The sequence below is a fragment of the Acinetobacter terrae genome (genome assembly GCF_002135195.1).
GTDB classification, from domain to species: Bacteria; Pseudomonadota; Gammaproteobacteria; order Pseudomonadales; family Moraxellaceae; genus Acinetobacter; species Acinetobacter terrae.
On record NZ_NEGF01000014.1, the window covers coordinates 1 to 57,671 of the forward strand.

A 57,671-nucleotide genomic window follows, 5' to 3' on the forward strand; every position below is an offset into this window, starting at 1 on the left:
AACCGTGATAAAGCACCTCCATATGTGTGTGCTTTATCCGTGTTGATCACCCGTGGAATTTGCCACTTCTTCACATTATTTAAAATTTTTCCAAGAAAACAATATGCTGATTTGCTGTTACGTCTAGAAGAAAGGTAAAAATCAATGGTATAGCCACGTTGATCGACTGCACGATACAGATAAGACCATCGTCCATTCACTTTTACATAGGTTTCATCAATATGCCATGAGCTCAGATCTGTAGGATTACGCCAATACCAGCGTAAGCGTTTTTCTATTTCAGGAGCATAACGTTGAACCCAACAATAAATAGTAGTGTGATCAACATTCACACCACGTTCGGCCAGCATTTCCTGAAGTTCACGATAGCTAATGCCATATTTACAATACCAGCGCACAGCCCAATGAATGATTTCGCCCTGAAAATGCCGACCATGGAAGGGATTCATATACTGAACCTTTAGCTAAAAAACTATTTAGCTTATCATCAATGGCTATTTGCAACAGTGCCAAAAGCTTTACCCTACAAAATCAGTGGTCTATTAATGACTATGACAGTCCAAGTCCGTTTTGATGATTTGTAAGTTTGAGTAATATGTGATTTTAGTCACACCAACTTACAAGTTAGTGATGATATTCTATGTTTTAATGGTGAGTATTTAATCAATAAGTGGTTTAATCAGGCTCAGAATAACAATAAACAAATATAGATAGAGAAGGGCAGCAGTAAATTTAACTCTCTAATTCTTTGTTAGAAAAAAAAGATCAAAGAAGAAAATAAAGAATTAGAGGGTTACGATTTTCTTATCCAATTCACTACACTTTCCATTGTATAAATCATATGAAGCGTGGACACTAGATCCGCGCTTTTTTGTGGGCTGTAAATTCAGGCTTTTTTGACTTCGCATAAGAGATTTTATATTAAAAAGCTACCTGGATGAGAGCCTGTAAATAATTTACTCCAAGTTCTTCAGGGTTTTCGTACTTACATGAAAATTTCCGAAAACTCTGTTGGGGTTAACTCCATTTTTTTAGGGACTCCTTTAGAATCAGGCAGATTAAGGTCTGTGATTCGGCTTGCCTGAATTTCATCACGTTTGATGGCACCTGCTTCTTTTATTGAAAGCACAATATGATCAAATAGGTTGTTATCCATGGAATTGCTCTTTCACATTATTGATGCAGGATCGAATTTTTTTTATGGGTCTGAAAAAAAGTCTGCCCAAAACTCTACGCCTAAATTTACTAAAGAAGGATCAGTTTCAAATAATTCCTTCAAATCTTGTGCACTCGTATCTGATTTCCAAAATAGGCTATGTAAAGCAACTGACTGCTTTGCAATATTCATAGTATTTTCATCTGAATAGCGAACGAACAGGGAGATGACCTTTTCATCATTTTCAAAAAGAAAGCAAAAAATGATTTTTTTCAGAAGGGTCGTGTCCTAAAATTTCATCTCTTTTCATAGGGTTTAATACTCATTTCATCAAGTGAACAGAATATAATTTCAATATTCCTGAGTTTATGAATTTTACTCTTTTAAAGATGTAGAAGCTTTTCACTATTGCTAATAATCAGTCTTTTAGAACGAGTTTTATACAAAAAATGAGGGAGTAATTCCCTCATTTCTCTTACTGTTACTCATGTTCTTTGTAGTACTGATGCTGTCTTCTGGAATTATGTTTCCAGCTTTTAGCAACTTTGTAGACATATGCTGGAAGATCATCCCATGCTTGAGCTAGACCAGGACCACGCGCTACACGAATTTTAAGAGGGTAATCTTTATATTCAATGCAATGCATGAAATAAAAGCTTTTCTCTTGCTGTGTACTGAATTTTTTATGATAAACACTTTTTACATTAGGAAAGCGTTTATAGAAATAATCATTAGGGTGTGATTTTTTTACAGATTGTTGATACTGAGATTTCAGTTTTTTCATTGTTCCTCCTAGGTAACATTACCTAGAAGGGATCCTCTGCAAAGTAGTACATTTTCTTTAATCCTATAAAGTTACAGATGATTTTTTAATTCATTCAACATAGCATCACGTAGAATCTTATTTATACGTGTCTGATAGTCTTTCATTTAGAATTATATAAGAACTTTCCTTATCTATCTCACACACCAAAAATTAAAAATCAATATTTAAAAATCCTACATAGTAGGATAGAATGAATTACTACAAGGTAGTATTAATACAAGCAATGTATACAATATGTGAAACCCCATTATTTACTAAATACTGTCTTGTTTATTGGACTCATGAAGAATACGAAGAATTCAAACATTCTTGGCATTAAATCCTGAAGCAGGAGATGTAGAGCCTAATTCAGGTGGCATTCGTAAAATTCGATGGACTAGCGGTGGTAGAGGTAAAAGTGGTGGTGTCAGAGTCATCTACTTTAATCGTTTAACAAATGGAGAGATTTGGTTATTAACCTTGTACAGTAAAAAGCAAACGGTACAGCTTAGTAGGAAAACTCTTCAAGCATTGGTGGAGAAATTAAATGACTCGTTTAATGACTGAAAAAGAACTCGAAGCTTTTGAAGCTACCAGAGATATTGAAGCTGAAATATTACAAGGCATAGATGATATGCTTGCTAATAATGCTGCTAAAAGAACTGTGATCACTGAGACCGATGTAGCATTAGCTCGTAGAAAGGCCCAACTGACACAAGAACAGTTTGCTAAGCTTCTGGGTGTTTCAAGACGTACACTTGAATCTTGGGAACAAGGTGCCAGAAGACCTTCAGGAGCAGCAACATCACTTATTAGATTATTTATTGTTGATCCACAATTTGTAAAAGAAAGCCTGGCTTAATTTATATAGCTCTCGATTGAGGGCTATTCGCTATCACTATATTTAAGAATTATTATGAAGCATTTAGGATTCGTAGGAAAAAGTACAGAACATATTGGATATACACATGTTGAAATTATTAACAGCTCTCTCCGACTGTCCTTCAACGTGGCATTAAAGAATAATCCCGAGGAAGTCTTTAGCAAAATGGTAGAAAGCAACTACGATTTATTAATGTCGACCTCATCAGAAATTTCGTTTGAATTAGACAATGAAATAATTGAAAATTTAGAAAAATTAAATAAAAAACAAGGTATTGAGTTGGAAGAATTTATTCAGGATACGTTGATTCAATTTATCAATCAAAACCAATTAGATACCACCAAGTAATTATCATATTTAGATAATAAAAAACCCCAACATCCTGTCGGGGTTTTTCGTATTTGATGCTTAGGTATAATTCCTGTCGTACCTTGCTGTCCTTAGCTAGAACTGGCTTTCAGTTCTATTACATCCTATTCCTATATGTTTTTAATTATAGGAAATTTACAGTATTCCGACTAGCCGCAAAAAACTGGAATTTTTGTAAGCCAATGCTTACAAAGTTGGCTAAAAAATATCCTGGTTTTATCCGCAGAAATTGGGGATATTTTCTGCCCCGAGAAGGCTGACAACATTGAAGAAATTTTTAATTTGATTGAAAAACAATCAAATTTATTGGCGGAATATATCAAAACTGCTCATAAAAAAGCCGACTTGTTTCTAAGTCGGCTTTTTACTGTTTTTTAGGCCGGTCAAATTTTTTAACTATATGAAAAAAAATAATATTTTAAAACGCTGTTATTCCCAAGTAGAAATGTCTTACCTAATAACCAAATAGAAATGTCCTATATGGACATTTCCAAGTCAAGCACAGGATTCAACTTTCTTTGTTCAATATCGGCTTTCTGAGCTTTACGGCTTGGCATATTTTTGTTTGTTCTTGAACGTTTATTCTGTTTTTCCAATTCTTCATGTTGCTGTTGAATATGCGCCAGGACTGAACCTAACCGTTTATTCTCAACAATCTCATTTTGCTGTAGCCCAGCCAATTTATTGAAGATGCTGTAATTGAGCTTTCGGCCTTCATGCATGATGGCTACAGTGCCATCCGGGTACTCCAGAAATGAAATATATTGCCCAACAAGCTTATGATTCAGCTCTGTCGGTTCAAGCAGATAAATACATTTGTCATATGTCAGGGTCAGATTCTTGGTGACCTTACGTGGTTCCTGCCAAGTAAAAATATCATCCAGTTCAAGATGAGATTCGGTTAATGGCCGATGTAAATTCTTTGCATTTCTCGCACATTTGGCGAACTTCTGATTGAAATGCTCAATAAAGCAGGGCAGCCATGCATTGGCTTCCGCAATCGAACTGATACCCTCCAGGCGCATCTCCTTGATCAGACGGTCCTGGAGGGTTCTGTTGGCGCGTTCCACACGACCTTTGGCCTGTGGTGGGTTGGCAAAGATAATATCAATGTTTAACTCATTCAGAATCCGCCCAAATTGCGTGATCTGGCTGTCTTGTCTGGATTTCTGATTGACTCTGAATACCGAATGTTTGTCGCTATAAAAGGCCAGAGGCTTGCCGTGCTGTTCGACATACAGGCGTGTCGAAATCATATAGTCAAAGGCTGATTCTGATTCACAAAAGCGTAAATGCTGCAATTTTCCTGTGGCATCATCAATAAACACCAGCAGACAGCATTTAGCAGCGCGTCCTTCGAACCAGTCATGGTGAGAGCCATCGATTTGAATCAATTCACCATAACAGTCCCGGTTATAGCGTGGCTGATATGGGCGTTTCATGCGTTTGGAACGAGGAATCCATAAATTAGCTGCAATCATCCAGCAACGCAGGGTTTCTACTGAAAGATCGAATCCATGCACGGTGGTGAGCTTCTCATGCGCCAAGGTGGGTCCAAAACCCAATAAGTGTTCAGAAATAATGGAAAGACATTGCGATTTTAATAAATCATCATGGCGATGATGACCCGGTTGACCACGACTGGCATGCGCCAGACCTGAAACACCATCTTGATTGAGCTTGTGCAATAACCGGGTAATTTGACGGGTTGAAAGATTCAGGATTTCTGCAGCACGGACCTGGGTAATACGATGATCTCGAACGTCTTGCAAAACAGCAAGACGTTGAATTTCTTTATCAGACATAGTGATCAGCATCTATATTTTATATCCAGCCCATGATGGTGAAAACCATCATAAACCAGACATTTTTATTGGTGAGAATATAGACACTTTAAATGGGTTCTAACAAACCCATTGAACATAAGGTGTATTATGTTAATTTTAAAAATTCTACAAAAATAGAGTCCTAAAAAATTACACTATATTTAATTTTTCTGCGCTCGTGTCCAAATCAATTGGCTCATCACAAGTTTGCCTTTAGACATTATTGGTGAAGCTGGGCCCAGTTTTAAAGTATCTCCATCCAAAGATACAATTCGCTGTTGCTGCTGGCCAATCCAGTTTGGAAACAATGAGACCATCATTTCATGTTCCAGCTGCTGGGTTTCTTCATTCACAAAAAAACGTCCAGAATAAGCAATATAAGTTTTTGCTTCTTCAATATATTCTTCAGGACTACCATTGAACCAGTCACCTGTTCCAAAGTGCTGGCGCTGTTCGCCCATCAACTGCGCAGACATATAGCCATCTGGGGTGTACATAATGATACCTGTCGCATTCTTACCCAATGGATAAAAGGGTTCTGAATCATCTACAGGTATTTCAACATACGATTGAAGTTTCCATGCACCAATTAACTGTTCTCTTAAGCTCATTTCTATAACCTTCATCAAAAATATTTAGCCGACGTTTTGCGTATCACCATCAATTGGAATTAACTGCCCAGAGATAGAGCGGCCCGCTTCAGATGCTAGGAAATAAGCAAGCTCACCAATATGCTGTGGATTCACCATATATTTCAAAGACTGTACTGCAAGTGCATCCATCGTTTCTTCTTGTAATGTTCGACCACTCACCGCAGCACGCTGTGCAAGCACTCCCTGGAAACGTGGACCATCAACTGCCCCTGGTGCAATGGCATTGACACGAATATTAAATTTCCCTAATTCCATCGCCAAAGTTTTAGTAAAGCCAACAAGGCCCCATTTGGTGGTTGAGTAAGCAATCCGATTCGGATAACCAAAACGCCCAGCTGCTGAAGACATATTCACAATGGCAGCATTTTCAGATTGTTGTAAATAAGGAATAACCAGCTGGGTTAAACGAAAAGTCGAATTCAAATTAATTTGAATGACTTTGTTCCACTTTTGAATATCCAGTTCATGCATCGGCATCGTTGGACCTGAAATGCCAGTATTGTTAATCAAAACATCTAACTCACCACCTAAAGCCTGAATCGCATTTTGAAAAACGCGCTCCAGATCGATCAAACTGCTTAAATCGGCTGAAAAAGCAAGGATGTCAGGCTGCTCTTGCTGAAAAGCATCTAAGGCTTGTTGATTAATATCGATGATGCAGACTTTTGCACCATGCTTTAAAAAGTTTTCTGCAATCGCTTTTCCGATCCCTGATGCACCAGCACTAATTAATACTTTTTGTTGTGTCATCTTAGTCTCTTCATTTCCTATATCAGTAATATAGAAATTTTGATGGTATATTTGAAATCGATTGCATGTATATCTAGATATAACTTTTATGGATAACTCGTCTTTACTCCATTTTGATTTAAATCTTTTATTATCATTACATACGTTATTAGAATTTAAGAATGTGACACATGCCGCGCAGGCTCTGCATATCAGTCAGCCTGCACTTTCAGCTCAATTGGTGCGCCTGAGAAAATCTTTCCAAGATCCATTGCTGATTCCATCAGCCAATGGCAAGGGGATGGTGCTGACAGAGAAGGCTCTTGCGCTTATAGAGCCATTAAATATTTTGATCACCCAATTACATCTGATTCATGATACGGAACCCGCTTTCAACCCAGAACTTGATCAGCGGATTTTCAGAATTGCTGTTTCGGATAGCGCTGTCGTCAGTATTTCAAATACGATTGTTCAATTTCTCTGTGATTTACCCAATGGGAATATCAAAATAGAGTTCGTTCATTATGTGCCACAGCAGATAAACAAACAGCTGGAACAGGATGAAATTAATCTTGTAATTGACTTGGAAAATAATCTACCTGATCAATTGCCGAGTTTGCTATTAATCGATGAAGACTTTGTACTGTGTTTTGGTAAACATCACCCGATTAAAACTCAAGAATCGTTGAGTATTGAAGAATATTGTTCTTTACAGCATGTCATTGTAAATACAGATGATAATAGTTTTAGTGGATATACTGATATTACGCTAAAAGGTTTGGGCTATAAACGCAATATTCAACATAGTCTTTCTCATTTTTCCGTTGCGACAGAATATTTATATAAAAGCCAATCTGTTTGTACTTTGCCTAGACATCTCGTGCAACAATCCAATTATCCATTGGATTTTTTGGAGTTACCTTTTACGTCACCGCGCTATAAACTAAGAATGTTGTGGCATTCTAAAAAGCAGAATGATCCTGCAATTCAATGGCTAAGAAATAAAGTATATTTTTTAATTAAAGGACAAACTCTAAGTAACAACCCCTCATTTAACATAATGAATATTATACGAAATAACACTGTTAGAACCCATTTAAAGTGTCTATATTCTCACCAATAAAAATGTCTGGTTTATGATGGTTTTCACCATCATGGGCTGGATATAAAATATAGATGCTGATCACTATGTCTGATAAAGAAATTCAACGTCTTGCTGTTTTGCAAGACGTTCGAGATCATCGTATTACCCAGGTCCGTGCTGCAGAAATCCTGAATCTTTCAACCCGTCAAATTACCCGGTTATTGCACAAGCTCAATCAAGATGGTGTTTCAGGTCTGGCGCATGCCAGTCGTGGTCAACCGGGCCATCATCGCCATGATGAGTTATTAAAATCGCAATGTCTTTCCATTATTTCTGAACATCTGCTTGGATTTGGACCCACCTTGGCGCATGAGAAGCTCAGCAGCATATTTGACCTGAATATCCCGGTAGAAACGGTTCGGCGCTGGATGACGGCCAATGACTCTGGATTCCTCGATCCAAGCGCCTGAAGCGTCCATATCAGCCTCGCTATAACCGGGATTGCTTCGGTGAACTGATTCAGATTGATGGCTCATATCATGACTGGTTTGAAGGCCGTTCCGCCAAATGCTGCTTGCTGGTTTATATCGATGATGCCACTGGAAAGCTGTTGCATCTGCGCTTTTGTGAGGCTGAAACGACCTTTGATTATATGCTTTCAACCCGAGCCTACATTGAGCAATACGGCAAACCTCTGGCCTTTTATAGCGATAAACACTCGGTATTCCGAGTCAATCAGAAATCCAGGCAAGACAGCAAGATCACGCAATTTGGGGGGATTCTGAATGAGTTAAACATTGATATTATCTTCGCCAATTCACCACAGGCCAAAGGTCGCGTAGAGCGAGCGAATAGAACCCTTCAGGACCGTCTGATCAAGGAGATGCGTCTAGAGGGCATCGTTTCGATTGCCAAAGCCAATGCATGGCTACCCTGCTTTATTGAACACTTCAATCAGAAGTTTTCCAAATGTGCGCGAAACTCAAAGAATTTACATCGGCCCCTAACCGAATCTGATCTTGAACTGGATGATATTTTTACCTGGCAGGAACCGCGTAAGGTCACCAAGAATCTGACGATTACCTATGACAAGTGTATTTATCTGCTTGAACCAACTGAATTGAACCAGAAATTAGTTGGGCAATACATTTCATTTCTAGAGTATCCGGATGGAACTGTGGCCCTCATGCATGAATGTCGAAAGCTCAACTACAGCATCTTCAATAAATTGGCTGGGCTGCAGCAAAATGAAGTAGTTGAAAATAAACGGTTAGGTTCAGTTCTGGCGCATATCCAGCAACAGCATGAAGAGTTGGAGAAACAGAATAAACGTTCCCGAACAAACAAAAATATGCCAAGTCGTAAAGCTCAGAAAGCTGTTATTGAACAAAGAAATTTAAATCCTGTGCTTGACTCTTGTGGTTAAAAACAGGACATTTTAAATGGTTTATCGCATAGACATTTTAATTGGTGAATAACAAACACACACACACGGGAAAAAAGGTATCATTATTAATCCACTTTTATGAGAATTACTTATATGCTTGGATGTATCTTAAAATCTCAGTTCTAGCTTCTTCCTAAAAAACTCTGATTAAATATTTAATTTTATAACTTTTCATGTATTTCATAATGCAAAAATACATGAAAGAAGTGTGAATAAAAAAAGAAAAATGAAATTTTAATAAAATCCAAAATATATTTAAGAAATATCTCATTGGATATATCAACAAAAATCACATTAATGTTTGAAATATCGAATAAATTCACAGTTTATTCACACCCTGAACCGTAACCTCAGTCCCCAACACATGACGATATTTTAGATTTTAACTCATCATCCGTTGGTTCCAGCTACAGTCCAAAGCAATGATTTAAATACGGAGTTAAATTCTGGCTGCTTTAAGTGCAAAACTACCGAATAGATTTTATATAAAACTGATTAAACCTTGATAAAAACGAATATCCGTATGATTTTACAGCAATATAAAATTGTTTTTGGTGGGAGTATGGGTGCTGGAAAGTCGGCCGCCATTAAAGCGCTCTCCGACATTCCAGTCATAGAAACCGAAGCCATGAATACTGACATAAATAGGCATAGCAAATATTCCACGACAGTAGGAATCGACTATGGCGAAATCGTGCTTGAGGATGACACTAAAATAGGACTGTATGGTACTCCGGGTCAGGATCGCTTTGATTTTATGTGGTCTATTGTCTGTAAAGGTGCCATTGGAGTGGGTATTTTAATTGATCATTCCAGTGCAGAGCGTTTGCAAGATTTGCAAACCTATCTCAGCGCATTTCAAAGCTATAGTGAAAATATTGTGATTGGTATTACCCATCTCGATCAACAAGAGGATCAGATACTCAAGATTTATCGGGATTGGATGAGTTTACACCACTACAGTTACCCCATATTTGCGGTCGATGCTAGACAAAAAGATGATCTGCTGCTTATGGTGGAAGTCTTAATTGCTGCTATTGAAACTCGCAGCATTGCCATGCTTTAAAGGATGAAATCAAAGTGAATACCAATACTCTTTCACGCCAGATTCCTCAATCATTGATTGAAACAGGCCGTATGCAAATTCATGAACTGTTAAATAACGTGAGCGGTCTTGATTTTGTCATGCTGTGCTCTTCTGACGGTTTTCAATTAGCTTTGGCCAGTAAAAAGAAGCTGGAAAATACGGGAAAAATTGCGGCTGTCAGTAGCTCAATTTTAGCGATGGTGTCGGCATTTATTTCAGAAATCAATTTAATGGGCTGTAAAACCCTTTCACTTGATGCAGAGAATGGTCATGTAGTGTTAACGGGTGTGGAACATGCCCTCTATCCCATGCTGATTGTAGCGGTAGGTTCACCTGATGTTCTAATGGGGCAAATGCGATATGAAGTCAAAAAAACATCAGAATCTTTATCAAAAATTGATACATAGATGATTGAATCCATGAGGAATACGCGATTTATTATCATGTAATACACTGTATTTAAATGAATTTTGATTATCTATTGTAATAACACCTAGCTTAATGCGGTTAGAGAATGAAAAAGTTTTTAAATATTGCTGTCTTCGGGGTGAGCCTGAATGTGCTTGACCAACTTAAAAGCCAAATATTGTTATCTGTTCCTCGTGAGATACAGGTACGCTGGGTCAATATCGCTGAAAAAAATATTGACCTGCTGATGGTTAACGATGCTTTTTTTGCTTCATCCAGCATTCAAAAAATTCTCTCGCAGATTCATATACAGTACTTACGTCTGATTAAAGTTCCAGAACAACAGGGAATAATTGTCGATGATACCTTATCTTATCCTGTAACCCAGTTAGATGATTTACGTGAGTGGTTACAAGAAAAATTCTTTGATTACGAATCGGATTATCCCCTTCATTTGCTCTCCGCAACTGGAGAAAAATCTGTTGCTGTCTCGACCGTATTTAATCAATGTTTATTGGCTCGAAATGGTTTTATCCAGTTATTCGATTGTCAGGGGTTCTTGGCCCTAGTCGATACCATGACAGAGCGCGTCTGGGTCAATTCCCATTATCCCGTGACTGGTTTTGACAAAAGTCTGAATCAAACCTATGCCACAAATCAGTTTGTGCAAGAGACGATTAAGAATACACAAGCCCAGGATTTACGTAGCTGGTTGTGGCAGGTGGCCTATCGTTCTATTGATATAGAACTTCCAGAGATTCAGGAAAAACAATATTTCAAATTGCAGATCTGGCCAAAATTCGAGTCAGGCTATGAGCGTCGGAATCTATTAAAAATTGCGACATGTTTTGCCCAAGGCGCTCAGATTCAAACGGCAATTAATCAATTAAATATTCCCAAACAACAAATCATCCGGTTTATTGCGCTCACCCATATGCTCAAAATGGGCGTATGGATTGACTCTCATGGAGCGAAATTCATGAGAAATGATGAATCAGCTGATCAAGGTCAGATGATTCAAGTGCGCAGTTTTTTTATGAAACTGCGTAAAAAACTAGGTCTTTAAATCAATATTTTTTCTGGGGAAACCCCTAACTCAAGGTGGAAAGTAAAATGGTTCGTATCGTTTTAGACAGTTTAACTGCGATGGATGGTTTTATTGCAGCAGCATTGGTAGATAGTGAAAGTGGTTTAGCTTTAGCCGTTCAAGGGACAACCATAGATTTAGAACTTGCTGCAGCAGGCAATACCGAAGTCATACGCGCAAAACGTAAAATAGCCAAAGCACTTCAATTAAATGATGATATTGAAGATATTTTAATTACTTTAGGCAAGCAATACCACCTGATTCGCCCTCTTGAAAGTAATGACAACTTATTTCTGTATCTTGTTTTAGATCGTCCAAAATCAAATTTAGCCATGGCTCGCTTTGAACTAAAAGCATTTGAAAAAGAATTGGACTTTTCTTAATATTGTATTCAAAACAAAGTTATCTAAGTATCTCTGCTTGATATGCTTATTACATATGATGACTTTTTTTAATTTAGAAAGATTTTGTCTAGGATGCTTCTGATCCTAGACAAAATTATGGCCTGCATAAGCTAACAAGGCCATGAAATCTTTTCGCCAAGCCTAGAAAGCTTGAATTTAAAATAAATGTAAATTTCAGGATGATGCCAATCGCAAATGCAGTACCATAATTCGCTGTTTCATGTGGGGGAGAATGAGTCATGACCAAAGTCATCCCCATAAGATCGTTTTAATAATTAAAACACTAGACCTCTTTCATAAATCAAAAAGTGATCTTCTTTTTGACTATTATCTATACCGAAAAATTTACCGTATTCATGCATAATCTGTAGATGAAATACACCGATTCCAAGAAGCTTTCTGATCCTCAGTTCAAACGATACACAAACATCTCATGGTCAACCTTCTATTTAATGGTTGAGCAATTGAAAAGCATGTCCCTGCCAAAGGCAGACCGCCCAAGTTAAGCCTGGAAGATCAGGTTCTGCTCTGTCTGAGCTATTGGCGGGAATATTCACGTTGCTGCAAGTTACGGGGTTTCAAAGCCCACAGCCTCAAGAATTGTACGTCATGTGGAAGACCGCCTGATTCGGTCCAATCTGTTTAATTTACCCAAAGATTTACCCGAAGGTGAAGGCATAGACTGGAATGTTGTGATCGTGGATGCAACAGAAATTCCAATCCAGAGACCTAAAAACAGAACAAAAGCTATAGCGGCAAGAAAAAGCCCCATACCTTTAAAGTACAGGTCATGATTCACTACAGGACTCGGCAAATTCTGAGTTTATGTACCAGTCGCGGTGCAGTTAAAAGGAACATAAAGCTGATTCCTTCAGGAGCATTAATCCTTGCAGATAAAGGCTATCAGGATATTTATACTTTTCATCCTAATAGTTTGTTGCCGTTAAAAGCCAAAAGAAACTGTAAACTGGATGCTGAATTAAAAGTCTATAACCGGGAAATCAATAAAAGAAAAATCGGCATAGAGCATGTATTTGGCATGCTGAAAACTTTCAAAACACTTGCGGAACGTTACCGAAATAGAGCTAAAAGACTCGGTTTGAGATTCAATTTAATTGCTGAAATTTACAACATGGAACTAAGTAAAAAATGATTTATGAAAGGTCTATGGGAATGTGAAAACTGCTCAAGTGTCCTGAATCGGGACTTGAACAGTGCTAAGAACATACTTGCGCTTGGGCATAAGTGTCTCGCAGGAGGAATCTCCATCTTTTAAGGGGGAGAGGATGTCAATAAAATCACTTAAATCAGCACTCATATGGTGCGGGCTTACATAGAAAAGCTATTAGATTCTTAAAAGACATCGTTTTTTTAAGTATAAGCAATTTCATGATAACTCTAATGATAAAATTTTAGGCTTATCAGTTTTTTGATTTGCACAATATGCAGAATAAAATCAGTAAGCCGGCAGTACCAGCATTGACGCTAGCTGCATTAGGCGTGGTATTCGGTGATATAGGGACAAGTCCTTTATATGCATTAAAAGAAAGTTTTCACGCAACCCGTGGATTACCGATTAACGAAATTAATATTCTTGGGATTCTGTCCTTAATCTTCTGGACCATTACATTAATTGTTTCTATTAAATATGTATTGGTCATCATGAGAGCAGATAACAATGGTGAAGGGGGAATTATGGCTCTATTGGCCCTAAATCTTCGCCAAGAAGGTCTCTCTCCCCGAAAAAAACTGATCATCATTATCTTAGGTTTTGTGGGCGCATCTTTATTTTTTGGAGATGGCATTATTACTCCGGCAATTTCGGTACTTTCTGCAGTAGAGGGCCTTTCAATTGCCGCGCCAGCTTTTGATCGCTTCGTCATTCCAATCAGTATTGGAATTTTAATCGCACTCTTTGCTGTTCAAAGACATGGTTCTGCGGTAATGGGAAAGTTCTTTGGTCCCATAACACTAATATGGTTTCTTTCTATTGGTGCCATAGGTATCAGTAGCATTATTCAAAGTCCGTTTGTTCTCGCATTACTTAGCCCGCATTGGGCTTTTTTGTTTGTAGTTAATAATCCTGTTATTTCATTTTTCGTGATGGGAGCTGTCGTTCTAACGGTTACAGGTGGAGAAGCCTTATATGCAGATATGGGTCATTTCGGAATTCTACCGATTCGGTTGGGTTGGTTTTTAATTGTTCTCCCCTGTTTAATGCTGAATTATGCAGGACAAGGAGCGTTGCTGTTACGGGATCCAACAACAATCACGAATCCCTTTTACTTGCTTCTCCCTTCAGCTCTTCTATATCCGATGATTATTCTTGCAACCGCAGCCGCAGTAATCGCTTCTCAAGCTTTGATCAGTGGTGTATTTTCCATGGCGAAGCAAGCAATCCAACTGGGATTTTTACCTCGCTTAACAATTTTACATACCTCTGACTCAGAAATTGGGCAAATCTATATTCCATTACTTAATTGGCTGTTATTTATTTCTATTACTATTCTAGTATTAATATTTGAAACTAGTAGTAGTCTAGCAGGAGCATATGGCTTGGCAGTGACAGTGACCATGTTCTGTGACACGTTATTGGTTGCTTTTCTCGCTTACAGTTATTGGAAATGGAAGACATGGAAAGTATTACTTTTTATTATTCCCTTTGTCTTTATCGACTTGATCTTACTGAGTTCTAATCTTCTCAAGGTCTTTATTGGTGGTTGGGTACCGGTATTGATTGCCATGATCGTGTTCACCTTAATGATGACTTGGAAAAAAGGTAGAGAAATTCTTCAAGCAAAATTGCAAAAAGATACGCTCCGGCTTAATACTTTTCTTGAGCATATAGGCAGTACCAGCCAAAATGTTAGCGGGAATGCAGTATTTTTAACGGGCACACCACAAGTCGTACCGCATGCTCTTTTACATAACCTAAAACATAACAAGGTTCTTCATGAACGTAACTTACTGGTAACGATCAGAGTTTCGGAAATTCCTTATGTTGATGAAGAAAATAGGATGGAGACAGAAATACTGGATAAGGGCTTTTATAGAATAGGTCTGAATTATGGTTTTAAAGAAGAACCTGATGTACCTCAGGCGTTAGAGAAAGCTTTCGATACCTTAGGACTGGAATATAATTTAATGGATATAAGTTTCTTTATTTCTAGAGAAAAACTAGTTCCAAGTATGTCGAACAAGATGTCTATATGGCGTGAAAAGCTGTTTGTCGCAATGCAAAAAAATACCAGTCCTGTAAGCGATTTTTATAAAATTCCTTCTAACCGTGTCGTAGAATTAGGCAGTCAGGTTGAAATTTAAGAAATTCTAATCTTCATTTGGCACCTTTTAAAAGGTGCCTTTTTATTCACTTTAAGAAATCTTTTTCGAAGTCTAAAACAGCGAAAATTCCATTAATGATAATTCCCCCTAAAAATAATAGGATCTGAAAGTAGAATTTTATCTTAAAGTATAGGTAGGAGAATCTGGATGAAAACCTCTAAATTTACTGACCGTCAGATCGTACCCATTTTGAAGCAGGCTGAATCTGACACCCCTGCTGCTACTCTTTGCCGTGAACATGGTATTAGCGGTCATCGATATTTGATAAATATTAAAAAAGCCCACCTTCCGATGAGCTTACTATTCAATTTTTCGGCTTCTGCAGTATCAATTTAAACATTTGCCCAAATTGGTAAACAACCAATATTTCCAATACGTCTATTGTATCCATTACATTTCCCTCGTGCTTTTATTGTTCTTTTTTTATATTTCATGATGCTAATTTTCATCAACAATACTTTAATGAAATAAGTAAAAAATTATGAAAATATTCGAACATTAAAAAACCAGTTGTATTAGCTAGCCGATCCCTATTTGCCGTCATCACGCCCCTTCCAATTGAGGCAGCTAACATTGCCAGACCTAAACGTCCATTCGCATATTTACAACCAATAAGAAAAGAAAAAACCCTGACAAGTTAATGAAGGGGTTTATATATATCGTAATACATTCGACAAGCAGGATAATATAAATATCTTTCAATAAAAAACTGTTTAACTCTCCCAAATTAAACAGTTCTAATTCACGCTGAAACTTTAGAATTTTTTCAGTAATTTTTTGTTTTCACTCAATATATAATCAAATTATTTCAACAGTATGAAAACAAAAAAACATGATTATTATTACAATTAATCGTATGTTTTTTGATTGGTTGTTACTTAACTTGTCTCAAACAATCCCGGCACATTTTGATTTCTTTATTCTCAACCGTGTAATCGAATTCAGTGACACCATGTAAGCCAAATAAACACATTAAGAATTGGAGCATGTATTTCTCTTTTATTTCCGGCAAAAAAATACCTCCCGAGGGTGGGAGGCAAAACTAAAAAATCAGAAACTACAGCGATAGATTCTATGGCGCGTATTCTATATACAATTAATTTTCAATCACTGGCAAAACATTACTTTTAAATTCAATTTAAAAAACCAATAAAAAGCCCGCTTAACCGGGTCGTATTAAGCGGGCCACTGTTTGAGTACCATTTATAGCTTAGTACTTAAATATTTACTACAATACAAAACGTGGGATATTCAAAAGATTTTAAAGACAAAGTCATAGAAATTATGGCAAGGTCTATTTAATAATCTTACCCTTTAAATACCCATACACTGTTTAAAAAATTTTGCTGTGTTTCCCATGGAGTGATATGAAGGTTATGGTCATAATGTACTAATCTAAAATCTTCACCCAACCTCTGCTTAAGCTGCTCTATGCTATAGCGTTGAATTGGTAAACCGCTACATTGAGTAGGACCATCTTCAGAAAAAGTAGACATAATCAAAAGCCCACCTTCTTTTAATGCTCCTTTCATATTTTCAATATATTGCTCTTGCTGCTGTTCAGTAATCATAAAGTGAAATACAGCTCGATCATGCCAAAGATCAAAGTATTGCTGTGGTAGATGAGCAGTACAAACATCATCTACAAGCCAAGTGACATTTCCTAAATCAAGTCCTTTCTCAGAAGCTCTCAATTTTGTCTTTTGTAATGCTGTCTTTGACAAATCAAGAACATGAAGATTCCTGTAACCTGCCTCAAGGAGCTGGTCTATAAGAATAGAAGCACCACTACCAACATCAATAATATTTTGGCTTAGCTGTAAATTTTGAGATTTGATTAACTCTAATGTTTTTTTATCTTGCGCCTGATACCAACTGACCTGATCAATATCTTTCGTTTGGTAAACATTTTCCCAATGATTCTTACTCATATCATTTAGTTCCACTTTCAATTACACAAGAATAGTCGGGGGTGAGAATTCAGGACTTCTGCCGAAAAAGGGCTGCTGTGCCGTACAGATCCTGCGTCTGGACATACAATTCATTCGAATGCTAACTCATTTCCTCCCTCCATTTATACGCTATCCACTCAGATGGAAAACTCTTTAAACGCATCCAGTGCATTTGCAGCATACATCAATGAAGGTCCACCGCCCATATAGACTGCAACGCCCAGCACTTCCTCCAGTTCCTGTAGGGTCATGCCCATTTTTACTAATGTCCTGACATGAAAGCCGATACAACCATCACAACGTGCCGCTACACCAATCGCCAAGGCAATCAGCTCCTTGGTTTTGGGGTCAATCACGCCATCACGCATAGCAGTCTGGGACAGCTGATTGAAACTTTTCATTAAATCAGGTGAATCCTGAGTCAAAGTTCTTAAACTGCCTGAAATGTTTTGGGTTAATTCTTTGTATTTCATGACTTTCCCTCAAATTAAGAAATCAACAATAAGGTTTTCTGTATTTCAACAGCTTATTTTGCTACAGAATAGCCTTGTTCCAGCCAAGCCCGATAGCCTCCCTGAACAGACTTCACCTGGGTAAATCCCATATGCTGTAAAGTATCTGCCGCCAATGCTGAACGTCCACCAGTACCACAGATCAAATAAATGGTTTGATCTTTTAAATGTTCCAGTGCTTGCAAGGCATCACAATGATGGCTAGCCAAAGGATGCTGGTGAATTCGCATTTCCAGCACGCCACGAGGATAATTGACTGCCCGATCTATCGCTGCAGCCTGAAATTCATCCGGCTCCCTGACATCAATCAGTATGGTTTTATGGTTTTTCATTGCCTCAAACAGTTCATCTACGCCTACTTCCTGAATCCGGATTTTCGCATTCTGGATCAATTGCTCTGCAGTTTTCATCATTTTCATTATTCCTCGCTCATCAAAATCAGCTTCATCTGTTATAAATGCCAGTTCAGCAGCTAAAAAACGCTTTGTTGTAGCTCTCATTCCAGCACTGTTGGAGCGATAACGCTATTGAAAACAGTCCATTTGCTAAAGTCATTTCAGACTGTACACCTGTTTGATATTCATTCAGATGACAGAAAAATAGGGTATTTATCTGTCATCCAGAATCTGACCTTCTATCTTTATCCGTAAAAAATTTCACGGGACTAGCCCATGAGTGCTGAATAAATTAAATACACAGCTACCCCAATCACAGTTGTGGCAAAAATCTTCTGAACCCGGTTACTTTCAATTCGGTGCATCAGACTGCGTCCAATTAACATCCCTACAATACAGGCCAGGACAAAAGTCAGCGTGACCGAAACAGGATATTGAAAGCCATCCAGCACGTGTGCAGAAATACTGACACCACCAATCAGGAAAATAATCATCAGGGAAGTCGCAACGATACTGCGCATATCGAGGTCGGTGAATTTACGCAGTGCCGGGACAATCACAAAACCGCCGCCCACCCCGAGCAAGCCGGTCAGCAAACCCGCCACTACGCCAATACCGGCGAGGAACGAGGCAGTTTTCACATTCCAGATCAGGCGACCGGTCGTTTGATTGACCTTACACGGTGTATTCTCATGGTCATTAACTTTGTTAAAGAATATCCGGTAGGCTACAATCAGCATGACCAGACTGAAAGCCATCGTCAGACAGACCGGAGAAACAATACCAGCCAGATGCACGCCATAGCGTGCTGAAGGAATACTGATCAGGGCGATCCAGAGCGCAGCGCGATAACGTACAATACGCTTGAATAAACCCTCGAACGTTCCAACCAAGGCGGACAGAGTCACTGCCAGCAAGCCCACAGGCGCAGCCTGTGCCACAGTCCAGCCCTGACTCGCCATCAGTGCCGGTACAGCCAGAATGCCGCCACCAGCACCGGTTAAACCCAGCAAGCCACCGATGGCCAACCCTTCCAGTATTAACACCCACATAGCCACTGTTCCTATCTTTGCTAATGCAATTAAACAAAAGACAAACCTTTTTGTTTAATCTTGAAACATGCCTATTTGAAGTAATTAAGCGGAAGTTTTAAATAAGAAACCCCATTCTGTTCTGGCGTTGGGAACTGTCCACCTTTCATATTGATCTGAATGGAAGGGAGGATCAGCTTCGGCATGCTCAATCCGGCATCACGCTGCTGACGCATTTCCACAAAATCAGTTTTACTGACCCCGCTATGTACATGAATATTATGCTGTTTCTGCATCTGAATAGTGGTTTCACACTGATACTCATGACGTGACTCAGGCAAATAATCATGACACAGGAAGATCCGTGTATCCTCTGGCAACTCAAACAGTTTCTGTACTGAGTCATACAGGACGGGTGCACTGCCCTTTGGAAAATCACAACGTGCAGTACCATAGTCCGGCATAAACAGCGTGTCGCCGACAAAGACTGCATCTTCAACCACATAGCTCAGGCAAGCAGGCGTATGCCCCGGTGTTGCTATGTTATAAACATCCAGCTCACCAATTTTGAAATGTTCGCCATCTTCAAATAAATGATCGAATGGCTGATTGGCATTCACCTGCTTGAGATCCAGATTATAAATTGCAGCAAAGGTCTGCTGCACCACAGCGATTTTCTGGCTGATTGCAATTTTTCCGCCCAGTTCCTGTTTCAAATACTGGGCTGCAGTCAAGTGATCTGCATGAACATGGGTTTCCAAAATCCATTCCACGTCTAAAGTCTGTGCTTTGACATAGGCAATGATACGATCTGCCTGTGTGGTTGAAGTGGTCGCAGATGCCGCATCATAATCCAGCACACTGTCAATGATGGCACAGCGCTTTGTCATTGGATCGGATACCACGTAACTGAAGGTATTGGTCGCCTCGTCAAAAAAATCCTGTACCAGCGGGTGTTTTACCATGGTTATTCTCCTGCCCATTTACGATGCAGCAATACGCCGATCAACATCGCAATAATAAAATAGAAGACCTGGTAATGCCCCAGGCCAATCAGTGTAAAGCTAGGTGCAGGACAGACCCCAGCAATCCCCCAGCCGATACCAAACAACAGGCTACCAATGATTAAGCGTGGGTCAAGTTTTTGACTGGTTGGCAATACAATAGGTTCGTTAAATACGGTTTTCGGTGCTACAGAACGTATGGCTTTTTGAAATGGAATAAATGCCACGGCAATTGCACCCATCATGACAAAGGCCAGACTGGCATCCCAATCACCAAATAAGTCCAGAAAGTCGAGCACTTTTTCCGGATTGGACATGCCCGAAACCATCAGTCCGACAGAAAAAAGAGCACCAAAAATAAAAGCTAAAATATTTTTCATTTTAAAATGCTCCAGTCACGTGACGAACAATATAAACAGTGACAAAACCAGCAAACATGAAACTCATGGTAGCCACGATGGAACGTTTAGACAAACGGCTCATCCCACAGATCCCATGACCACTGGTACAACCTGAACCTAAGCGGGTACCAAAGCCGACCAAGAGACCCGCAATGATCATCATCAGCGGACTCGCATTCAATTCAATTTCTGGCTGAACAAACACTCCATAGATAAATGGCACCGTGATTAAGCCCGCCATGAACCAGATCGCAGGTGTTTTAAACATCGTTTTAGGATTCAGCACCTGTCCGATTAAGCCACTGATGCCTGCGATACGACCATGCACATACAGGTAACCGACCACAGCTACGCCAAGCAGTAATCCACCTAAAAATGCGATGAGAAAATCATGCATAGTAAATCTACTCATTTACAATATATAATTTTATATTATATAATAAATAAAAATATTCAAGTAGAAGTACTGATTATTTTGTATCTCATTATTGGTTATTAGGATGTATTCATGAACACTGCTCAGTTAAAAGCGCGAATAGACTTTTCACAAGTCGATCTTGTCAGTGATTGTCTGAAAGTTTTGTCAAACCCGGATCGTCTTAAAATTTTGTGTGTCTTGGTTGAAGGTGAGCTCAATGTACAGCAAATTGAACTACGCACTGATATCCAGCAACCTACCTTGTCACAACAATTGACTGTACTGAGAAAAGCAGACATGGTCAGCACTCGTCGTGAAGGTAAACAGATTTTCTATCAGGTCACTGATCCTAAAGTGCTTACTCTTATGCAAACCTTGTATCAACTGTACTGTGCGGTTTAAACAATCAATGTATCCAAAAAGAAATGATCAACAGAAGTCCTGTCAGCAAAGTAAACAGGTTAAGCCAAACGGGATGCTGGGTTTGATAATCAGGCAAAAACTCTGTCTGGGTTAATGATTTCAGTCCGGTACGGTATTGCCGAATCGATGCCAGACTAATCAGCATACCAAAGACAATCACAGCAATACCCAACCATTGACTATATACAATCTTATGTTGATCCTTCACAGGATCTACCAACTGAATCAGTAGATTTGATTTTTCAATCACAAAACCAAAGCCGATCAGAGCCAAACCACTTCGGTTCCACGCCAATGCTGTGCGCTCCAGAGCAAACAAAACCCGTGGATCTTCGAGATTTGACATATTTTTCCTTATAATTTAATAATTGATGCTGATTATTTTTAACGCTTAGACAAATAGAATTCAATATCCTTAACTATAGTTTTGGCAGTTCTTGATACACTAATTAATGTTACAGATGCCACAACTGGCCAATCCCCGTATCGGGATAATCACAAATTTGAATTAATTAAAATATAGAAATTCTATACCTTGTTGATGTGTAGCTCTGCCTATCATGTGTCCTTTAGAATCAAAAATATCAATAGTTCTTGGCTTAGTATTTGAACTTACATTTTGACTTGACTTGTGTTATTCATCAATTCAAACCTATCAAAAAATGGTTATTTAAAGTGTAATTGGTACTCATCAGGAGTGACTTTAATTTTGAAATTTTTATCAAATGGAGCGTAAAACGCTGTCCTTCAGGTCAGAGATATAAGCGACAAGACATGAAATGTCGTTTGATTTTTAAGAATCAACACTTTTAATTTAACATGAGCTAATATAAGCCCATGAAAACGCTTAAATTACGCATAAAAGACAAACATTCCAAGATGCTAGCCCAATTGGCATCTGAAGTGAATTTCGTCTGGAATTATGTCAATGATTTAAGCTTTAAACACCTTAAAAGAAAAGGTGAATTTCTTAGTGCTTACGATATTGCCAAATATACGAAAGGCACATCCAAAGAATGTAATTTACATAGCCAAACCATTCAGGCTGTGACAGAAGAATTAGTCACCCGAAGAAAACAGTTCAAAAAGTCAAAATTGGGATGGCGTGTCAGTAATAAGAAATCAGCAAGAAGATCACTAGGTTGGATACCATTCAAGAAAGTAGCAATCAAGTATGCTGATGGATACGTCCAATATGGCAAGCATCAATTTAAAATATGGGATAGCTACGGACTTTTAAATTACAGTATCAAGACTGGTTCATTTGTCGAGGATGCGTGTGGCCGCTGGTATGTCTGCTTGGTTGTGGATAGCCCTAAAACTGAGAAAACGACTGCAACTAAAGCGATCGGGATTGATCTAGGCTTAAAGGATATAGGCACATGTTCCGATGGAACAGTGATTTCAAATCCCAAGTTCTACCGTCAATATGAACAGAAATTAGGGATTGCTCAACGAGCAAAGAATAAAAAGTGTGTCCGTGCATTACACGCCAAGATTGCAAACAGTCGTAAAGACCATTTGCATAAGGCCAGTACTGAACTGGTCCGGGAAAATGCACTGATTGTTGTAGGTGATCTGAGTGCGAAAAAACTAGTGAAAACCAAAATGGCAAAGTCTGTTTTAGATGCAAGTTTTTCAGCACTAAAAACAATGCTCAAGTATAAATGCGAGAACGCAGGGGTAATGTTTGAAGAAGTCAACGAGAGATTCACAACCCAAATCTGTTCGTGCTGTGGTGAGATCACCGCAAGCAGTCCGAAAGGTAGAGCAGATTTGCGAATAAGAGTATGGGAATGTGAAAACTGCTCAAGTGTCCTGAATCGGGACTTGAACAGTGTTAAGAACATACTTGCGCTTGGGCATAAGCGTCTCGCAGGAGCGAATCTCCCTCTTTTAAGGGGGAGAGGATGTCAAATTTTCTATGATTAGAACTCAGTGCCAATTTTGTAATTTATTCGGCAAATTCCGAGTCCTTCATAAGGTGTGAAAATAGCTTGTAGCCTATTAATATTTTATTAACCTCTTTATCTTCTTCTATAGCTTCCTCAATTCATTGGTCCGGCTCTTTGATTGAAATGATATTCATCAATAATTATAATGAGACGAAGAATATCCTACGTACTAACTGTTTTTTCTTGTATGAGTGTGGCAGTTTGCATAGCAAACTAAAAGTACCTACCAAATCGTTGGCTATTCATATCTCACTTTTTCTTTTTATAGAAGATGATCAGTAGAACGGCAATAATAGCTAAGATTACAAAAACTATAGTTGTTTCCATAGCTTGACCTAAAATACATAAATTTAACATCTCACTAATAATTTATATTAGTTCTTAATGTTTTACTAGGGCGTGTCCTCATTTGGCTTTGCACCAAATAAACAAGCAAGCCAAGAACAACATGGACTTATAATTACGAGCTAACTTTTCAAAACGAGTTGCGATACCACGAAAGTGCTTTAATCGGGCTAAGGCATTTTCAACAAGATGCCTTAAGCGATAAAGATAGTCATCAAAATCTACGTTTGGCTTTCTGCTGTTTGATTTTCTTGGAATAATAGGAGTCATCCGATGATTACGAGCGACTTCACGAATATGCTCTGAATCATAACCTATATCTGCAATTAAATAGTCGGCTTCCCCCACCAAATCAATCAAGTCGTTTGCAACTTGACTGTCGTGGACTTCACCCCCAGTGATTTCAAAATCAATCGGATGTCCATGCGCATCGACGGCAAGGTGAATCTTTGTAGTCGCTCCGCCTCTTGATCTTCCAATTGCTCTATCTTCACCACGCCGAGCTCCACTTGCATGCTGATGCGCGCGAATGTAGCTTCCGTCAATGAAGACCCATTCTTTATCCAATATGCCTCGTAGTTTAAAAAAAAATTCTCCCATAGCCCTTTACTCGCCCAACGATTGAAACGGTTGTAGGCTGTTTGCCATGGACAAAGATCCTCGGGAATATCACGCCAAGGCGCACCTGTTCGAAGTTTCCACAAAATGGCTTCCATAATATTTTTGCTATTACGTGAGCGGTAGCAGCCATAAAATTGCATGGTATTTTGGATTTGTGCCCAAATTTCATCAGTAATGACTCTGCGTGACATGTTGGAAAACTTAATTTTAGAAGGGAGATATAAGATATTTTAATTGAATAGATAAGAAGAATGAAATATGTACATCAAATGAGGACACACCCTAATTCGTTATGAAATTCTCAAACTCAGTAAAAGGTAGACTTTTTAGCATTGAAGAGTCATGAATTGTTGAAATAGATCATAAATTAATCTTTTTTGAATTAATATGTTATAAAGATTTCTTAAAATTTTTCTCGAGAATAAAAATGCTAATTGAACTAAAAAAAGATTTTTTCCTTAATACTGCTTATATTGTTTCAGTAGAAATCATCACCAATGAAACGGACAATTTTTCACTAATTGTTAAAAGCTTACCAAATAATCAGGGAAATAAAGGAATTATAAATATTGATTTTGATGACCATAAGACTGCCCAAAAAATGGTGGATAAAATCAAAAAAGCACTTAACTAGATCTTAGTTACAAGGATATTTGTAAATCAGTAATTATCAAATTGGTTCAGCCGTGAACCTAATTCATTTCCTAACGCTCATATAACCTTATTTAAAGTAAAAATAGGCAATAAAAAACCCAGGCATCCTGCCAGGGTTTTTTATATTTGGTTCGCTTGGTATAACTCCTGTCGTACCTGCCAATCCTTGTGCGATCTTTCTTATTCTTGTTATTTGGAACATCCTGTTCTCTATGGCTTCATCATAGGAAATTTCTCATATCTCAACCAGCAGCAAAGGGCCGAGATTCGTGTGAGCCAAAGCGTACAACGATGCCTAAAATTTGTCCTATCGTTATCCGCAGAAATTGTGGATCTTTTCAGATCCAGAAGCCTTGTAACCTAGGCAAAAGATGTCAAAAGTGGTTTTAAAATCCGATTTGAGGGTTTGCGCCCATTTTTTATAGCATAAGTTTTTGAAATTTAATCCTATTTTTTTGATGTTAGAACCCCTTTAAAGTATCTATATTCTCACCAATAAAGCTATCAATCTGGCTCATTTTCTAGGTTGGCAGGATTTTCAGTAAATCCCTTAAATAGACGTATGGATCGATTCCATTCAGTTTAATAATGGAGAGTATGGGAAGATGTTTAGCTCACAAGAAAAGTGATCTTCACCGTATGCTTACCATCAATTAAACAATTCAATTTGAGTTAAAATACCCCTATTTCACACAATCTAAAAAGTTCAACCTGAATTCATCTGTTTAAAAAAAAATTAATTAAAACAAACTCTATTTCGGCCATTATTTTTAGCATTGTATAAACGTTTATCTGCTATTTCTAGAGCACTCATTAACTTGGAATCTGCATCTATTCTGGCTGCCCCAAAACTTGCAGTAATTCGAATGTGATTAATAAAAAGGTGATCTTCAATTTTTTTGCGTAAGCGTTCAAGCAAAGCGAATGAAGATTCTTCATCTGCACTTTGCAGTAATATAATGAATTCTTCTCCGCCAAATCTGCCGGCAATATCACCTTGCCGAATGTTAGATTTTAATAGATCCGCAATTTCACATAAGATTTTATCCCCGACCACATGCCCCCACGTATCATTTATATCCTTAAAATTATCAATATCACACATCACCAGATAAACTTGATCGTGCTGCAATTCATTAAACAAGTCTTTGGTTTTTTCTAAAAAACCATTACGGTTATACAGCTTGGTTAAAGAATCTCTCAATCTTTCTTCGTTAATGATATCAAACCTTTCTTTTACCGCTACAGCTGAAACTATAATTGCAAACCACAGGCTGAGGAGAAGATTTACAGAAACCATCATCATCCACCATTCGGTTGTTACCAAGTTTACATATTGCACATTTTGAAGGTATACAATGACAATTAAAGTTCTAATAACACCATAAGCAAATAAGAGAACATAACTCAAACATAAAAGCTTTTCTAAGGCATAGGTTTTTTTAAATAAATCATACACTTTTGGAAGTGCTAAAACTTCTAAGCATAAAATCACAATATTAATGATTACTATTCGAGGCCATAACTTCTCATCAAAATGCGTAAAATATAAAAGCAAAGCCATACCCACTACAATCAGAGTGGTGGCTACAAATATATTGGATTTTGAATTGGCTTTTAAGAGCATTCCATGCACAACTGCCCAAGCTCCACCTAAATAAAAAAGTGCAAACCATGGCGCAGTCAGCCTCAGCTGTGCATTTGTCATCAGTGTTTGTGCACCTAATGCTACTGATGGAAAAATACAACCCAGCCCCATCCACAATAAATATTTAGGAGCTTTAAACCATAGATGAGCAGCAATAAAAACAGCACCAATGAGAATTAAGCAAATTGGGTAAACTAACAAAAAATACTGGGTATCTGGCAGATTCACGTACTGAATGACACCTAGAGCTGTGTGATTTTCATTCTAAATTGTTTAGCTAAAATTAATCAATAATTATTTATTTTTAATAATAAAAATCTTTCATAAATCATTTTTTTACTCAGTTCCATATTGTAAATTCCAGCAATTAAATTGAATCTCAAACACAGTCTTTTCCCTCTGTTTCGAGAACGTTCGGCAAGGATGTTGAAGGTTTTCAGGCTGCCAAATACATGCTCAATCCCTATTCTTATTTTATTGCTTTCTTGATTATAAATTTTTAGTTCAGGATCCAATTTACAGCGTTTTAGCTTTTAATGACAACAGACTATTGGGATATAAAGCGTAAATTCCATGATAGCCGTATAAAAAACCAGTTGCCGGAGCAACTGGTTTTTAAACTTAAATTTCAATAACTCAATTTACTTGTTTTTTTCAATTAACTCAGCTACTGCTTGAGCTTCTAATACTTTACCGCTTGAGACAATTTTGTCATCAATGATTAGACCAGGCGTACTAATCAAACCTGTTTCAGCAATCTTGATCATGTCGGTGACATACTCAATTTCAGCTTGTACACCACTGCTTTTCACCGCTTCTTCTGTCGCAGCCAATAAAGCCTTACATTTACGACAACCTGTACCCATAACTTTAATATGCATTTCTAATCTCCTGAGACTACTTTATATAAAGAACTGACCAAATAAATTTAGACTATATCCAATGATTAAAATACCAACAAAAACAATCACCACAAAAAGGCTGAGCAATTGTGTTTTCACGACTTGCTTTAACAAAATTAAGGATGGCAGAGAAAGTGCTGTCACAGCCATCATAAAGGCCAAAACTGTACCTAAACCCACACCTTTAGCCACCAACGCTTCTGCAATAGGTAAAGTCCCAAATATATCCGCATACATTGGTATACCGACAACAGTCGCAACAAGCACTGAATACCAGTTGTCTTGTCCTAATAAGGCCGTAATCCACTGCTCTGGAATCCAGTTATGAATCGCTGCGCCAATACCGACACCGATCAAGACATAGATCCAGACTTTACGGAAGATTTCTACCACCTGCTCCCAGGCGAATTCGCGACGCTCTTTAGCAGACATTTTAAAATCTTCATCACCTTGCACCGCTGAATTTTTTGTTACAAATTCAGCGACATACCTTTCCATTTTGAAAAAGCTGATGAGTGAACCCCCAATGACCGCCAGAATCAGACCGAGTATCACGTAGATCATGGCAATTTTCCAGTTGAAGATACTGGCTAATAAAATGATCGAAGCTAAATCGACCAAGGGAGAGGAGATCAGAAAGGAGAATGTTACGCCTACAGGTAAACCGGCCCGAGTAAAACCAATAAAGATAGGAATAGATGAACAGGAACAAAATGGGGTAAGGGTTCCCAGTAAGGCACCCATGATATTGGCTTTAATACCTTTCATGCGTCCCAGAATTTGTCTGGTTCGTTCTGGTGGGAAATAGCTCTGGATATATGACAGTGAATAGATCAGGACACTTAAAAGTATAAAAATTTTGATGACATCATAGATAAAAAAATGCACGCTGCCACCGACTTGTGTGGCAATCGATAAACCTAAGATATTTTCAACGAACCAGGCAACTCCATCTGACAGCCACGTCATTTTCAACAGGACATTATTCAACCATGCAAAGACCGCAGTAATACTGTCCATTTAAATCCTCCTAACCTTGACCGACTAAAAGTGTTCTAGTGAATGAATACAGCTGTTCGGTACAAGGGGTATTTAGTGAATAACGCATCCAGCGTCCATCCTTTCTCCCCTTGACTAGACCAAGCTTAGTCAGGCACTTCATGTGATGTGACAGCGTAGATTGCGTAATAGATAAATTTTTCAACAGCTCACAGGCACAGCATTCACCTGAATGCAGTGTTTGTAAAATTTTTATCCGCGTTTCATCCGTTAAAGCTTTATATAGATGACAGGCCTGAAGATTGTTCAATCTACACATTCCTTGATTGACTCTAATGTAACCAGTATGTAAATTGTATTGATTGCTGTCAATGTGATATGGAAAATAAAAAAGCCCATTTTTCAGGGCTTTCACAATAAATTATGTTTTTATTTTAAATGCTTACCATTTCCATCAATAATGACTTTTCCATCTTTTTTAATAAAAGTACCTTACTGTGGCAAAGGAAGAATATCTAAAACCACATCTGATGGAAAATACAAAATATAGGGTTTCTGCAGGGGCTGCTAAATAACAAATATCTAAGAAACATGATATTTTTGGTTCATCTCACAATGTTTAGCATAATCGATAGATTCTATCTGTACAGTCACATGGTTGAGATCAAAATGATGATGTAAAGATTCAGTAATTACTGTCAACAAGGCATCCGCACTTTGTAATTTTTCATCATAAACCACATGCACTGTTAATGCGTTCTCCAGGGTACTCATACTCCAGATATGTAAATCATGCAGAGTTACCACGCTCGGGATGTTCAAGAGACTGTTTCTCACCTCCAATAGATTATTCTGATCTGGCACACCATCAAAGAGCAAATGTAAAGATTGTCGGGATAAAGAAAAAGTTCCCAAGATAATGATAATGGCAATGATCAGGCCCACCACGGCATCAATCCATAGCCAACCCTGCCATAAATATAAAGCACCAGCGATCACCACTCCCACAGAAACAGCGGCATCCGCTGCCATGTGTAGAAAAGCCCCCCTAATATTCAAATCATGCTGACTATTTTTGAGAAACAACAAGGCAGTGCCAAAATTCACCACGACACCAATTGCCGCCACCACCATAACGGTAACTGCCGCTACAGGGCCGGGAGACTGAATCCGCTGGATAGATTCCCAGGCCAGAGAAAACATAGCCAGTAGAATCAGCATGGCATTGCCAAAACTGGCTAAAATGGAAGCTTTTTGCCAACCATAAGTATGACGACGATTGGCGTGAATACGCGCTACGCTATAAGCTGCCCATGCCAGCAGTAATCCACCGACATCAGTTAAGTTGTGACCTGCATCAGCCAACAATGCCATTGAATCTGTTTGCCAACCATAGAAATCTTCAATTAAAACAAATGCAAAATTCAGGATGATGCCAATCGCAAATGCAGTACCATAATTCGCTGTTTCATGTTGATGAGTGGGTTCTAACACAAAATGTAAGCCCAAAATAGAAATGTCCGCTTTTAGAATATACACTTTTGCGATTATCGAAGCGGACGGTTGGATATGTTGGTGTCTACAAAATCGGTAGCTATTCATTATGGATTTAAAGACAGTACACCGCATAGAAAAGCCCACACTCAGTGAACTTTTTCATCATAAGCAATGAACTGAAAATATTTTAAATTAAGCCTTTAACAAGGAAAAAACAGCCTACAATCACCAACAATACTGCAAAACATTTTTTCAGCATTTGCGGTGATAGCGCATGCGCTGCTTTTGCACCAAACTTTGCTGTAAAGAAACTCATGAGGCTAATGCCTAAGAATGCATAAGTATGTACATAGCCAATACTATTGGGAACAGCAGTGTGCGCTTTCATACCAAAAATCATAAATCCCAAAGCACCTGCAATGGCAATCGGTAAACCACAAGCAGCAGATGTTCCGACAGCTTTTTGCATGACGACACCATAACGGTTGAGGTAAGGGACTGTTAAGCTTCCTCCACCAATACCAAAAATTGCTGAAGCCACACCAATCACAGAACCTGCAGCAACCTGTTTACCTTTTGAAGGAAGTATTCTGCTTGAGTCTACTGCCTTTTTAGCACCAGTAAACATGGTATATGCTACCCAAATCAAGAATAAACCAACAATGAGTTGAAGATGTATTCCTGAAAGCCATCCTGCAATGGCTGCTCCGGAAAAACAGCCGATCGCCATCGGTGGCGCCAGGTTTTTAAATACTGGCCACATCACCGCGCCATTTTTATGGTGTGCCATCAATGAGCTAATTGATGTCACCACAATCGTCGCGAGTGAAGTCCCTAACGCTAAATGCATAATGACATCAGGACTGTAATCCATTTGGGTAAAGACGATAAACAAGAGTGGGACGATAATGGTTCCACCACCGACACCGAAGAGACCTGCTGCAAATCCAGCAAGTGCCCCGATGATTAAAAAAATAATAAGTTCCACGATATACTGACTTTTAAAGAATGGAGTATTGAAGCAATGAGTAATTAAGCGAGTTCGAGTTGACCAATTTGGTGATAAGCACGGTTAAAATAAACCAAGCTTTCTTCTTGCTGACTTTGCTTAATCGCTACGACACGGCATAAGAAAATGCTGTGTGTGCCGACGTTTTGAATTTCTTCAATCTGACAATCAAAACTCACCAGAGCATCTTCTAACACAGGTGATCCTGTTTCGAGTGTGGTCCAATCACCGAGTTTGAAGCGATCTTCAGAATTAAATTTGCTTGAGGCAAATACATTTGAGATCTGTTCATGCTGTGTGCTGAGTACATTCACAGACAGAACTTTATTTTCAATAAAATGTGCATGTGAGCGAGATGATTGATTCATGCAAACCAGTAATGTCGGCGGTGTATCGGTCACACTACATACGGCTGATGCGGTGAAACCATGCATCCCTGCTGTACCTTGTGTTGTGATTACATTAACAGCAGTCGTTAACAAGGACATTGCATTTCTAAAGTCGGTTGCTTCAATCATCTCTTCTATCTCAAATATGTATATGGCTTGTCTCTTACTCAAGTCAGGGAAATGGATGATTTGGATATATCATCCACCCTGCACTTATTGAGACAGCTTAGAATTAAGCGGTCAGTTCTTGACGAACAATGGCAGCACCTGCGCTTAATGCTTCAAGTTTGCCGCGAGCGACTTGACGAGATAAAGGTGTCATACCACAGTTGGTTGAAGGATAAAGTTTGTCTGCATCGACGAACTGAAGCGCCTTACGTAAAGTATTTGCTACTTCTTCAGGGGTTTCGATTTGGTTGGTCGCCACATCAATCGCCCCAACCATGACTTTTTTGCCACGAATCAGTTCAATCAAATCCATCGGTACACGTGAGTTTTGACACTCCAAAGACACGATATCGATCTTAGACTTTTGTAGTTTTGGGAAGGCTTCTTCGTATTGACGCCATTCATTACCTAAAGTCTTTTTCCAATCGGTATTGGCTTTAATGCCATAGCCATAGCAGATGTGTACTGCAGTTTCGCATTTCAAACCTTCAAGCGCACGCTCTAAAGTAGCCACGCCCCAATCATTCACTTCATCAAAGAACACATTGAACGCAGGTTCATCAAACTGAATGATATCCACTCCTGCCGCCTCTAACTCAAGCGCTTCTTGGTTCAGAATTTTGGCAAATTCCCACGCCAATTTTTCACGGCTCTTATAATGACCATCATAAAGCGTGTCAATCATAGTCATAGGACCAGGTAACGCCCATTTGATCGGTTGATTGGTTTGGCTACGTAAGAATTTCGCATCCTCTACGAATACAGATTGTTTACGAGAAACTTCACCCACCACTGATGGCACGTTGGCATCATAACGGTTACGGATACGCATGGTTTCACGCTTTTCAAAGTCCACACCTTCAAGATGCTCGATGAATGTAGTCACGAAGTGCTGACGGGTTTGTTCACCATCACTTACGATATCGATCCCTGCTTGACGTTGCTCATGTAGAGACAACTTTAAGGCATCACGTTTCGCTTCAAGCAACTCTTCGCCTTCAAGTTTCCAAGCTGACCAAAGTTTTTCAGGTTCAGCGAGCCAAGAAGGTTTCGGTAAGCTGCCAGCAGTTGAGGTTGGGAGTAAAATCGCCATGTTTAATCTTCTTTATAAAATTTCGTGAATCTATCTGGTGTATTAGGCAGCTTGATTTTGCTGAACATTGACTACAGTGAAGTTAGCAGCCCATTCATCAAGGATGTCTTTATATGGTTTTATGAAGTTTTCTTCTGTCCATTTGCCTTGTTTCACAGCCAATTCACCACGTTCAATACGGTCATAGACAATACGAGTTAATGAATAATCCCCATAGCTCAAGCTTGGCTGATACACCACACCTGCAGGTGAATTCGTATTATAAATTTCAGGACGATAGATTCTTTGGAAGCTTTCCATGGTGCTGATCGCGCTGATCAATTCGAAATCAGTGTAATCACGTAATAAGTCACCTGCACAGTAGAATGCTAAAGGTGCATTGCCATTTTCAGGCTTAAAGTAACGAACGCTTAAGCCCATTTTTGCGAAGTATTCATCGGTACGTGAATAGTCTTCATTGGTGTATTCCACACCTAAAATCGGGTGAACATTGGCAGTGCGGTAATAAGTTTTAGTCGTTGAAACACTTAAACAAATCACAGGTTGTTTGTTAAATTCAGCTTTAAAGACCTCTGAATTTACAAGATGTTGATACAACTTGCCGTGTAGATCACCAAAATCTTCAGGCTTTTCATTGAACTTGCAACCAAGTGATGGCAATACCACACTAAAGTCATAATCACGCACATAAGACGAAAAGCTGTTGCCAATCATGCCTTCAATACGTTCATTGGTATGGGTATGATGATCGATAATGGTACTTTTTAAGGTTTCAATGAAGGGGAAAGCTTGACCATTGCCTTCGATATCAATTTCTGCAGAGATGATATCGATTTCAAGTGAATAACGATCACCTTTTGGATTGTCGACCGTTGCCAAGCTATTAAAACGGTTATTGATCATTGCTAAAGTGCGACGAAGATTTTCTTGGCGGCTTTCACCACGTGCCAAATTAGCAAAGTTAGTCGTCAAACGTGTATTGTTAGCTGGCTCGTAGTTCTCATCAAAACGAATGCGCTTAATTGAACATTGAAATGTTGTACTCATGGAGATGTGCCCTAAATTTTTTAAATAAAAGCTAAATTTCTGTATGAGCCAATTAAAGCCTGAATTTAAACATGAGTAAAACGATATAAATTCAATAAAAGATGAGTAATATTCACTTTCAAGCTGGTTTTTATAAATAAATCGCTTTTTATTGACTACAAAAAAAGGATCTTACCAATAATAAAATTATATCTTAAAAAACAATTTTTTAAGTTAATTTCATGAACCGTATTTTGAGTATTCTAGCCATTATGGCGGTAATCAATACTGCTGCAATTGCTGCAGATACACCTTTCAAATTTATTCACTATGGCAACTTCAAGCATATGATGCATACAGGTGATGATCGAGGAACCGTCAAACTCTCAGCGTTGCCACAGTAAGAATCTACTTGGGGAATAGGGGCACTTGCAGGACGTAAGGGTGAGATTATTCAAATTGATGGCAAAATCGTTGTAACCTCAGGAAGCGATTTAACAGGAAAAATCTTGCCTCATGATACAAATGAACAGGCCTTTCTCTTTGCAAGTGGTCAAGTGACAAAATGGCAGGACATTTCTGTGCCATCAGATATGAATCAATCCCAATTAGAAGCGTTCCTCCTAGAAGAAGCAAAACGTTTAGGACTATCAACTGAGCAGCCTTTTGTATTCCGTTTACAAGGACATTATCCTGAATTACGTTGGCATGTTGTGACAGGCAAAAACCTCATCCAATAACTGAACAAACAGGCAGTCATACCACTAGCGCAAAAAATATCCTATAGAAAAACATATTTTCAATAGTCCAGATGCCCGAGGACAATTGATTGGTATATACAGTGGTCCTCAATTAGAAAGTGTGGTGACTTACCCAAATGAGTATTTTCATGCGCATTATATTGATGATCAGGCCAATATTTCTGGTCATGTAGAAGCTTATTCAGTTGCAAAAGGCACTATTCTGATGTTGCCTGTTGAATAACTGATGATGCAGTCCCGAATATTACGAATCACTTGACGATGCCATTCATGGGTATAAAATAGCGTGCCTATAAGGAGATGGTATTCCTCCTTCTACAAACCGCCATTCTGGCTGATAAAATACTATCTTCACCTTCAATACTTTGCACCGCAGACTTTTGAATCCGTAGGGCTGATTTTGCAGTAGCTTCCGAAATCAACACCCTCACCAACACATTAGGATGCAACTCAGCCGCTTGCACATCGAGTTTTGCACGCACCACCAAACGCCCTGTTTGTACATCTGCCTGAGAGATTAAGCTTTGTACAATAGCTTTATAGGTTTGTTCTGAATCATTCACTTTAAAGTCAATTTTTGTCCGGCTTGCAATTGACCTGAGAATTGATTCGGCAAATTAAACTCAAGCCATAAATCTTTCAGCTGTTCAATGACAAAGAGTTGATCAGACAATTGTACATTTTCACCAACCACAATATCTTTTTGACTGATCACCCCGGAGATCGGCGCTCGAATCAAAAAGCGTCCATTATTATTTCCGCTCGCACCTAATGCGTTTAAACGTGCTTGTGAAGACTGAACAGTGATCTATGCTTGACGATAGGCACTTTCTGCACGCTGGTAATCCTGCTTGGCAGAAATTCCCTGTGACCAGAGTTGCTGTTCGCGCTGGTAGTTCTTGACGGGTCAAATCCAGATTCGCCTGCGCCATGCAGCCCACCTCAATGACCTGGCCTGATCTAAAGCATGCTTTATAACCACTGTAATCATCACAGACCAAATGGCCCTGCCATCCCTTCAGGAACTCTTCAGCATGCTGACCTGAACGGCTCGGCTGAAAGTCATAGATGACTGCCTGAACTGGATTGTACTGTGTAGTTGCATAGGCCCAGACATAACCTTTCTTCGGTTTTTTCTCATCATCACCAAGCTGCATGGTGGTGACCGGCGTTTCATCTGCATGGTTCACCCGCTGCTGCTGCACCACCTGTTTTAAGGCATCCGCCAAGGGTTCAAGTTCCACCCCACAGCGAGCAATCCAGTCAGATAATGTGGATCTGGACAGATCAATTCCCGCGCGTAGAAAGATCTGGCGCTGACGGTACAACGGTAAATGATCGGCATATTTAGACACCAACACATGGCTCAGCAATTCTGCACTGGCAATGCCTTTATCAATCACATAAGCAGGCATCGCTTGCTGAGTCAGGGTGTCATACTGGTCACAGACCCATTTGCCACGGATATGCTGTTCCTTATAGAACTGTGCCGGTCTGAAGTTCAGTTTCTCACTGATATCTTCACCGATACGACGTAACTGGCAGCCACAACTGCATTGCGTTGATGCAGGTTCATGCTCAATACGGATGGTTTGCAGATGATCTGGCAGCGGTCGACGTTTAGGTTTATTTGCTGTGGCTTTCTGCGCTGTTGTATTCGTTTTATCCGCATTCAGCCGTTCCAACTCTAAATCGACTGCTGCGATATCTTCTTCGACCGCTTCGTCCCACAAATGGATTTTTTTGGCAGTTAAGTGTTCATTCTTTTGGGCAAATTTATGCCGTTTAAACAAAGCCAGTTCATGCTCGTATTTTTGAGTGAGAATGGAAAGATGTTGAACTTTGGCATCCAATTGCTGATTTGATTGTGCCAGAGACTGATGCTGCATCGTCAACTGTCTGGTGAATTCCAGCAGTTGTTCATGGGTCAGTTGGCTTAAATCAGACAGCGTATTCATGACCGCAGTATGCCTGAGGTCATGAAGGAGAGAAAATAGAACGTTTGGAGAATAGCAGAATGCACTAGTCTGGTTTAGAGCATAGTGACCACCTGCTGTCGTCCAATGCGCTGCCAGAGCAAACCCTGGATCAGTGCCTGTAACTGTTCCGGGCTGAGGGCTACGGTTTACCCTGGTGAATCTGAGCCCAGTGAAATTTGCCTTGTTCCAGCTGCCGGGCACACAGCCAGATGCCCAGTCCATCATGCACCAGCACTTTCATGCGATGACCACGTTTATTACAGAACAGGTAGGCACAATGTGGTTTGATTGAACCAAAGGCTTTCATGATCTGCGCCATGGCAGTATCCATCCCTGCACGCATATCCATGGGCTGGGTAGAGAGCCAAATTTCAGCAATACGGATCATGTTGCCAGTGCCTTGAGTAATTCTGCCAAGGCAGACATTTCTGATGCCTGCCATTTTAACTGGATCGCGTTATTGGCATGAGGCACAGTGATGTGCAGGGTGATCATCACATCAATAGGTTTACTGATTGCAGCTGTATAAGGCAAAGCAATAAATGCCGGCTTAACATGGGCAGGATTCTGCACGGCACCATCATGATAATTGAAGCTTCTGATCCAACGACTGACGAGGTTTGCATTAAGACCATGCTTCAGTGCGACCGAGGTATTAGGATCTTTGCAGGCATTTACAATGCTGAGTTTGAATTCTTTGCTGTATGTTCTACGTTTTTTAGCAACCGGAGGTGTTGCAGAATATATATCCATGCTCATTGACTAAGTCCCCACTTGTTTTTAAGTGGGAACCAAATTAAGGCTTATAGGATAGCTTGGTAAGATGAGTTCGCCGGATGCTTACTCTTAAACTCATCAAGCAACATACCTATAGGTTATGTCGAAAATAGCTGCTTTACTGTATGCCCTTATGCCTATAAAAATGATATCAATGTTGTTAACGTTCATAAAATCAACTTGTGCCATTAATCCTTCTCCATTTCTTTAAAGCTGGATGTATGATTAGACCTAGTTTATGAATTACTTAATTCTAGTATGAAGAATACATTTCCTGACCACAATCAAATTAGCGTGGTTTCTACTTTTTCAGAACTTGTAAATTCGAATTTTCAACGAGAGATGAATGCCATTTGCTGGTCTAGACATTTGGTGGGTGATTTTAAAGAGATTGTGGCTAAACTTGATTTAAAAGAAAACATTACAGAAGTTTCTATTGAAGATCTTCTGGTGCTACAGCTTTCAAAGAAAGGGCATCTAGCCAGAGAAATGATCTTAAGAGATATGCAGCTGTTAACTGATTTCGGCGCATCACCTTCTCTTAATTTGCTGAAAAGCTATGAACAGGATGAATATCTAGATTTCATTTCAACAGATGTATATTCGTACCATGTTGATCGTGCCCCCATCGAAACGGATACTTTTTTATGTACATATCATGGTGCTGCGAGTGAAATCTTGCCCAATGACCAGGTTGAGCAAAAAATCTTGATTCCAGAAATCAGAGAGCAGCTTAAAAAATTACATGACGGGCCTGAAGCTGAGTTCGAAATGTTTCTCGAAGAATATTTCTTTGATCTACACTATCAGCCTAAACCGGATGCAAAACCTGTGAATTTAGGTTTAGGGCATCTTTGGCGACTTGCAGTCGATCATCCAACACAACAGGTTTTACCTTGTGTGCATAGAGCTCCTGCTGAAAAAGATGGTGAGTATAGACTGCTATTGATCTGTTAAATTTTTATTCAATATATAGTGGATGAGCTTGGTTCCTATAAAATTTGAGTGCTGCATCTGCCCATTTCTTAAATGCTCTAAAGAAATTGGACAGATCAGCCATAGCGTAACTGATGTGCAATTTCTTCAATAGCAATATTTCGCTTTTCCCAATAAATATTTTGCTTTCGCTCGCTTTACTTCTGCAACTGGTATATTAAATGAAGACTAAAATTTTGGTGGCTATTGAAATGTTCTAAATGTTTCGGTAAATGCCTATTTGAACGATGTACTAAAAGACTACCAACGCAGAAAATGAGCCAGATTGAAAAGTTGCTGCCCCACTAGTAACGTCCAATGAGGGCTTTTTTATTCTGCTAAAACAAAAACAGGTGTTTTTATATAAAATTTATTCACACACAAAACTTCGGATTTTTGGCTTAGTAATTGTCTAGATCGAAATAAAGATGACTTAGAAAAATTAAGGTGTGTAAGTATCTATTTTAGTAGGTGTTAATAAAAAACTCATTAAGTCTCGACCCACTACTAATGGACCTTGATAATTTACCTTAGTCCGTTGGATTAACACCTCATCAGGAATACCAATAATTCTAGACGAAACTCCATTTACAATGTGACTATATACTGCCATTTTAGGTTTAGTTTGATTAAAAATTTCACCTGCCTCTCGAGGATTAGTGTGATGAGCATACACTTGTGGCACGGCATGAGTATCTTGAAACTCTGCTACTTCATGTATCAATAAATCAACACCTTTGCCATATTTAAGCACATTAGCAGTGGGGATTGTATCACCACTTATCACTACTGCACGTCCAGCATAATCCACTCTATAACCTAGGGCAGGTTGAATAGCACCATGATGGTCATGTTCAACTTTAAAGGCAGTGACGACTACGCCATTTTGATTAAAAACAACGCCGCCTTCAGCAGAAAATTCATGAGCAACAATATTAGTGGTATCTTTTTTTAGCTCACCATCTGCTACTCTAACTCGAATATCGTCTGCATGGGCTATCTTCAACCCTTCTACTAAAGCAAGGACGCCAGTTGGTCCATATACATTAAAATCACTTTGACGACCTCCAAAAGCAGGTATGTAGCCTGTCATCCACATATCACTAAGACCATTTACATGGTCGGAATGATAATGGGTTAAAAACACACCATCCACCTTTCCTAGCAGTATACCTGCTTGTGTTAAACGAATGACTGCTCCTCGCCCTGCATCAAAAACAAGATTATATCCTCCAGCTTGTACCAATGTAGACATACCAAAACGTTGTTCACTAGGTACAGGACTACCTGTTCCCAATAAAGTTACACGCATTTCATCTTTATTTGGAGAAATACGGGCAGGATGGATGCTCGCAAGGTGCAAGTATTCATTATTACTCGTTACTGCTTTGCTCCTCCCTTGTGAAACAAATGTAGGGGTATGAACACAGGCAGTTAATAGTAAAGGTAGAATAAGACCAGAAGCTGCTGTTACTATTGATTTTTTGTTCATAACTTATCCTTGTTTAGCTCTTAAATACTGAGACTAAAATCTTGTATCATTAATTGTATGACTTACTCAGAAATAGATTGTCACCACTCTCCTAGACATGAGGTAACCTCATTTTGAAGCTGCATCAAATGCTTCTGGGCTCATTCCATCGAGATGAGAAGGATGCCTGATTCTATTGTAAAACATCTCGATATAATCAAACACATCCGCACGAGCCATTTCTCGTGTTTTATAGATTCTCTTTTTAATTCTGTCCTTCTTTAAGCTGCTAAAAAAGAATTCTGAAACAGCGTTGTCGCATGAGCTGCGACTACAGCTGCGTAAGGCTACGATGACTCATACTCGGAACGATAATCCCCCCTAAAAAAATAGGATCTAAAAGTAGAATTTTGTTTTAAGATACAAGCAGGAGATTCTATATTCAAAATAGAGACCTTATACTTTATATAGTTTTACATTTTATAGCTCTCGCCAAAATCTCTCCGGCGATTAGATAGCATAGAAGAAGCGTGGGGTGGCGTCAATTGAACTCAAAACTGAACCTATTAATTTTAAACACAATTTTATAAATATAAATATTCATTGACCCAAATTAGATTTAGTGCATTGAATCACTTTAAAATCTTGTTCAAATCCTAATTCAGGATTTGAAATGGCGTACGGCATTATAGCAGAACATTATACTGAAAAATAATTGCAATGTTATAACGTTACAATTAATTCCTTGTGATATTAATCATCACATCAACCTCAGTATAGTTCAATTTTTTAATTTGTATTTTTGCTTAGGACTCTTAGGCTTATCAGGAAGGGTACGTTCAACCACACCTGCTTCTAATGCTGGAGTTAAATAATTTTTTTGGAATGTTGCTCGGTGGGACAAGTCTAATAGAGCCATCAGCTCAGTTAGGCTATATTCCTTCTGCTCCATATTCTGGATGAGACGTTTAACTTGATCGCTAACTTGTACGCTAGCTTGAGCGGTATCTTGATCGCTGGCATCAGAACTGAGTATTGCATCTAGAATCATCTGCAAAATAAACTCAATAAAAGGTGCAGAATCTGAGCGATCTGTACTCGCTTGCAATGCATCGTAATAAGCTTTTTGGTTTTGATAAATCAAGCTTTCTACAGGGATATTGAGAAAAATTGGATTCCACTGGCTTAAGATTAAAGTTTGCCATAAACGCCCCATACGCCCATTGCCATCAGCAAATGGGTGTATAAACTCAAACTCATAATGAAATACTGAACTCTGAATTAATGGGTGCTCATTGCCTTCATCCAACCACTGCAATAATTCTCCCATTAAACGGTGGACTTGATTTGCAGGCGGAGCCATATGCACGACTTGATCCCCTGACATCACACCAACACCACCATGACGATACTGTCCAACCTCATCAATCAGTCCTGTCATCAATATTTGATGTGCTTTAAGCAAATGCGATTCTTGATCAGGATTCCAATCTTGAATTTCTTCATATGCCTTTAGGGCATTACGTACCTCTTGAACTTCTTTAGGTGGAGCGATAATGGTCTTGCCATTCAGGATCGCTGTGATTTGCTCTGTACTCAAGGTATTTCCTTCTATCGCTAAAGACCCTTGAATCGTTCGAATACGATTGGCTTTTCGCAATTTAAGGCTATCTTGGATTTGGGTTAATGCAGTCAAACGCCCTATTGATTCACTAATTTGTGCAATCAAGTGAATAATTTTAGAGGTGATCGTATAAGGCGGTTGATATTTCATGCCATTCCTAATTGATGTAAAAACAAAGCACAGTTGATTAAACTCTAAAATATTAATATTTCATAGCTTAGTGAGTAATATCTGCTATCAACATGCTTATCTTTTCTGAAACAGTGAGCTCACTAATCGCTATTTCTTTTAAAATAAACCTGTGCATTCTCGTTAAAATACCTAGGTTTCTTCATTACAGGACAACATTATGTTTATTCATGCCGACTTCTCACAACCCGTCATCATCAAGCCAGAGGATTACCATTGGGTGAAATCTCCAGGAGGTGAAGTCGACAGAATGATGCTTGATCGTATTGGCGATGAGAAAGCACGTGCAACTAGTCTTGTGAAATACGCACCAGAATCTACCTTTCCTGAACATCAACATCCTTTGGGTGAAGAAGTCCTCATCTTGTCAGGCATTTTTACCGAGAATGCTGAAGATGATTATCAGGCAGGCTGGTATTTACGTAACCCTCATCGTTCAACTCATCGGGTTTCCAGTAAAGCTGGTTGTTTAATCTTTGTGAAACTGATGCAAATGACTGAACATGAGATAGAGTCCACCCGAATTAATACCAATGATCCAGCGAATTGGAAGCTTACCGAACATCGGATGATATGCCCGCTATTTCAATCGGAACATGAGCAGACCTATTTAGAAAAGCTAAAACCTGCTCAGATTTTCGAAGAGAAATCAGAACAAGGGATTGAATTGTTCATTATCAAAGGTCAATTATTTTGCGGCTCTCAAATATATCCAGCAGGTTCGTGGGCTCGCTTTCCCATCAATAGTGTTGCTAAATTTCAGGCAGGTACTTCAGGTGCAACTCTTTATGTCAAAACTGGTCATCTGCAACATGCCATAGATGTATGGGTAAAATGAACAATAATGTGTCTTCAAAATGAAGCTGTCTCGTGTCTAGAATAATAGGAGCAGTCCACTTACCACTTTTACAATCAATACAAAATGTAATGGTATCTCCCTACATTTCTGATTTTATTTTTATGTGTGTTGATCAATTGCGAGTTAAATATCCAGCAAATTGAAGATTGTACTGACATTCATCAACCGACCCTTTCACAGCAACTGACCGTGTTACGTAACAATAAAATTGTCTCGACACGTCGTGAAGGTAAGTAAATTTTTTACCAACTGGCTGACCCTAAAGTACTCGGTATTATGCAAACTTTATATCAACTGTACTGTCAGGAATAAGTACGCCTCTCAACCTTGCTTGAACGGCCTAATTAAGCCAAAACGAGATGATTAGCAAAATTCCCGTCAGCATGGTAAATAAATTCAGCCAGACTGGATGTTGAGTCTGATAACCTTCTATAAATTCCTGTTCCATTAATGAACGAAGTCCATGTCGGTATTGTAGGATAGAACCTACGTTCACCAACATACCAAATACAATGACTGCAATCCCAAGCCACTGAGCATAGACAATTTTGTTGTGATATTGCTCGGGATTAACCAACTGCACCAATAAATTCGATTTTTCAATCACAAAGCCAAAGGCAATGAGTGCCAAACCACTACGGTTCCATGCCAGTGCAGTACGCTCTAAGGCAAACAAAACACGTGGATCTTGTAAATTTGACATTCATCCTCCTTGTTAGGAGTTGATCATCAACACCTTAGCATTATCTACACACTGTTTTTGTGTTGGCTTTGTGAGTGAGTATAATCATTATTTTTCAAAGATTTCTTTTAAATCCCCTGGCATGCCTTGTGCCGATTGGAAGTTACCTTTGCTGTCACGCCAAGCCATCGACGGTGTGGAGAAAAAGCCGTATTTCCCCATCAGGGCCTGGTTGGCATCAATTTTGGCAGCAATTTCTGCAGGAATCTTTTCCATTTTCTTGAGCTGCTTTTTGCCTTTATTCTTGTTCATATCGTTAAAAACTGCCGCTGGATCTTTCGACATTAACAATGTTGCCACCTGGCCACGGCTTTCTTCACGGATCACACCAACCTGAATATGACGCAGCTGTACCTTGCCTGATTCTACCCAAGGCCGAGCCGCGTGCCAGAATTTATAGCAATATGGACAATTCGGATCGGAAAAGACATAGACCACACGTGGTGCATCTGGCTTACCATCCTGGATCCAGGTCGATTTTTCCAGGGTTTTCCAGACATCGTCCAATACCGCTTTTTTCATATGCTTTTCAATCTGCTCATTGGAAAGGCTTTTCCCTTGCGCATCAAACAGTTCGCCCTTGATATAATATTTGTCATCATTGGAGATAAATACCGTATTGGAATACTGATCTTCATGCCCCACCCAACCCGTTAAACCTTCAGGTGAAGGAATTTGTTTAACAAACTCAAAGCCATCTTTTTCCAGTTGCTTTTTAATCGTATTTGGATCGGCATTCACACCACATGCCACCGTCAGCATAGTTCCGAGTAGTACACTCGCTTTAAATATTGTATTCATGACTAAAATCCTATAATCAATTTATGGGTTAATTTTATTTAGATATTGTTGCAACATGGCCTGACTGAGTTCGCCTTGATGGCGCTCGATTAACTCCCCTTGTGCATTAAAAAATAAGGTGGTCGGTAAGCCAAAACTGTTTACTGCTTGCGGCATTTCACCCTGAGTATCGAGCATTACATGTTTAAAACTGAATTGATTTTTAGAGAGATAAGCTCGTACCGTGTCGACATCTTCACCTTGATTCAACATGACAAAATGAATATCAGGATGCTGATCGTGAGCACGCTGTAATATAGGCATTTCACGATGACACGGAGGACACCAACTTGCCCATAAATTGACGACCGTTGGCTGTCCTTGAAATTGTTGCATTGACACAAGAGCCGGCTGAACTTGACCTGTACTCTTTAGGGATTCAAAACTTAAAGCTGGATGATGGGTTTCTTTTTGCAGAACATGTTGGGTGATAAATCCTGTCCCTAACAAAACCGCAAACATAACGAGAAAGCTCGCTTTGGCTTTCGCAGCAATGGCAGGATTTTTCCACCATAACCATGCCGCACCGAAGACTACACCACCAATCAGACTAAAACCTTTGTCTTGGATTTTTAGGATATCTATTGGCGATGCCATATAAGACTCAAAGTTCAAGCAGATAAAAACTAGACGCGCGCCAATTAAACCGACCCAAACACTGCTCCATATCGAATCTTGAAAATTTTGTTGAATTTCCTGTGACCAATGTGCCTGCTGTCCCACTTTACGCCCAATCATTACAGTGATCAGCAATGCCAGTAGTAAGATCAACAATCCCCCCGGCAACATCAATGGTCCAATATGTAATGCTTCACTTGAAATCATGGTGCTGTTCCTTGTTGGGGTAAACGTGCGATCAGTTGCGCAGCACTAAAGGTGCCTGTTAAACGGATTTCACGCTGTTCTTGATGTTGTGCATTTAAGAAAATCATGGTTGGTGGCCCTAAGATTTGCCATTCTTTTAATACCACATCCTGACTCGGCTCATATTCGGTCAAATCAAATTTAATTAGGGCAACATTAGCCAAACCTGCTTGTACATCGGCACGTGGAATCACCTCTTTTTCAATCGGCTGACAGGCCACGCACCAATCGGCATACACATCAATCAACACCGCTTGCCCTTGCACCTCAGCGAGTGTTTGCTTGAGTTCAGTTTCGTTACGTACCTTCTGCCATGTGAGTAGCTCTGAGGCTTGTGCGGTATTCAATTGCGACCATGCTTGTAGTGCATAACTTCCTGCGAAAAATACCGTACCTAGGCTGAGCAAAATGAGTAAGACTTGACTGAAACGTTGGGTGGCATACGGTCGCATTTTCACTAAGACGTAGACACTCATCGCAAGGAACAAGCTTGCCATTAATAGCAAATACCAAACACTTGGTAACAGTGGACGTAAGAAATACACCGCTAACAACAGCATGACAAAACCAAAGGTGAATTTCAGACGATCCATCCATACCCCAGGTTTCGGTAAATATTGCGCACCAAATACACAGGCAATTAACAGTGGTAAACCCACACCCACACCCAGTACAAATAAGTAGCTCGACCCCATCCACGGATCAGGCAATTGAGCTACAAAGAGTAAAGCCCCTGCCAGTGGTGCACTCATACATGGCCCCACAATAAGCGCCGAGATTATCCCCATAATAAACGAGCCCAACAGCGTTCCGCCTTTTTGACGTTGTTGCCATTGGTCTAAACGCTGTAACAGTCCTTGTGGTAAAGAAAATTGGAATGCACCAAACAAATTGAGCGCAAACACCACAAACATCACTGCAAATAGCCCAATAAACAGTGGACTTTGCAACCAACGCTGGAAGTTATAACCAAGCCCTGCCACTGCCAAGCCCATTAAGGCATAGACCAAGGCCATACCCAACACGAATACACCTGCAATAATGCCTGCACGGTAACCACGATGACGTTGTACCAAAATGCTCGATAAAATCGGAATCAGTGGTAAAGAACACGGTAAAAATGCGAGGAGTACACCTAAACCTAGAAAGATCATAAGATTGAGGGCGATATTTTCCGTCGAGAGCAAATTAAAAAAGTATTGATCGTTATTCCAATCGCTTTGATTATTTGGCACTGTTGTAGTGATTGTATTATTCGGCTCTGAACTTGCTTGCGTGATCAAAGCATCTTGTACCTGTGGTGCACTCGCTTCATTGAGCTCAGTCAACACAGTCGTTTCAGATGAAGTAATTAAAGCGCTCTCGTTATTTTCAGCTTCCGCTTTGTTCGTTTTGGTTTCAGCAGTAACCACCTCGGCTTTCTTTGGCTGATCTTCCACAGGTGCATTCAACAGCGAAGTCGATGCCACTGAATCTAATAATTTCTTTTGGGCTAGGCCTTGTCCTATAATATTACTTGCAGGTAATAATCCATCAGCATCAGTGTGAATGGTGGTGCGCTGAACGGGATAACATAAGCCACTTTCGGCACAGCCCTGCCATTCAATTTTATAACTTTGATTCGGTTGCATCGGTACGGCAGTTTGTACCTGCCCATAATGCACTTCGGTCATGCCAAAATTCGGATCATCTTTTTGTTGTGGGCTTGGCAGTGTTAAAGACAGCGTTTTTCCACCCTCCATCACTTTAAGCTGATCATGGTACAGATAATAACCATTGGCAATTTTCCATGTCAGGGTGGCTTTGTCTTGAGGGGTAGACACCGCCTGAAAACCAAAGGCTTGATCAGGCGGTAAAAACTCAGCCGATGCACTTTGCACCGCCAATGCTGTCAGTACCCCACAGAGTCCAGATAACCAAGTGCGCATCATGATCCTAATTATTATCATCAATATGAATGTGCCTATTATGGGAAAACTAAAATTAAGAGAGCATTAATAAGATAAATCATTTATAAAATAGAGCCATAATGATAGGAAACTGCTATGTTTGTCGTTTTGGTCGAAGATGATCCGTATATTGCCGAAAGTATTTGCGCCTCATTGGATTTTTTAAATATTTCGGTGGAGCATGTCAGTAACGCCCGTGATGCTGATTATTTTGTTCGCCACAGTGCGGTAGATTTGTGCCTACTCGATTTAGGACTGCCCGACCAAGATGGTTTGGACTTACTGAAAAAATGGCGTAGTGATCAAATTCATACCCCTGTCCTGGTGTTGACCGCTCGCTTACAGACCCAACAATGTGTTGAAGCATTAAACTTAGGTGCAGATGATTATTTGACCAAGCCCTTTGAACTCGATGAACTGATCGCACGGATTCATGCTTTAACCCGTCGCCATCGTGGATTTTCATCCAATGTCATTCAATTTGAAGGCTTACAACTCAATAAAGACACGCAAGAAGTCAGCTATCAAGCTCAAGTCATTCAGCTATCACGCCGAGAGTACAGCCTGCTTGAAACCTTAATGAGCCATCCCAATCAAGTGCTAAAAAATGAAGTCTTGCTTGATAAGTTATATGGCTTTCAAGACAGTATCGAAAGCAATGCACTGAATGTGCATATTTACCATTTACGCCAAAAACTCGGTGCAGACTATATCCAGACTGTGCGTGGCGTTGGCTACATGTTTAAAGTGCCCGAGTAATACCGATGCACAAACCGAACAGCTTAAAGTGGCGCTTGGTCAGCAGTCTATTGGCAGTGATGATCTGTTTATGGAGTTTGGTTTTTGTCTGGCTGTATATCAACTTACAAAAACGCCTGCAAGATACTTTAGATCAGCGTTTATTGGCTTCGGCACAAATGGTGGCTCGCCTGATTCAACAATTGCCGATGCAAAGTTTGGATGAGTATGCTCTAGCCCAACAGCTTCATTCCACAGATCAAGAACAACTGATTGCCTGTGAAGTGTCATTGTTTAGCTCGGATGTGAGTGTGGGACAGCATGTGGTCGCTAAAACGCGTGGTGCACCTAAAAACTTAAGTCAACAAGCAGTTGGTTTTAGCACATGGCATCAAGGTGAAATAGAGTGGCGGAGTTATGTCTTACGTCGGGATGATATTCAAGTGGTGGCCGCGGAGCGGATGTTCCTACGTGAATCATTGCTCAAACAGATTTTGCAATCGGTCTTAATTCCACTGATCTTATCTTTGTTGCTGTGTATTGGCTTAATTATTCTGATTATTCGTCGAGAGTTTAAAGCTTTAGATGAGATCTCGGCCTATTTAAGTCAGCCGAATTTATCAGTGAATGATGCTACCAAATATTTAAAAACTTTAGATGCGAAAACCATGCCCTCTGAGGTACAACCTTTTGCACAAAACTCCAAACGCTTGGTGCATAAACTGCATCAAAGTCTGGAAAATGAAAAAGTCTTTAGTGCCTATGCTGCCCATGAATTGCGTAGTCCGCTGACTGCCATTAAAACTCATGTGCAATTGGCACAGCTCATGGCACAAGCAGATGGCGGTCCGAAACTAAAACATAGTTTAGATCAAGCCAATAAGAGTATTCTTCGCTATTCTGAATTACTTGAACAACTGCTGATGCTGTCCAATACCGATCAAGCACTTGAACATTTGGCGGAGTCGGTCGAACTAAAACTAGTAGTGGAAAAAGTACTATACGATTTACAGATGCAATACCCTGAAGCGAAAACTAAGCTTCAGGTTGATTGGCAAAGCCTAGGTCATCTGCCTTTACCTGAATTTGTACTCTATACCATTGTAAAGAATATTCTAGAAAATACCCTTCTACATGCCGATGCTGATAACGTTAAGATTGCCATGCATGACAATATTTTGATCATTCAGGATAATGGCACAACTTTAAATAAAGATGATATTCAGTATTTAGGGCAACGCTTTTGGCGTAAATCAGCACAGCAAAAAGGCCATGGCCTAGGATTGTCTTTAGTCAAAATGATGCTAGGTCAATATGGTTACGAACTTAGATGTGAACAGAATCAGCCTACAGGATTAAAAATTATTCTTTCCACCTTATCCCAAACCAAAAATAGATGAACTATAGGTTTTCGCCACTATTATTGCTGAGATGGTGGCAGGTTAACTCAGACTTGAAATTTAATAAAATCTGAAACTTAAAGTCTAAAATCGCATAGATTTATCCATTTTTTACCCTTGCAACCCTCTCAATCCTAAAAACTATTACTTCTCATAGTAAGTTCATGAACTTATTAACTGATGTTACGCACTCGATTGAAAAAGTCTTATAATTCGTAGCATGAATAAAGATTTATTAGACCTCTATACAGACTACCTGATTTGTTCAACTGAGCAGACAACAGCAACCCAATTATCAAGAATGCTTGATGGTCATGTAAGTCATGATCAGGTTACCCGTTTTTTGTCTAGCCAATCCTTTACTGATAAAGATTTATGGAAACTCGTAAAACCTACACTCAGGTCTATCGAGTCAGAAGAGGATGGGGTTTTAATTTTTGATGACACTATCATTGAAAAACAATGGACTGATGAAAACGAAATCATTTGTTATCACTTTGACCATAGTAAAGGCCGTTCAGTCAAAGGCATTAATTTGCTCAATTTGATCTATCATCACAATGATATTTCACTCCCCTTAAGCTTTCACATTGTGAAAAAGCCTATCTCTTACTGTGATCTCCATACTCGTCAAATTAAGCGCGAAAGTATGGTCAGCAAAAATGAAATGCTGCATCAAATGTTTATGCAAATGATTGCCAATACTGTGAAATTTAAATATGTTTTATTTGATAGTTGGTATAGTTCAAAAGAAACATTCGATTTGATTCGCAAGAAAAGGAAGCATTTTATTAGTGCATTAAAGAGTAATCGGCTGATCGCATTAAGTGAAAAAGATAAAAGAAATGGTTCGTTTCCAACAAGTAAGAGAAATTGGCTTAAAAGATGGTGAAATTGTACGTGGTTGGCTCAAAGGATATTCTCATGAAGTCCTCATTTGTCGCCAAGTTTTTACAAACAAAGATGGAAGTACAAGCTCATTGGATCTAGTTTGCAGTGATTTGTCTTTAGATGGAAATGATATTACCCGTATTTATCAAAAACGATGGAATATCGAGGTTTATCATAAATCACTGAAATCGAATGCATGCATTTCAAAATCTCCAACTCGAACAGTAAGAACTCAAAGTAATCATTTGTTCTTATCAATTTGCAGTGTACTGAAGTTAGAGCAATTAAAGATCCATCATAAGATGAATCATTTTGCTCTGAAAGCAAAAATATATCTGAACTCTTTAAAAGCAGCCTATGCAGAAATTTCTTGTTTTAAAAAGGCTACTGCGTAACATCAGTTATTAAATTAAAAAAACGCATTTAATTTAAGCTAAATGATTAAAATCATTACTAATTATTCATTAATAAAATTATGAAGTGAACTTCAGGGGGAACATAAGTTAAATTATGTTTTCCAAATTGAAGTTGATATTTATCTAACGTAATTTTTATTTCTATATTTTCTTTTTGTTGTACTCAAAGCAGAATTAGCTACTTCAGAGGCAAATTTAGGATCATTCATCAACTTTGAAAACAATTTATATCCCATGAATGCCTGACTTGAAATGTTTCTTTCTTTTATATTATTTTCAATAAGTTGACATAATATACGCACAAAAAAACTTTCATGTGATTTACAGCTTATTGTCTACATAAAGAACACTTTATAAAAATAAAATCTGAATAAAATATATTTTAATTACAATTATTTAATTTTAACTTTTAGTCTAAGTAAAAGTGAACTTGTAATATTTCTGTCACAATTTGTTCTTAATATCCCTGCCGAGTCAAATCAGGCTTGTTAGAAGATCAATATTTATTATGTCGGCTGCAAAAAAAAACTTACATAACTCTCATACCTATATAAACCGTGAACTTTCCTTACTGGAATTTCATAAACGTGTTTTGGCACAGGCAAAAGATAGCTGTCATCCTTTACTGGAGAGATTCAAGTTTTTAATTATCTTTTCAAGTAATTTAGATGAATTTTTTGAGATTCGAGTCGCAGGCTTAATGAAGCAGCTCGACCTTAAATTGATCACCAGCGCTCCTGATAGCATTCCGAATGAAGTAATTTTGCAACAAATATCAGAAACAGCACATCGTGCGGTAGAAGAACAATACAAAATTTTAAATCAAACATTATTGCCAGAACTTCAAAATTACGGCATTCGATTTATTCAGTTTAACGACATCTTAGAACGGCATCACGAGTGGATTAAAAATCACTTTTTTAAACAAATTCAGCCAGTTGTAACGCCAATCAGCTTAGATCCTGCTCACCCCTTTCCACGTTTAGTCAATAAAAGTCTTAATTTTATCGTGTCATTAGAAGGTCAAGATGCTTTTGGCCGTCATATAGATTTAGCCATTGTTCCTGCGCCTAGATCTCTTCCTCGTGTTGTTCGGTTACCAGATGAATTATGTCCTAAAGGTGAGCAACATTACATTTTACTGTCTGCCATGATTCAATATTATGTCAATGATCTGTTTCCTGGAATGACTGCTACAGGCTGCTACCAATTTCGCGTGACAAGAAATGCAGATTTGACTTTAGCAGCAGATGTAGATGATCTTGCGATTGCCTTGAAAGATGAACTTTCGTCTCGCCGGTTTGGTCGTGCGGTAAGGTTGGAAGTCGATCAAAAGTGTCCAGACAAACTGAATAATTATTTATTGGAACAGTTTAATCTGACCCAGCAAGAACTTTATCGAGTAAATGGCCCGGTCAATTTAACCCGTTTCTTTATCGACTTTGATATTCCAGAACTCAACTTCAAGCCATTTCAGCCAGTTATTCCAAAGGTATTACGCAATCAGAATCTCATTTTTGATGTATTAAAAAAAGAAGATGTTCTTTTGCATCATCCTTTTGATTCTTTTCAGCCTGTGATTAATCTACTCAGAGAAGCAGCAAAAGACCCGCATGTTTTAGCGATAAAACAAACCTTATATAGAAGTGGTCCCGATTCTGAAATTGTCCAAGCACTGGTAGAAGCAGCGCGAAATGGTAAAGAAGTCACTGCAATCATTGAGCTTCGTGCCCGTTTTGATGAAGAATCAAACATTATTGTAGCCAATCTTTTACAAGAAGCAGGTGCTGTAGTGGTATACGGCATTGTTGGCTACAAAACCCATGCAAAAATGATTTTGATCGTGCGTAGAGAAGGTGAAAACCTGCGTCGATACGTGCATTTGGGTACAGGGAACTACCATGCTGGCAATGCCAAAATGTATACAGATTATGGACTTCTCACCACAGATGATGATATAGCAGAAGATGTGCATAAGATTTTTCAAGAGCTGACCGGTATGGGACGAATGGCCAAACTGAAAAAATTATTTCATGCGCCATTTACCTTACATGACCAGCTTTTACACTATATTGAACAGGAAACTCAGTTTGCCCTTTCAGGCCAACCTGCGCGTATTATTATTAAAGTGAATGCATTAACTGAGCCTCAACTGATCTCGGCTTTATATCAAGCTTCACAAGCCGGGGTAAAAATTGACTTAATTATCCGTTCAATTTGCTGTTTACGACCACAAGTTGAAGGCTTATCTGAAAATATTACAGTGCGTTCCATTGTTGGAAGATATTTAGAGCATACCCGTGTTTATTATTTTTATCATAATGGTGCAGAAAAATTATATTGTGCCAGTGCCGACTGGATGGGGAGAAATTTATTCTCCAGAGTTGAAAGCTGTTTTCCAATTGAGAATAAAAAAATTAAAAAACAGATTATCCAAGATGGCCTGCTCAGCTATTTAAAAGATAATACAAGAGCCTGGGAACTTGATGCGAATAGCCAATGGACTTTGACACAGCCGAAAGAGAATGAGGAAAAGTTTATGGCTCAAAAATATTTAATAACTCAAAGGGAAATTAAAACCAAATCGTGAACTGTTTTAGTTATCTAGTTTTTTATAAAAAATAAAGAAAAATTAATCTAATACGGATTATGTGAAGCCCAGATACTAGGTCTGGGCTTTTTTCCTGTTATTTCTATTTGCGACTCACATTTCCGATTCATGTAACGACCATTAGGTTAACGAGGGTATGTTGACATGTGTTGTTTAAAAAATAGCGAGAAAGTGGAATTCAATCGCTAAACCAAATCTACCTCTCGCTATGCCCCGTACAATGCTGCAATGGAAAAAATCAACTATTTTCCTTCAGTACATGTGCCGCATTAAATTCTTTATAAGTGAGTCGATCTGCTGAATCTTCTGACAAAGGCTCAACCTCATACATAGACGAAAGGCAGCGTTCTGCAAGCTGTATATACTGCTCGGTACCCTTGGTTTTCCATGCAATTTCTTTGGCCTCCAAGCTACGGATCACCTTGGCTGGACTACCGAGTGCCAGTGAATTTTCAGGAATCTTGGCTTTGGCTTTTACCGTGCTATTGGCACCAATAATGGTATTTTCGCCAATTTCTGCTTCATCTAGAATGACACTGTTCATTCCCACCAGCACATTTTTGCGAATAATACAGCCATGTAAAATTGCGCCATGTCCAATATGACCATATTCTTCCACTAAGGTCACACTGTCTGGAAAACCATGAATGGTGCATGAGTCTTGAACATTGGCATTTTTCTGAATCCGAATTCCACCAAAATCGGCTCTTAAGGCCGCGAAAGGACCAATATAGACCCCGGCCTCAATCACGACATCACCAATCAGCACCGCAGTCGGATGAACATGAGCTTGAGGACTGACAACAGGGATCACACCATCTATGGCATAACAAGGCATCGTTTTATTCCTTTAAAATCTGATTGCTTTAATAGCTAATTTCTTCCTGCCGCAAACCACCAAAGCGTTTATAAAACTGCGGATGTACAGGCGGCATGGAACCTTCTGAAGTTCGTGCGATATCCATGAAGAATTCTTCACCCGCAGCCACCACGGTTTGATACAAGTTACTGCTTAAGTTTCGGGCATTAATGGATAACCAGTTGGACGGCAATAACTCAAATGGCAGGTTTGGATCTTTTAATAAAATGCGACGATATTGATGAATCAGTAAAATTCGCAGTTGAAAAGCCTGTACCGGATCGAGCTCCTCTTCATTTTCGACTAAATGAAAGAACTCTCTAAACACACCGATGAATTTTTCATAACGCTGATGCAACTCCTGAACCGGCCAATTAGTCTCTACCATGCGTTTCACGGTTGGATAAGATTCTTGCCATAACAGTAAGGCTTCTGCCTTAAATACCACCACCTGCTCTGTCATTTTTAAATTTAACAGCAAGTTTTGCAGTTTGTGGTGATCACAACCCGGATAGGCCATGACATTGGTGGCAATATTGGCAAAACCTAGCCATTCCAGTTCTTTTTTTAGTAGTAGTTTATTTTCCAGTTCAACCGAACTGAGCAGAACCAGATCCCATTTCTGATTCCATTCCTGATGAGTAAAACTGTAAATTTTTTGATCCGCCATAATGAAGCGCTGGCGGCTGCTTTCAGTCACTCGGTAATAACTGGTGCGGCCAATTTTCTCCGAGACCAGCCAGCCATTTTGTACCAGGCGAAACACGGCCGTACGAACGGATCTCTCGTTAAAACCAAATACGTCCATTAACTGAATTAAACTGGCAAGACTGATAATGCCACCGCGGTGAAAAATACAGTCACCAAAGATGGTCATGATTAATGAAGTCCCGCTCAGTGCTTCATTGCGAATAAAGTCATCGATTATTTGTTTTAATTTCGGATTCATTTCGTTTAACTTTACCTTTTAAAAACTGGATGATAGACCATTTGACTATCATCCAATAGTACTTCATGCAGACTTGCGGATATCAAACACACGTTGTGCCTTACCTTCAGAGCGTGGCAGACTGCCTTCTGGTAACACTTCCACACTTACACTAATACCTACCATAGTTTTAATCTGGCCCTTAAGCTGAGTCGCCAACTGATGCGCCATAATATCGCTACTATCTTTACGCATTTCGGTACGGATATGCAACGTATCCATATGTCCATGTTTACAAATATGGATTTGGTAGTTAGGGATTAATTGCTGGATCTGTAAAATCTGCTCTTCAATCTGGGATGGGAATACATTCACACCACGGATAATCATCATGTCATCACTACGCCCCACAATTTTATCCATTCGGCGCATGGTACGTGCCGTGCCTGGTAATAAACGGGTTAAGTCACGGGTACGATAACGAATCACCGGCATGCCTTCTTTGGTAATGGTAGTGAAGACCAACTCACCTAGCTCACCGTCTGCCAGCACTTCACCTGTTTCAGGGTGAATGATTTCAGGATAGAAATGATCTTCCCAGATGGTTGGGCCATCTTTAGATTCCAGACATTCCATCGCCACGCCGGGTCCCATGACTTCTGACAGACCATAAATATCCAATGCATCAATGCCCAGGCGTTCTTCAATCTCCTTGCGCATTTCATTGCTCCATGGCTCTGCACCAAATACGCCAGTTTTAATCGAACAGTTTTTGGCTGTACCAAATTTTTTCTCAAGCGCCTCAATAATATTCAGGCAGTAAGATGGGGTGACCATCAGTGCAGTCGGCTTAAAGTCATGAATCAGCTGCGCCTGACGTTCCGTCTGTCCACCTGACATCGGGATCACGGTTGCGCCTAAACGTTCAACGCCATAGTGAGCACCTAAACCACCAGTAAACAGACCATAACCATAAGATACCTGAATAATATCTTTGCTGGTCAAACCGGCTGCTCGAAGAGAACGCGCCACCACGTCAGACCAGGTATTGATATCATTTTGGGTATAACCAACCACGGTAGGCTGACCGGTGGTGCCAGAAGATGCGTGCACACGTACAATCTGTTCCTGCGGCACAGCGAACATGCCAAACGGATAGTTATCGCGTAAATCCTGTTTGGTGGTAAACGGGAATTTAGCCAGGTCTTCCAGTGATTTGAAATCATCCGGATGCACACCAGCATCATCAAATTTCTTTTTATAAACCGGACTGTTTTGATATGCATGCTGTAGGGTCTTTTTCATACGCTGAAGCTGAACACTGCGTAATTCATCAACCGATACCGTTTCAATTTTTTCCATTGCATTGTTATTCATATTCTTACTCCTGACGCAGTCATCCTGACCACGATTTATTTCATTAATTGAATGATGTTCTTAATCCATATTTTCTAGAATCAGTGCAACTCCCTGTCCTACACCAACACACATGGTGCAGAGTGCATATTTGCCATTACGACGTTTTAGTTCTTTCATGGCCGTGATCACCAGACGGGTGCCACTCATACCTAAAGGATGGCCTAAGGCAATAGCACCACCATTCGGGTTAATTCTCGAATCATTATCTTGTAGACCCAGTTCACGAATCACTGCCAGTGACTGTGAGGCAAAAGCTTCATTCAGCTCAATCACGTCCATCTGCTCCAAACTCAGTCCGGTCTGCTTCAAGACTTTCTGCACGGCTGGCACCGGCCCAATGCCCATATATTTGGCTTCAACACCGGCACTGGCTATCCCGATCACTTTGGCTTTCGGGCTCAAACCATACTGCTGGGCAAACTGCTGATTGCCTAGCAAGACGCAAGCTGCACCGTCATTGACACCCGAAGCATTGCCGGCAGTGACTGAACCGCCTTCTTTACGAAATGGGGTTTTTAAGGCTGCCAGATTGTCCAGCGTAGTCTCTGCACGCGGGTGCTCATCTTGGGAAATGGTGAGGGTGGTTTTCTTCGGACCTTTGACCTCTACCGGCAGAATTTCTTCGGCAAAAATACCTTTCTGCTGGGCTACTGCGGTTTTCTGCTGGCTGTGATAGGCAAACAGGTCTTGGTCTTCACGGCTAATTTGATACTTTTCTGCGACGTTTTCGGCTGTTTCCGGCATGCTGTCAACGCCAAACTGCGCTTTGAATTTTGGGTTGATAAAACGCCAGCCAATGGTGGTGTCATAAATTTCAGGGGTACGGCTGAAAGCAGTCGTAGGTTTGGACTGCACAAAAGGCGCACGGCTCATGGATTCTACGCCACCCGCCAAAACAAATTGTGCTTCACCCGATTTGATGGCACGGGCTGCCAGTCCAATGGCATCCAGACCTGAAGCACATAAGCGGTTCACTGTAATCGCTGGAACAGAATCAGGCAGCCCTGCGAGTAAAGTAGCCATACGCGCAACGTTACGGTTATCTTCACCGGCCTGATTGGCACAGCCTAGGATCACTTCATCCAGTTCAGCCCATGGCAATGCAGGATACTGATCTTTCAGATACTGAATTGGCAAAGCAGCCAGATCATCGCTACGGATACTGCTCAGTCCACCGGCATAACGTCCGATCGGGGTGCGTATTCCATCAAAAATATAAACCTGTTCCATGATTCTTCCTTATTAGCCAGCTACGCGTAATGGGTGCTGCTGAGTTTTCTGTGCATGTCCCTGCACCGCTTTCTTTGCTAAATATATACTAGTTCTATAGCGATCTTCACCATAAATATGATACATATTTTCTAAAATTTGTAAAATTGTGTAATATCCAATCCTATCTGCCCACTCGAATGGACCACAAGGATAATTGACACCATATTTCATAGCAGAATCAATATCTTGTTCTGATGCAATAGCATGCAATACGGCTTCACAGGCTTCATTCACCAGCATGGCGATACTACGTATAACATAAAGACCCGGATGATCCTTAGACCAAATTGGTATCACATTCATACCTATTAGGAATAGTTCTGCCGCTTGGCGCTGTTCTTCACTACACGCCGGTGATGCCACCACCGGAATCGCCTGGGCATTA

At 39.5% G+C, this 57,671-nt stretch carries 58 protein-coding genes and 10 pseudogenes (1 of these 68 running past the window's edge); 26 read left to right on the plus strand and 42 right to left on the minus strand.

Features of this window, described 5'->3' with window-relative positions:
- The 4 genes and pseudogenes from B9T23_RS13885 to B9T23_RS13895 form a co-directional block, all read right to left on the minus strand.
- A partial coding sequence (locus B9T23_RS13885; protein ID WP_143222530.1) for an IS6 family transposase occupies positions 1-449 on the minus strand: 449 nt, incomplete at its 3' end.
- A gap of 510 nt (positions 450-959) precedes the next feature.
- Positions 960-1,156: pseudogene (locus B9T23_RS16890) on the minus strand (transcriptional regulator); the annotation flags it as partial.
- 42 nt (positions 1,157-1,198) lie between these two features.
- Entirely contained in the window at positions 1,199-1,348 is a 150-nt protein-coding gene (locus B9T23_RS16825; RefSeq protein ID WP_165493769.1) for a hypothetical protein, read from the minus strand.
- A 289-nt stretch (positions 1,349-1,637) separates the two neighbouring features.
- Complete coding sequence (locus B9T23_RS13895) at positions 1,638-1,940, minus strand: hypothetical protein (protein WP_067724397.1); 303 nt, start codon at positions 1,938-1,940, stop codon at positions 1,638-1,640.
- A 265-nt stretch (positions 1,941-2,205) separates the two neighbouring features.
- Between B9T23_RS13895 and B9T23_RS13900 the strand changes: the two are divergent.
- The 3 genes and pseudogenes from B9T23_RS13900 to B9T23_RS13910 all read left to right on the plus strand — a co-directional run bounded on the left by B9T23_RS13900 (position 2,206) and on the right by B9T23_RS13910 (position 3,192).
- Positions 2,206-2,528 (plus strand): annotated as a pseudogene (locus tag B9T23_RS13900) (transcriptional regulator).
- Positions 2,509-2,823 carry a helix-turn-helix domain-containing protein gene (locus B9T23_RS13905; RefSeq protein ID WP_067724398.1) on the plus strand — a complete coding sequence of 105 codons (315 nt, stop codon included), beginning with the start codon at positions 2,509-2,511 and terminating at the stop codon, positions 2,821-2,823. Before B9T23_RS13900 ends, B9T23_RS13905 begins: the two are co-directional and overlap by 20 nt.
- A 54-nt stretch (positions 2,824-2,877) precedes the next feature.
- Positions 2,878-3,192, plus strand: coding sequence for a hypothetical protein (locus B9T23_RS13910; protein WP_067724399.1), 315 nt, complete (start codon positions 2,878-2,880; stop codon positions 3,190-3,192).
- Between the two features lie 497 nt (positions 3,193-3,689).
- On the opposite strand, the gene B9T23_RS13915 is transcribed toward B9T23_RS13910, so the two are convergent.
- From B9T23_RS13915 to B9T23_RS13925, 3 genes are all read right to left on the minus strand, one after another.
- On the minus strand, positions 3,690-5,030 hold the full coding sequence (locus B9T23_RS13915; RefSeq protein WP_086194558.1) for an ISNCY family transposase: 1,341 nt from the start codon (positions 5,028-5,030) through the stop codon (positions 3,690-3,692).
- A 170-nt stretch (positions 5,031-5,200) separates the two neighbouring features.
- Entirely contained in the window at positions 5,201-5,650 is a 450-nt protein-coding gene (locus B9T23_RS13920; protein WP_228139746.1) for a lipocalin-like domain-containing protein, read from the minus strand.
- A gap of 24 nt (positions 5,651-5,674) precedes the next feature.
- Positions 5,675-6,442 carry an SDR family oxidoreductase gene (locus B9T23_RS13925; RefSeq protein WP_067724402.1) on the minus strand — a complete coding sequence of 256 codons (768 nt, stop codon included), beginning with the start codon at positions 6,440-6,442 and terminating at the stop codon, positions 5,675-5,677.
- An 88-nt stretch (positions 6,443-6,530) separates the two neighbouring features.
- Between B9T23_RS13925 and B9T23_RS13930 the strand changes: the two genes are divergently transcribed.
- The 10 genes and pseudogenes from B9T23_RS13930 (at position 6,531) to B9T23_RS17250 (ending at position 15,616) form a co-directional block, all read left to right on the plus strand.
- Positions 6,531-7,544 (plus strand): LysR family transcriptional regulator, encoded by a 1,014-nt coding sequence (locus tag B9T23_RS13930; RefSeq protein ID WP_067724403.1) that lies wholly within the window; start codon positions 6,531-6,533, stop codon positions 7,542-7,544.
- A gap of 53 nt (positions 7,545-7,597) precedes the next feature.
- Positions 7,598-8,931 (plus strand): annotated as a pseudogene (locus tag B9T23_RS13935) (ISNCY family transposase).
- Between the two features lie 544 nt (positions 8,932-9,475).
- Positions 9,476-10,018 (plus strand): GTP-binding protein, encoded by a 543-nt coding sequence (locus B9T23_RS13940; RefSeq protein WP_086194559.1) that lies wholly within the window; start codon positions 9,476-9,478, stop codon positions 10,016-10,018.
- Positions 10,019-10,089: 71 nt separating this feature from the next.
- A complete protein-coding gene (locus B9T23_RS13945) occupies positions 10,090-10,446 on the plus strand; it encodes a roadblock/LC7 domain-containing protein (protein ID WP_086194577.1) in 357 nt (118 codons plus the stop codon).
- A gap of 107 nt (positions 10,447-10,553) precedes the next feature.
- Entirely contained in the window at positions 10,554-11,513 is a 960-nt protein-coding gene (locus B9T23_RS13950) for a hypothetical protein (protein ID WP_067724406.1), read from the plus strand.
- A 47-nt stretch (positions 11,514-11,560) separates the two neighbouring features.
- Positions 11,561-11,917 carry a roadblock/LC7 domain-containing protein gene (locus tag B9T23_RS13955; protein ID WP_067724407.1) on the plus strand — a complete coding sequence of 119 codons (357 nt, stop codon included), beginning with the start codon at positions 11,561-11,563 and terminating at the stop codon, positions 11,915-11,917.
- An 811-nt stretch (positions 11,918-12,728) separates the two neighbouring features.
- A complete protein-coding gene (locus B9T23_RS13965; protein ID WP_067724408.1) occupies positions 12,729-13,091 on the plus strand; it encodes a transposase family protein in 363 nt (120 codons plus the stop codon).
- Positions 13,092-13,103: 12 nt separating this feature from the next.
- Positions 13,104-13,214, plus strand: a pseudogene (locus B9T23_RS16650) (RNA-guided endonuclease TnpB family protein); the annotation flags it as partial.
- Positions 13,215-13,381: 167 nt separating this feature from the next.
- The gene (locus B9T23_RS13970; protein ID WP_086194560.1) at positions 13,382-15,259 is read left to right on the plus strand and encodes a potassium transporter Kup; all 1,878 of its coding nucleotides are present in this window, start codon (positions 13,382-13,384) and stop codon (positions 15,257-15,259) included.
- 168 nt (positions 15,260-15,427) lie between these two features.
- On the plus strand, positions 15,428-15,616 hold the full coding sequence (locus tag B9T23_RS17250; RefSeq protein ID WP_081406209.1) for a transposase: 189 nt from the start codon (positions 15,428-15,430) through the stop codon (positions 15,614-15,616).
- Between the two features lie 971 nt (positions 15,617-16,587).
- Here B9T23_RS17250 and B9T23_RS13980 read toward each other — a convergent pair.
- The 7 genes from B9T23_RS13980 to B9T23_RS14010 form a co-directional block, all read right to left on the minus strand.
- Positions 16,588-17,211: a class I SAM-dependent methyltransferase gene (locus tag B9T23_RS13980; RefSeq protein WP_067723689.1), complete on the minus strand. Its 624-nt coding sequence runs from the start codon at positions 17,209-17,211 to the stop codon at positions 16,588-16,590.
- 158 nt (positions 17,212-17,369) lie between these two features.
- On the minus strand, positions 17,370-17,705 hold the full coding sequence (locus B9T23_RS13985; protein WP_067723690.1) for a carboxymuconolactone decarboxylase family protein: 336 nt from the start codon (positions 17,703-17,705) through the stop codon (positions 17,370-17,372).
- A 53-nt stretch (positions 17,706-17,758) separates the two neighbouring features.
- Positions 17,759-18,154 (minus strand): rhodanese-like domain-containing protein, encoded by a 396-nt coding sequence (locus tag B9T23_RS13990; protein ID WP_067723727.1) that lies wholly within the window; start codon positions 18,152-18,154, stop codon positions 17,759-17,761.
- Between the two features lie 254 nt (positions 18,155-18,408).
- A complete protein-coding gene (locus tag B9T23_RS13995) occupies positions 18,409-19,191 on the minus strand; it encodes a sulfite exporter TauE/SafE family protein (protein WP_086194561.1) in 783 nt (260 codons plus the stop codon).
- Positions 19,192-19,262: 71 nt separating this feature from the next.
- Positions 19,263-20,135 (minus strand): MBL fold metallo-hydrolase, encoded by an 873-nt coding sequence (locus B9T23_RS14000; RefSeq protein WP_086194562.1) that lies wholly within the window; start codon positions 20,133-20,135, stop codon positions 19,263-19,265.
- Positions 20,136-20,137: 2 nt separating this feature from the next.
- Positions 20,138-20,554: a YeeE/YedE family protein gene (locus tag B9T23_RS14005; protein WP_067723692.1), complete on the minus strand. Its 417-nt coding sequence runs from the start codon at positions 20,552-20,554 to the stop codon at positions 20,138-20,140.
- Between the two features lies 1 nt (position 20,555).
- The gene (locus B9T23_RS14010) at positions 20,556-20,972 is read right to left on the minus strand and encodes a YeeE/YedE family protein (protein WP_067723693.1); all 417 of its coding nucleotides are present in this window, start codon (positions 20,970-20,972) and stop codon (positions 20,556-20,558) included.
- Positions 20,973-21,083: 111 nt separating this feature from the next.
- Here B9T23_RS14010 and B9T23_RS14015 point away from each other — a divergent pair, with 111 nt between their 5' ends.
- Positions 21,084-21,395, plus strand: coding sequence for an ArsR/SmtB family transcription factor (locus tag B9T23_RS14015; protein WP_067723694.1), 312 nt, complete (start codon positions 21,084-21,086; stop codon positions 21,393-21,395).
- Positions 21,396-21,399: 4 nt separating this feature from the next.
- On the opposite strand, the gene B9T23_RS14020 is transcribed toward B9T23_RS14015, so the two are convergent.
- Positions 21,400-21,762 carry a YidH family protein gene (locus B9T23_RS14020; protein WP_067723695.1) on the minus strand — a complete coding sequence of 121 codons (363 nt, stop codon included), beginning with the start codon at positions 21,760-21,762 and terminating at the stop codon, positions 21,400-21,402.
- 491 nt (positions 21,763-22,253) lie between these two features.
- Here B9T23_RS14020 and B9T23_RS14025 point away from each other — a divergent pair, with 491 nt between their 5' ends.
- A complete protein-coding gene (locus B9T23_RS14025) occupies positions 22,254-23,348 on the plus strand; it encodes an RNA-guided endonuclease InsQ/TnpB family protein (RefSeq protein WP_086194563.1) in 1,095 nt (364 codons plus the stop codon).
- A 428-nt stretch (positions 23,349-23,776) separates the two neighbouring features.
- Here the strand turns inward: B9T23_RS14025 and B9T23_RS14030 are convergent.
- A protein-coding gene (locus tag B9T23_RS14030) for an IS5 family transposase (RefSeq protein WP_407640431.1) occupies positions 23,777-24,528 on the minus strand; the annotation gives its coding sequence in 2 pieces (ribosomal slippage) (positions 23,777-24,315 and positions 24,315-24,528; 753 coding nt in all).
- A 236-nt stretch (positions 24,529-24,764) separates the two neighbouring features.
- Here B9T23_RS14030 and B9T23_RS14035 point away from each other — a divergent pair.
- Positions 24,765-24,971 (plus strand): hypothetical protein, encoded by a 207-nt coding sequence (locus B9T23_RS14035; protein ID WP_086194564.1) that lies wholly within the window; start codon positions 24,765-24,767, stop codon positions 24,969-24,971.
- A 756-nt stretch (positions 24,972-25,727) separates the two neighbouring features.
- Here the strand turns inward: B9T23_RS14035 and B9T23_RS14040 are convergent.
- The 9 genes from B9T23_RS14040 to B9T23_RS14080 form a co-directional block, all read right to left on the minus strand.
- On the minus strand, positions 25,728-26,867 hold the full coding sequence (locus B9T23_RS14040) for a GGDEF domain-containing protein (RefSeq protein ID WP_228139743.1): 1,140 nt from the start codon (positions 26,865-26,867) through the stop codon (positions 25,728-25,730).
- 413 nt (positions 26,868-27,280) lie between these two features.
- Positions 27,281-27,520: a thioredoxin family protein gene (locus B9T23_RS14045; protein ID WP_067724395.1), complete on the minus strand. Its 240-nt coding sequence runs from the start codon at positions 27,518-27,520 to the stop codon at positions 27,281-27,283.
- 21 nt (positions 27,521-27,541) lie between these two features.
- Entirely contained in the window at positions 27,542-28,561 is a 1,020-nt protein-coding gene (locus B9T23_RS14050; protein WP_067724394.1) for a permease, read from the minus strand.
- A 10-nt stretch (positions 28,562-28,571) separates the two neighbouring features.
- Positions 28,572-28,850 (minus strand): ArsR/SmtB family transcription factor, encoded by a 279-nt coding sequence (locus tag B9T23_RS14055; protein WP_081406233.1) that lies wholly within the window; start codon positions 28,848-28,850, stop codon positions 28,572-28,574.
- Positions 28,851-29,122: 272 nt separating this feature from the next.
- Positions 29,123-30,034, minus strand: a complete 912-nt coding sequence (locus B9T23_RS14060) for a cation diffusion facilitator family transporter (RefSeq protein WP_228145938.1) — start codon at positions 30,032-30,034, stop codon at positions 29,123-29,125.
- A gap of 190 nt (positions 30,035-30,224) precedes the next feature.
- The gene (locus B9T23_RS14065) at positions 30,225-31,025 is read right to left on the minus strand and encodes a sulfite exporter TauE/SafE family protein (protein WP_067724393.1); all 801 of its coding nucleotides are present in this window, start codon (positions 31,023-31,025) and stop codon (positions 30,225-30,227) included.
- 44 nt (positions 31,026-31,069) lie between these two features.
- Entirely contained in the window at positions 31,070-31,564 is a 495-nt protein-coding gene (locus B9T23_RS14070; RefSeq protein WP_067724392.1) for a flavin reductase, read from the minus strand.
- A gap of 103 nt (positions 31,565-31,667) precedes the next feature.
- A complete protein-coding gene (locus B9T23_RS14075; protein WP_067724391.1) occupies positions 31,668-32,696 on the minus strand; it encodes a methionine synthase in 1,029 nt (342 codons plus the stop codon).
- A gap of 42 nt (positions 32,697-32,738) precedes the next feature.
- Entirely contained in the window at positions 32,739-33,743 is a 1,005-nt protein-coding gene (locus tag B9T23_RS14080) for a putative oxygenase MesX (RefSeq protein ID WP_067724390.1), read from the minus strand.
- A 221-nt stretch (positions 33,744-33,964) separates the two neighbouring features.
- Here B9T23_RS14080 and B9T23_RS16830 point away from each other — a divergent pair, with 221 nt between their 5' ends.
- From B9T23_RS16830 to B9T23_RS14090, 3 genes are all read left to right on the plus strand, one after another.
- A complete protein-coding gene (locus B9T23_RS16830) occupies positions 33,965-34,126 on the plus strand; it encodes a hypothetical protein (protein ID WP_155859819.1) in 162 nt (53 codons plus the stop codon).
- Between the two features lie 105 nt (positions 34,127-34,231).
- Positions 34,232-34,462 carry a hypothetical protein gene (locus tag B9T23_RS14085; protein ID WP_067724389.1) on the plus strand — a complete coding sequence of 77 codons (231 nt, stop codon included), beginning with the start codon at positions 34,232-34,234 and terminating at the stop codon, positions 34,460-34,462.
- 55 nt (positions 34,463-34,517) lie between these two features.
- Positions 34,518-34,706: an acetolactate decarboxylase gene (locus tag B9T23_RS14090; RefSeq protein ID WP_228145939.1), complete on the plus strand. Its 189-nt coding sequence runs from the start codon at positions 34,518-34,520 to the stop codon at positions 34,704-34,706.
- 118 nt (positions 34,707-34,824) lie between these two features.
- Here B9T23_RS14090 and B9T23_RS17255 read toward each other — a convergent pair.
- The 4 genes and pseudogenes from B9T23_RS17255 to B9T23_RS14105 form a co-directional block, all read right to left on the minus strand.
- A pseudogene (locus tag B9T23_RS17255) lies at positions 34,825-35,415 on the minus strand (efflux RND transporter periplasmic adaptor subunit); the annotation flags it as partial.
- Positions 35,404-36,441: pseudogene (gene tnpC / locus B9T23_RS14095) on the minus strand (IS66 family transposase); the annotation flags it as partial. The pseudogenes B9T23_RS17255 and tnpC, both read right to left, overlap by 12 nt.
- A gap of 160 nt (positions 36,442-36,601) precedes the next feature.
- Positions 36,602-36,850: an IS66 family insertion sequence element accessory protein TnpB gene (gene tnpB / locus B9T23_RS14100; protein WP_165493773.1), complete on the minus strand. Its 249-nt coding sequence runs from the start codon at positions 36,848-36,850 to the stop codon at positions 36,602-36,604.
- Positions 36,847-37,221: a transposase gene (locus B9T23_RS14105; protein WP_086194567.1), complete on the minus strand. Its 375-nt coding sequence runs from the start codon at positions 37,219-37,221 to the stop codon at positions 36,847-36,849. The genes tnpB and B9T23_RS14105 overlap by 4 nt, the downstream gene beginning before the upstream one ends.
- Positions 37,222-37,497: 276 nt before the next feature.
- Between B9T23_RS14105 and B9T23_RS14110 the strand changes: the two genes are divergently transcribed.
- Positions 37,498-38,196 (plus strand): DUF1826 domain-containing protein, encoded by a 699-nt coding sequence (locus B9T23_RS14110; RefSeq protein ID WP_067724387.1) that lies wholly within the window; start codon positions 37,498-37,500, stop codon positions 38,194-38,196.
- Between the two features lie 460 nt (positions 38,197-38,656).
- On the opposite strand, the gene B9T23_RS14115 is transcribed toward B9T23_RS14110, so the two are convergent.
- The 3 genes and pseudogenes from B9T23_RS14115 to B9T23_RS14125 all read right to left on the minus strand — a co-directional run bounded on the left by B9T23_RS14115 (position 38,657) and on the right by B9T23_RS14125 (position 41,459).
- On the minus strand, positions 38,657-39,706 hold the full coding sequence (locus B9T23_RS14115) for an MBL fold metallo-hydrolase (protein ID WP_067724386.1): 1,050 nt from the start codon (positions 39,704-39,706) through the stop codon (positions 38,657-38,659).
- 108 nt (positions 39,707-39,814) lie between these two features.
- Positions 39,815-40,015 (minus strand): annotated as a pseudogene (locus tag B9T23_RS14120) (IS3 family transposase); the annotation flags it as partial.
- 451 nt (positions 40,016-40,466) lie between these two features.
- Entirely contained in the window at positions 40,467-41,459 is a 993-nt protein-coding gene (locus tag B9T23_RS14125; RefSeq protein ID WP_086194568.1) for a Fic family protein, read from the minus strand.
- A gap of 199 nt (positions 41,460-41,658) precedes the next feature.
- Here B9T23_RS14125 and B9T23_RS14130 point away from each other — a divergent pair, with 199 nt between their 5' ends.
- Complete coding sequence (locus B9T23_RS14130) at positions 41,659-42,336, plus strand: cupin domain-containing protein (RefSeq protein ID WP_067724384.1); 678 nt, start codon at positions 41,659-41,661, stop codon at positions 42,334-42,336.
- A 120-nt stretch (positions 42,337-42,456) separates the two neighbouring features.
- A pseudogene (locus B9T23_RS14135) lies at positions 42,457-42,669 on the plus strand (metalloregulator ArsR/SmtB family transcription factor); the annotation flags it as partial.
- Positions 42,670-42,697: 28 nt separating this feature from the next.
- Here B9T23_RS14135 and B9T23_RS14140 read toward each other — a convergent pair.
- The 4 genes from B9T23_RS14140 to dsbD form a co-directional block, all read right to left on the minus strand.
- A complete protein-coding gene (locus B9T23_RS14140) occupies positions 42,698-43,060 on the minus strand; it encodes a YidH family protein (protein ID WP_067723078.1) in 363 nt (120 codons plus the stop codon).
- Between the two features lie 87 nt (positions 43,061-43,147).
- Positions 43,148-43,900, minus strand: a complete 753-nt coding sequence (dsbG, locus tag B9T23_RS14145) for a thiol:disulfide interchange protein DsbG (RefSeq protein ID WP_067723080.1) — start codon at positions 43,898-43,900, stop codon at positions 43,148-43,150.
- 21 nt (positions 43,901-43,921) lie between these two features.
- Entirely contained in the window at positions 43,922-44,677 is a 756-nt protein-coding gene (locus tag B9T23_RS14150; RefSeq protein WP_407640432.1) for a prolipoprotein diacylglyceryl transferase family protein, read from the minus strand.
- An 83-nt stretch (positions 44,678-44,760) separates the two neighbouring features.
- Entirely contained in the window at positions 44,761-46,731 is a 1,971-nt protein-coding gene (gene dsbD, locus B9T23_RS14155; RefSeq protein WP_067723087.1) for a protein-disulfide reductase DsbD, read from the minus strand.
- 117 nt (positions 46,732-46,848) lie between these two features.
- On the opposite strand from dsbD, the gene B9T23_RS14160 reads away from it, so the two are divergent.
- The 3 genes and pseudogenes from B9T23_RS14160 to B9T23_RS14170 all read left to right on the plus strand — a co-directional run bounded on the left by B9T23_RS14160 (position 46,849) and on the right by B9T23_RS14170 (position 50,176).
- Positions 46,849-47,511 (plus strand): response regulator transcription factor, encoded by a 663-nt coding sequence (locus tag B9T23_RS14160; RefSeq protein WP_067723089.1) that lies wholly within the window; start codon positions 46,849-46,851, stop codon positions 47,509-47,511.
- Between the two features lie 5 nt (positions 47,512-47,516).
- Complete coding sequence (locus B9T23_RS14165; RefSeq protein ID WP_067723090.1) at positions 47,517-48,890, plus strand: ATP-binding protein; 1,374 nt, start codon at positions 47,517-47,519, stop codon at positions 48,888-48,890.
- Positions 48,891-49,110: 220 nt separating this feature from the next.
- Positions 49,111-50,176: pseudogene (locus tag B9T23_RS14170) on the plus strand (IS701 family transposase).
- 58 nt (positions 50,177-50,234) lie between these two features.
- Here the strand turns inward: B9T23_RS14170 and B9T23_RS17055 are convergent.
- Positions 50,235-50,529, minus strand: a pseudogene (locus tag B9T23_RS17055) (hypothetical protein).
- A 176-nt stretch (positions 50,530-50,705) separates the two neighbouring features.
- On the opposite strand from B9T23_RS17055, the gene ppk1 reads away from it, so the two are divergent.
- Entirely contained in the window at positions 50,706-52,787 is a 2,082-nt protein-coding gene (gene ppk1 / locus B9T23_RS14180) for a polyphosphate kinase 1 (RefSeq protein ID WP_086194569.1), read from the plus strand.
- A 259-nt stretch (positions 52,788-53,046) separates the two neighbouring features.
- On the opposite strand, the gene B9T23_RS14185 is transcribed toward ppk1, so the two are convergent.
- The 5 genes from B9T23_RS14185 to B9T23_RS14205 form a co-directional block, all read right to left on the minus strand.
- Positions 53,047-53,646, minus strand: coding sequence for a DapH/DapD/GlmU-related protein (locus B9T23_RS14185; protein ID WP_067723092.1), 600 nt, complete (start codon positions 53,644-53,646; stop codon positions 53,047-53,049).
- Positions 53,647-53,674: 28 nt separating this feature from the next.
- Positions 53,675-54,616: a phenylacetic acid degradation operon negative regulatory protein PaaX gene (gene paaX / locus B9T23_RS14190; RefSeq protein WP_067723093.1), complete on the minus strand. Its 942-nt coding sequence runs from the start codon at positions 54,614-54,616 to the stop codon at positions 53,675-53,677.
- A 63-nt stretch (positions 54,617-54,679) separates the two neighbouring features.
- Complete coding sequence (paaK, locus tag B9T23_RS14195) at positions 54,680-55,972, minus strand: phenylacetate--CoA ligase PaaK (RefSeq protein ID WP_067723095.1); 1,293 nt, start codon at positions 55,970-55,972, stop codon at positions 54,680-54,682.
- A gap of 60 nt (positions 55,973-56,032) precedes the next feature.
- Entirely contained in the window at positions 56,033-57,244 is a 1,212-nt protein-coding gene (gene pcaF, locus B9T23_RS14200) for a 3-oxoadipyl-CoA thiolase (protein WP_067723097.1), read from the minus strand.
- 12 nt (positions 57,245-57,256) lie between these two features.
- Positions 57,257-57,671, minus strand: partial view of a 3-hydroxyacyl-CoA dehydrogenase gene (locus tag B9T23_RS14205; RefSeq protein WP_067723099.1) — the end only. Its footprint extends 1,139 nt past the window's final position; 415 of the gene's 1,554 nt are visible here — the last part of the coding sequence; its start codon lies off the right edge, out of view; its stop codon occupies positions 57,257-57,259.

Excerpts from the sequence above, each read along its gene's own strand:
- B9T23_RS16825 (WP_165493769.1), bottom strand. The coding sequence starts at position 1,348 with ATGAATATTGCAAAGCAGTCAGTTGCTTTACATAGCCTATTTTGGAAA.
- B9T23_RS13895 (WP_067724397.1), bottom strand. The coding sequence starts at position 1,940 with ATGAAAAAACTGAAATCTCAGTATCAACAATCTGTAAAAAAATCACAC.
- B9T23_RS13905 (WP_067724398.1), top strand. The coding sequence starts at position 2,509 with ATGACTCGTTTAATGACTGAAAAAGAACTCGAAGCTTTTGAAGCTACC.
- B9T23_RS13910 (WP_067724399.1), top strand. The coding sequence starts at position 2,878 with ATGAAGCATTTAGGATTCGTAGGAAAAAGTACAGAACATATTGGATAT.
- B9T23_RS13915 (WP_086194558.1), bottom strand. The coding sequence starts at position 5,030 with ATGCTGATCACTATGTCTGATAAAGAAATTCAACGTCTTGCTGTTTTG.
- B9T23_RS13920 (WP_228139746.1), bottom strand. The coding sequence starts at position 5,650 with ATGAGCTTAAGAGAACAGTTAATTGGTGCATGGAAACTTCAATCGTAT.
- B9T23_RS13925 (WP_067724402.1), bottom strand. The coding sequence starts at position 6,442 with ATGACACAACAAAAAGTATTAATTAGTGCTGGTGCATCAGGGATCGGA.
- B9T23_RS13930 (WP_067724403.1), top strand. The coding sequence starts at position 6,531 with ATGGATAACTCGTCTTTACTCCATTTTGATTTAAATCTTTTATTATCA.
- B9T23_RS13940 (WP_086194559.1), top strand. The coding sequence starts at position 9,476 with ATGATTTTACAGCAATATAAAATTGTTTTTGGTGGGAGTATGGGTGCT.
- B9T23_RS13945 (WP_086194577.1), top strand. The coding sequence starts at position 10,090 with ATGCAAATTCATGAACTGTTAAATAACGTGAGCGGTCTTGATTTTGTC.
- B9T23_RS13950 (WP_067724406.1), top strand. The coding sequence starts at position 10,554 with ATGAAAAAGTTTTTAAATATTGCTGTCTTCGGGGTGAGCCTGAATGTG.
- B9T23_RS13955 (WP_067724407.1), top strand. The coding sequence starts at position 11,561 with ATGGTTCGTATCGTTTTAGACAGTTTAACTGCGATGGATGGTTTTATT.
- B9T23_RS13965 (WP_067724408.1), top strand. The coding sequence starts at position 12,729 with ATGATTCACTACAGGACTCGGCAAATTCTGAGTTTATGTACCAGTCGC.
- B9T23_RS13970 (WP_086194560.1), top strand. The coding sequence starts at position 13,382 with ATGCAGAATAAAATCAGTAAGCCGGCAGTACCAGCATTGACGCTAGCT.
- B9T23_RS17250 (WP_081406209.1), top strand. The coding sequence starts at position 15,428 with ATGAAAACCTCTAAATTTACTGACCGTCAGATCGTACCCATTTTGAAG.
- B9T23_RS13980 (WP_067723689.1), bottom strand. The coding sequence starts at position 17,211 with ATGAGTAAGAATCATTGGGAAAATGTTTACCAAACGAAAGATATTGAT.
- B9T23_RS13985 (WP_067723690.1), bottom strand. The coding sequence starts at position 17,705 with ATGAAATACAAAGAATTAACCCAAAACATTTCAGGCAGTTTAAGAACT.
- B9T23_RS13990 (WP_067723727.1), bottom strand. The coding sequence starts at position 18,154 with ATGAAAACTGCAGAGCAATTGATCCAGAATGCGAAAATCCGGATTCAG.
- B9T23_RS13995 (WP_086194561.1), bottom strand. The coding sequence starts at position 19,191 with ATGTGGGTGTTAATACTGGAAGGGTTGGCCATCGGTGGCTTGCTGGGT.
- B9T23_RS14000 (WP_086194562.1), bottom strand. The coding sequence starts at position 20,135 with ATGGTAAAACACCCGCTGGTACAGGATTTTTTTGACGAGGCGACCAAT.
- B9T23_RS14005 (WP_067723692.1), bottom strand. The coding sequence starts at position 20,554 with ATGAAAAATATTTTAGCTTTTATTTTTGGTGCTCTTTTTTCTGTCGGA.
- B9T23_RS14010 (WP_067723693.1), bottom strand. The coding sequence starts at position 20,972 with ATGCATGATTTTCTCATCGCATTTTTAGGTGGATTACTGCTTGGCGTA.
- B9T23_RS14015 (WP_067723694.1), top strand. The coding sequence starts at position 21,084 with ATGAACACTGCTCAGTTAAAAGCGCGAATAGACTTTTCACAAGTCGAT.
- B9T23_RS14020 (WP_067723695.1), bottom strand. The coding sequence starts at position 21,762 with ATGTCAAATCTCGAAGATCCACGGGTTTTGTTTGCTCTGGAGCGCACA.
- B9T23_RS14025 (WP_086194563.1), top strand. The coding sequence starts at position 22,254 with ATGAAAACGCTTAAATTACGCATAAAAGACAAACATTCCAAGATGCTA.
- B9T23_RS14035 (WP_086194564.1), top strand. The coding sequence starts at position 24,765 with ATGCTAATTGAACTAAAAAAAGATTTTTTCCTTAATACTGCTTATATT.
- B9T23_RS14045 (WP_067724395.1), bottom strand. The coding sequence starts at position 27,520 with ATGCATATTAAAGTTATGGGTACAGGTTGTCGTAAATGTAAGGCTTTA.
- B9T23_RS14050 (WP_067724394.1), bottom strand. The coding sequence starts at position 28,561 with ATGGACAGTATTACTGCGGTCTTTGCATGGTTGAATAATGTCCTGTTG.
- B9T23_RS14070 (WP_067724392.1), bottom strand. The coding sequence starts at position 31,564 with ATGATTGAAGCAACCGACTTTAGAAATGCAATGTCCTTGTTAACGACT.
- B9T23_RS14075 (WP_067724391.1), bottom strand. The coding sequence starts at position 32,696 with ATGGCGATTTTACTCCCAACCTCAACTGCTGGCAGCTTACCGAAACCT.
- B9T23_RS14080 (WP_067724390.1), bottom strand. The coding sequence starts at position 33,743 with ATGAGTACAACATTTCAATGTTCAATTAAGCGCATTCGTTTTGATGAG.
- B9T23_RS16830 (WP_155859819.1), top strand. The coding sequence starts at position 33,965 with ATGAACCGTATTTTGAGTATTCTAGCCATTATGGCGGTAATCAATACT.
- tnpB (WP_165493773.1), bottom strand. The coding sequence starts at position 36,850 with ATGATCCGTATTGCTGAAATTTGGCTCTCTACCCAGCCCATGGATATG.
- B9T23_RS14105 (WP_086194567.1), bottom strand. The coding sequence starts at position 37,221 with ATGAGCATGGATATATATTCTGCAACACCTCCGGTTGCTAAAAAACGT.
- B9T23_RS14110 (WP_067724387.1), top strand. The coding sequence starts at position 37,498 with ATGAAGAATACATTTCCTGACCACAATCAAATTAGCGTGGTTTCTACT.
- B9T23_RS14115 (WP_067724386.1), bottom strand. The coding sequence starts at position 39,706 with ATGAACAAAAAATCAATAGTAACAGCAGCTTCTGGTCTTATTCTACCT.
- B9T23_RS14125 (WP_086194568.1), bottom strand. The coding sequence starts at position 41,459 with ATGAAATATCAACCGCCTTATACGATCACCTCTAAAATTATTCACTTG.
- B9T23_RS14130 (WP_067724384.1), top strand. The coding sequence starts at position 41,659 with ATGTTTATTCATGCCGACTTCTCACAACCCGTCATCATCAAGCCAGAG.
- B9T23_RS14140 (WP_067723078.1), bottom strand. The coding sequence starts at position 43,060 with ATGTCAAATTTACAAGATCCACGTGTTTTGTTTGCCTTAGAGCGTACT.
- dsbG (WP_067723080.1), bottom strand. The coding sequence starts at position 43,900 with ATGAATACAATATTTAAAGCGAGTGTACTACTCGGAACTATGCTGACG.
- B9T23_RS14150 (WP_407640432.1), bottom strand. The coding sequence starts at position 44,677 with ATGATTGGGCGTAAAGTGGGACAGCAGGCACATTGGTCACAGGAAATT.
- dsbD (WP_067723087.1), bottom strand. The coding sequence starts at position 46,731 with ATGCGCACTTGGTTATCTGGACTCTGTGGGGTACTGACAGCATTGGCG.
- B9T23_RS14160 (WP_067723089.1), top strand. The coding sequence starts at position 46,849 with ATGTTTGTCGTTTTGGTCGAAGATGATCCGTATATTGCCGAAAGTATT.
- B9T23_RS14165 (WP_067723090.1), top strand. The coding sequence starts at position 47,517 with ATGCACAAACCGAACAGCTTAAAGTGGCGCTTGGTCAGCAGTCTATTG.
- ppk1 (WP_086194569.1), top strand. The coding sequence starts at position 50,706 with ATGTCGGCTGCAAAAAAAAACTTACATAACTCTCATACCTATATAAAC.
- B9T23_RS14185 (WP_067723092.1), bottom strand. The coding sequence starts at position 53,646 with ATGCCTTGTTATGCCATAGATGGTGTGATCCCTGTTGTCAGTCCTCAA.
- paaX (WP_067723093.1), bottom strand. The coding sequence starts at position 54,616 with ATGAATCCGAAATTAAAACAAATAATCGATGACTTTATTCGCAATGAA.
- paaK (WP_067723095.1), bottom strand. The coding sequence starts at position 55,972 with ATGAATAACAATGCAATGGAAAAAATTGAAACGGTATCGGTTGATGAA.
- pcaF (WP_067723097.1), bottom strand. The coding sequence starts at position 57,244 with ATGGAACAGGTTTATATTTTTGATGGAATACGCACCCCGATCGGACGT.